Origin of the sequence: Streptomyces sp. NPDC085932 (assembly GCF_044540525.1) — a bacterium.
In the GTDB taxonomy this organism is placed as follows: Bacteria; Actinomycetota; Actinomycetes; order Streptomycetales; family Streptomycetaceae; genus Streptomyces; species Streptomyces levis.
The window spans coordinates 1,020,487-1,076,625 of record NZ_JBITSJ010000002.1 but is presented as its reverse complement, the minus strand read 5'-3'; the positions used below and the strand labels follow the sequence as shown (position 1 = coordinate 1,076,625).

At 72.3% G+C, this 56,139-nt stretch carries 51 protein-coding genes and 1 riboswitch (2 of these 52 cut by a window edge); of the genes, 20 read left to right on the top strand and 31 right to left on the bottom strand.

Translation table 11 applies throughout. From position 1 onward, the window contains the following. The 5 genes from ACIGAQ_RS14010 to ACIGAQ_RS13990 form a co-directional block, all read right to left on the bottom strand. A protein-coding gene (locus ACIGAQ_RS14010) for a hypothetical protein (RefSeq protein WP_362280363.1) crosses the window boundary here: on the bottom strand, positions 1-78 show its beginning. Its footprint begins 1,107 nt before the window's first position; the window shows 78 of its 1,185 coding nt (coding positions 1-78); the start codon lies at positions 76-78; its stop codon lies off the left edge, out of view. Positions 79-111: 33 nt separating this feature from the next. After that, positions 112-1,125, bottom strand: coding sequence for an NlpC/P60 family protein (locus ACIGAQ_RS14005; protein ID WP_311687551.1), 1,014 nt, complete (start codon positions 1,123-1,125; stop codon positions 112-114). Between the two features lie 211 nt (positions 1,126-1,336). Beyond that, positions 1,337-2,377, bottom strand: coding sequence for an NlpC/P60 family protein (locus ACIGAQ_RS14000; protein WP_311687549.1), 1,041 nt, complete (start codon positions 2,375-2,377; stop codon positions 1,337-1,339). 248 nt (positions 2,378-2,625) lie between these two features. Further along, the gene (locus ACIGAQ_RS13995; RefSeq protein ID WP_362280358.1) at positions 2,626-3,975 is read right to left on the bottom strand and encodes an NYN domain-containing protein; all 1,350 of its coding nucleotides are present in this window, start codon (positions 3,973-3,975) and stop codon (positions 2,626-2,628) included. Between the two features lie 37 nt (positions 3,976-4,012). Then, positions 4,013-4,252 carry a hypothetical protein gene (locus tag ACIGAQ_RS13990; RefSeq protein WP_010048941.1) on the bottom strand — a complete coding sequence of 80 codons (240 nt, stop codon included), beginning with the start codon at positions 4,250-4,252 and terminating at the stop codon, positions 4,013-4,015. A 159-nt stretch (positions 4,253-4,411) separates the two neighbouring features. Between ACIGAQ_RS13990 and ACIGAQ_RS13985 the strand changes: the two genes are divergently transcribed. The 7 genes from ACIGAQ_RS13985 (at position 4,412) to ACIGAQ_RS13955 (ending at position 10,674) form a co-directional block, all read left to right on the top strand. After that, positions 4,412-5,164 (top strand): rhomboid family intramembrane serine protease, encoded by a 753-nt coding sequence (locus ACIGAQ_RS13985; RefSeq protein ID WP_399782413.1) that lies wholly within the window; start codon positions 4,412-4,414, stop codon positions 5,162-5,164. Next, positions 5,161-5,442, top strand: a complete 282-nt coding sequence (locus ACIGAQ_RS13980) for an Lrp/AsnC family transcriptional regulator (protein ID WP_094052456.1) — start codon at positions 5,161-5,163, stop codon at positions 5,440-5,442. Before ACIGAQ_RS13985 ends, ACIGAQ_RS13980 begins: the two co-directional genes overlap by 4 nt. Positions 5,443-5,527: 85 nt before the next feature. Then, on the top strand, positions 5,528-5,857 hold the full coding sequence (locus ACIGAQ_RS13975; protein WP_399782410.1) for a small secreted hydrophilic protein: 330 nt from the start codon (positions 5,528-5,530) through the stop codon (positions 5,855-5,857). After that, entirely contained in the window at positions 5,784-7,298 is a 1,515-nt protein-coding gene (locus ACIGAQ_RS13970) for an ATP-binding protein (RefSeq protein WP_399783181.1), read from the top strand. The genes ACIGAQ_RS13975 and ACIGAQ_RS13970 overlap by 74 nt, the downstream gene beginning before the upstream one ends. Further along, complete coding sequence (locus ACIGAQ_RS13965) at positions 7,295-7,954, top strand: response regulator transcription factor (protein WP_311687539.1); 660 nt, start codon at positions 7,295-7,297, stop codon at positions 7,952-7,954. The genes ACIGAQ_RS13970 and ACIGAQ_RS13965 overlap by 4 nt, the downstream gene beginning before the upstream one ends. 81 nt (positions 7,955-8,035) lie before the next feature. Further along, on the top strand, positions 8,036-9,451 hold the full coding sequence (locus tag ACIGAQ_RS13960; protein ID WP_399783178.1) for an SLC13 family permease: 1,416 nt from the start codon (positions 8,036-8,038) through the stop codon (positions 9,449-9,451). 11 nt (positions 9,452-9,462) lie between these two features. Then, entirely contained in the window at positions 9,463-10,674 is a 1,212-nt protein-coding gene (locus tag ACIGAQ_RS13955; RefSeq protein WP_399782407.1) for a glycerate kinase, read from the top strand. On the opposite strand, the gene ACIGAQ_RS13950 is transcribed toward ACIGAQ_RS13955, so the two are convergent. The 6 genes from ACIGAQ_RS13950 to ACIGAQ_RS13925 form a co-directional block, all read right to left on the bottom strand. After that, positions 10,629-11,996 (bottom strand): aminotransferase class V-fold PLP-dependent enzyme, encoded by a 1,368-nt coding sequence (locus ACIGAQ_RS13950; protein WP_399782404.1) that lies wholly within the window; start codon positions 11,994-11,996, stop codon positions 10,629-10,631. The two genes, ACIGAQ_RS13955 and ACIGAQ_RS13950, sit on opposite strands and share 46 nt — an antisense overlap. Positions 11,997-12,155: 159 nt before the next feature. Then, a riboswitch (SAM riboswitch) is annotated at positions 12,156-12,272 on the bottom strand. A 77-nt stretch (positions 12,273-12,349) separates the two neighbouring features. Next, positions 12,350-13,414, bottom strand: coding sequence for an anthranilate phosphoribosyltransferase (trpD, locus tag ACIGAQ_RS13945; RefSeq protein ID WP_311687534.1), 1,065 nt, complete (start codon positions 13,412-13,414; stop codon positions 12,350-12,352). 137 nt (positions 13,415-13,551) lie between these two features. Continuing rightward, complete coding sequence (locus tag ACIGAQ_RS13940) at positions 13,552-15,174, bottom strand: cytochrome bc complex cytochrome b subunit (RefSeq protein ID WP_311687533.1); 1,623 nt, start codon at positions 15,172-15,174, stop codon at positions 13,552-13,554. Beyond that, positions 15,171-16,238 carry a Rieske 2Fe-2S domain-containing protein gene (locus tag ACIGAQ_RS13935; RefSeq protein ID WP_311687532.1) on the bottom strand — a complete coding sequence of 356 codons (1,068 nt, stop codon included), beginning with the start codon at positions 16,236-16,238 and terminating at the stop codon, positions 15,171-15,173. Before ACIGAQ_RS13935 ends, ACIGAQ_RS13940 begins: the two co-directional genes overlap by 4 nt. Further along, positions 16,235-17,047: a cytochrome c gene (locus ACIGAQ_RS13930; protein WP_362280342.1), complete on the bottom strand. Its 813-nt coding sequence runs from the start codon at positions 17,045-17,047 to the stop codon at positions 16,235-16,237. The genes ACIGAQ_RS13935 and ACIGAQ_RS13930 overlap by 4 nt, the downstream gene beginning before the upstream one ends. A gap of 80 nt (positions 17,048-17,127) precedes the next feature. Then, a complete protein-coding gene (locus ACIGAQ_RS13925; protein WP_309095172.1) occupies positions 17,128-17,748 on the bottom strand; it encodes a heme-copper oxidase subunit III in 621 nt (206 codons plus the stop codon). A gap of 145 nt (positions 17,749-17,893) precedes the next feature. Here ACIGAQ_RS13925 and ACIGAQ_RS13920 point away from each other — a divergent pair, with 145 nt between their 5' ends. Then, a complete protein-coding gene (locus ACIGAQ_RS13920; RefSeq protein WP_399782397.1) occupies positions 17,894-18,295 on the top strand; it encodes a hypothetical protein in 402 nt (133 codons plus the stop codon). Positions 18,296-18,301: 6 nt separating this feature from the next. Here ACIGAQ_RS13920 and ACIGAQ_RS13915 read toward each other — a convergent pair whose 3' ends face one another. The 4 genes from ACIGAQ_RS13915 to coxB all read right to left on the bottom strand — a co-directional run bounded on the left by ACIGAQ_RS13915 (position 18,302) and on the right by coxB (position 22,807). Further along, positions 18,302-19,549 carry an Ig-like domain-containing protein gene (locus ACIGAQ_RS13915; protein ID WP_399782394.1) on the bottom strand — a complete coding sequence of 416 codons (1,248 nt, stop codon included), beginning with the start codon at positions 19,547-19,549 and terminating at the stop codon, positions 18,302-18,304. A gap of 164 nt (positions 19,550-19,713) precedes the next feature. Beyond that, a complete protein-coding gene (locus ACIGAQ_RS13910) occupies positions 19,714-20,112 on the bottom strand; it encodes a cytochrome c oxidase subunit 4 (RefSeq protein ID WP_094052444.1) in 399 nt (132 codons plus the stop codon). Beyond that, the gene (ctaD, locus tag ACIGAQ_RS13905) at positions 20,109-21,845 is read right to left on the bottom strand and encodes a cytochrome c oxidase subunit I (RefSeq protein ID WP_311687524.1); all 1,737 of its coding nucleotides are present in this window, start codon (positions 21,843-21,845) and stop codon (positions 20,109-20,111) included. The genes ACIGAQ_RS13910 and ctaD overlap by 4 nt, the downstream gene beginning before the upstream one ends. Next, complete coding sequence (gene coxB, locus ACIGAQ_RS13900) at positions 21,842-22,807, bottom strand: cytochrome c oxidase subunit II (RefSeq protein WP_094056626.1); 966 nt, start codon at positions 22,805-22,807, stop codon at positions 21,842-21,844. The genes ctaD and coxB overlap by 4 nt, the downstream gene beginning before the upstream one ends. A 264-nt stretch (positions 22,808-23,071) precedes the next feature. Here coxB and ACIGAQ_RS13895 point away from each other — a divergent pair, with 264 nt between their 5' ends. Further along, positions 23,072-24,451 (top strand): aminotransferase class V-fold PLP-dependent enzyme, encoded by a 1,380-nt coding sequence (locus tag ACIGAQ_RS13895; protein ID WP_362273861.1) that lies wholly within the window; start codon positions 23,072-23,074, stop codon positions 24,449-24,451. 49 nt (positions 24,452-24,500) lie between these two features. On the opposite strand, the gene ACIGAQ_RS13890 is transcribed toward ACIGAQ_RS13895, so the two are convergent. Beyond that, on the bottom strand, positions 24,501-25,475 hold the full coding sequence (locus ACIGAQ_RS13890) for a carbohydrate kinase family protein (RefSeq protein ID WP_311687519.1): 975 nt from the start codon (positions 25,473-25,475) through the stop codon (positions 24,501-24,503). A gap of 132 nt (positions 25,476-25,607) precedes the next feature. On the opposite strand from ACIGAQ_RS13890, the gene ACIGAQ_RS13885 reads away from it, so the two are divergent. Further along, the gene (locus ACIGAQ_RS13885) at positions 25,608-25,817 is read left to right on the top strand and encodes a hypothetical protein (protein ID WP_362273864.1); all 210 of its coding nucleotides are present in this window, start codon (positions 25,608-25,610) and stop codon (positions 25,815-25,817) included. A 146-nt stretch (positions 25,818-25,963) separates the two neighbouring features. After that, positions 25,964-27,931, top strand: a complete 1,968-nt coding sequence (locus ACIGAQ_RS13880; protein WP_399782387.1) for a hypothetical protein — start codon at positions 25,964-25,966, stop codon at positions 27,929-27,931. A 150-nt stretch (positions 27,932-28,081) separates the two neighbouring features. Here ACIGAQ_RS13880 and ACIGAQ_RS13875 read toward each other — a convergent pair whose 3' ends face one another. Then, complete coding sequence (locus ACIGAQ_RS13875) at positions 28,082-28,438, bottom strand: iron-sulfur cluster assembly accessory protein (RefSeq protein ID WP_010037217.1); 357 nt, start codon at positions 28,436-28,438, stop codon at positions 28,082-28,084. A gap of 283 nt (positions 28,439-28,721) precedes the next feature. On the opposite strand from ACIGAQ_RS13875, the gene nadA reads away from it, so the two are divergent. Continuing rightward, positions 28,722-29,906: a quinolinate synthase NadA gene (gene nadA, locus ACIGAQ_RS13870; RefSeq protein WP_311687510.1), complete on the top strand. Its 1,185-nt coding sequence runs from the start codon at positions 28,722-28,724 to the stop codon at positions 29,904-29,906. A 30-nt stretch (positions 29,907-29,936) separates the two neighbouring features. Here nadA and ACIGAQ_RS13865 read toward each other — a convergent pair whose 3' ends face one another. The 6 genes from ACIGAQ_RS13865 to ACIGAQ_RS13840 form a co-directional block, all read right to left on the bottom strand. After that, positions 29,937-32,177: a protein kinase gene (locus tag ACIGAQ_RS13865; protein ID WP_399782384.1), complete on the bottom strand. Its 2,241-nt coding sequence runs from the start codon at positions 32,175-32,177 to the stop codon at positions 29,937-29,939. A gap of 143 nt (positions 32,178-32,320) precedes the next feature. Next, positions 32,321-35,452, bottom strand: a complete 3,132-nt coding sequence (locus ACIGAQ_RS13860; RefSeq protein WP_399782381.1) for an efflux RND transporter permease subunit — start codon at positions 35,450-35,452, stop codon at positions 32,321-32,323. A gap of 160 nt (positions 35,453-35,612) precedes the next feature. Further along, entirely contained in the window at positions 35,613-36,296 is a 684-nt protein-coding gene (locus tag ACIGAQ_RS13855; protein WP_094056619.1) for a response regulator transcription factor, read from the bottom strand. Then, on the bottom strand, positions 36,293-37,513 hold the full coding sequence (locus tag ACIGAQ_RS13850; RefSeq protein ID WP_399782377.1) for a sensor histidine kinase: 1,221 nt from the start codon (positions 37,511-37,513) through the stop codon (positions 36,293-36,295). The genes ACIGAQ_RS13855 and ACIGAQ_RS13850 overlap by 4 nt, the downstream gene beginning before the upstream one ends. Positions 37,514-37,631: 118 nt before the next feature. Beyond that, positions 37,632-37,913, bottom strand: a complete 282-nt coding sequence (locus ACIGAQ_RS13845; protein ID WP_311687501.1) for a hypothetical protein — start codon at positions 37,911-37,913, stop codon at positions 37,632-37,634. Between the two features lie 23 nt (positions 37,914-37,936). Beyond that, positions 37,937-38,722, bottom strand: a complete 786-nt coding sequence (locus tag ACIGAQ_RS13840; protein WP_399782374.1) for a PspA/IM30 family protein — start codon at positions 38,720-38,722, stop codon at positions 37,937-37,939. Between the two features lie 315 nt (positions 38,723-39,037). Between ACIGAQ_RS13840 and ACIGAQ_RS13835 the strand changes: the two genes are divergently transcribed. Beyond that, a complete protein-coding gene (locus ACIGAQ_RS13835) occupies positions 39,038-39,637 on the top strand; it encodes a DUF3043 domain-containing protein (protein ID WP_311687497.1) in 600 nt (199 codons plus the stop codon). An 83-nt stretch (positions 39,638-39,720) separates the two neighbouring features. Next, positions 39,721-40,422, top strand: coding sequence for a methyltransferase domain-containing protein (locus tag ACIGAQ_RS13830; protein ID WP_311687495.1), 702 nt, complete (start codon positions 39,721-39,723; stop codon positions 40,420-40,422). A gap of 64 nt (positions 40,423-40,486) precedes the next feature. Here ACIGAQ_RS13830 and ACIGAQ_RS13825 read toward each other — a convergent pair whose 3' ends face one another. Continuing rightward, the gene (locus ACIGAQ_RS13825; RefSeq protein ID WP_311687493.1) at positions 40,487-40,711 is read right to left on the bottom strand and encodes a hypothetical protein; all 225 of its coding nucleotides are present in this window, start codon (positions 40,709-40,711) and stop codon (positions 40,487-40,489) included. 219 nt (positions 40,712-40,930) lie between these two features. Here ACIGAQ_RS13825 and ACIGAQ_RS13820 point away from each other — a divergent pair, with 219 nt between their 5' ends. Then, complete coding sequence (locus ACIGAQ_RS13820) at positions 40,931-42,130, top strand: bifunctional adenosylcobinamide kinase/adenosylcobinamide-phosphate guanylyltransferase (protein WP_399782370.1); 1,200 nt, start codon at positions 40,931-40,933, stop codon at positions 42,128-42,130. An 18-nt stretch (positions 42,131-42,148) separates the two neighbouring features. On the opposite strand, the gene ACIGAQ_RS13815 is transcribed toward ACIGAQ_RS13820, so the two are convergent. Further along, a complete protein-coding gene (locus ACIGAQ_RS13815; protein ID WP_399782367.1) occupies positions 42,149-43,195 on the bottom strand; it encodes a class I SAM-dependent methyltransferase in 1,047 nt (348 codons plus the stop codon). Between the two features lie 187 nt (positions 43,196-43,382). Here ACIGAQ_RS13815 and cobT point away from each other — a divergent pair, with 187 nt between their 5' ends. Then, positions 43,383-44,534, top strand: coding sequence for a nicotinate-nucleotide--dimethylbenzimidazole phosphoribosyltransferase (gene cobT / locus ACIGAQ_RS13810; protein ID WP_399782364.1), 1,152 nt, complete (start codon positions 43,383-43,385; stop codon positions 44,532-44,534). A 414-nt stretch (positions 44,535-44,948) separates the two neighbouring features. Next, positions 44,949-45,656, top strand: a complete 708-nt coding sequence (locus ACIGAQ_RS13805; protein WP_399782361.1) for a hypothetical protein — start codon at positions 44,949-44,951, stop codon at positions 45,654-45,656. Here the strand turns inward: ACIGAQ_RS13805 and ACIGAQ_RS13800 are convergent. Continuing rightward, complete coding sequence (locus ACIGAQ_RS13800) at positions 45,596-46,360, bottom strand: hypothetical protein (protein ID WP_399782358.1); 765 nt, start codon at positions 46,358-46,360, stop codon at positions 45,596-45,598. The two genes, ACIGAQ_RS13805 and ACIGAQ_RS13800, sit on opposite strands and share 61 nt — an antisense overlap. A gap of 60 nt (positions 46,361-46,420) precedes the next feature. Here ACIGAQ_RS13800 and ACIGAQ_RS13795 point away from each other — a divergent pair, with 60 nt between their 5' ends. Further along, complete coding sequence (locus ACIGAQ_RS13795; protein ID WP_399782355.1) at positions 46,421-47,206, top strand: adenosylcobinamide-GDP ribazoletransferase; 786 nt, start codon at positions 46,421-46,423, stop codon at positions 47,204-47,206. 31 nt (positions 47,207-47,237) lie between these two features. Here ACIGAQ_RS13795 and ACIGAQ_RS13790 read toward each other — a convergent pair whose 3' ends face one another. The 5 genes from ACIGAQ_RS13790 to ACIGAQ_RS13770 form a co-directional block, all read right to left on the bottom strand. Further along, the gene (locus ACIGAQ_RS13790; RefSeq protein WP_399782352.1) at positions 47,238-48,017 is read right to left on the bottom strand and encodes an endo alpha-1,4 polygalactosaminidase; all 780 of its coding nucleotides are present in this window, start codon (positions 48,015-48,017) and stop codon (positions 47,238-47,240) included. After that, positions 48,014-48,667 (bottom strand): spherulation-specific family 4 protein, encoded by a 654-nt coding sequence (locus tag ACIGAQ_RS13785; RefSeq protein ID WP_399782350.1) that lies wholly within the window; start codon positions 48,665-48,667, stop codon positions 48,014-48,016. Before ACIGAQ_RS13785 ends, ACIGAQ_RS13790 begins: the two co-directional genes overlap by 4 nt. Then, positions 48,664-50,214 carry a hypothetical protein gene (locus ACIGAQ_RS13780; RefSeq protein ID WP_362273901.1) on the bottom strand — a complete coding sequence of 517 codons (1,551 nt, stop codon included), beginning with the start codon at positions 50,212-50,214 and terminating at the stop codon, positions 48,664-48,666. The genes ACIGAQ_RS13785 and ACIGAQ_RS13780 overlap by 4 nt, the downstream gene beginning before the upstream one ends. Beyond that, positions 50,211-51,734 carry a GT4 family glycosyltransferase PelF gene (gene pelF / locus ACIGAQ_RS13775; protein WP_399782346.1) on the bottom strand — a complete coding sequence of 508 codons (1,524 nt, stop codon included), beginning with the start codon at positions 51,732-51,734 and terminating at the stop codon, positions 50,211-50,213. Before pelF ends, ACIGAQ_RS13780 begins: the two co-directional genes overlap by 4 nt. A 102-nt stretch (positions 51,735-51,836) precedes the next feature. Continuing rightward, a complete protein-coding gene (locus ACIGAQ_RS13770; protein ID WP_399782344.1) occupies positions 51,837-53,870 on the bottom strand; it encodes a hypothetical protein in 2,034 nt (677 codons plus the stop codon). Positions 53,871-54,213: 343 nt separating this feature from the next. Between ACIGAQ_RS13770 and ACIGAQ_RS13765 the strand changes: the two genes are divergently transcribed. Then, positions 54,214-55,740: a leucyl aminopeptidase gene (locus ACIGAQ_RS13765; protein WP_311687270.1), complete on the top strand. Its 1,527-nt coding sequence runs from the start codon at positions 54,214-54,216 to the stop codon at positions 55,738-55,740. 335 nt (positions 55,741-56,075) lie between these two features. Next, a protein-coding gene (gene lpdA, locus ACIGAQ_RS13760; RefSeq protein ID WP_311687272.1) for a dihydrolipoyl dehydrogenase crosses the window boundary here: on the top strand, positions 56,076-56,139 show its beginning. 1,325 nt of this gene lie beyond the right edge of the window; 64 of the gene's 1,389 nt are visible here — the first part of the coding sequence; the start codon lies at positions 56,076-56,078; the stop codon falls past the right edge of the window.

The following is a 56,139-nucleotide window of genomic DNA, read 5'->3' as shown; positions in this document are numbered from 1 at the left end:
CGGCCCGCCGCACCCCATGAGGGCGGCGAGCAGCAGCATCAGCGCCACCACCCCGGAGCCCCACCGTCGACCAGCCACGTTCCCGAGAATACGGGCGCGGGGCCGCGTCGGTCAGACCCTGGTGACCGACGACACGGGCATCATCCCGACCGGGTCGTAGCGCACGGGCGCGCCGGGGTAGGGGGCATGGATGACCTGGCCGTTGCCCATGTACATCCCGACGTGGCTGGCGTCGGACCGGTAGACGACCAGGTCGCCGGGGCGTGCCTCGGACAGCGGGACCTGCCGGCCGGCGAACCGCTGGGCCTGCGAGGTGCGCGGCAGGGAGACCCCGGCCTGCGCGTACGACCACTGCATGAGGCCCGAACAGTCGAAGCCGGTGGGCCCGTTGGCGCCCCACACGTAGGGCTTGCCGAGGGCGCTGCGGGCGGCGGCGACGGCGGCGGCCCCGCGCCCCGAGGCGGCGCCGGCGCCACCGAGGTCGGGCAGGTCGGCGCGGCCGGCGCGGGAGGCCCGGCCGTAGGCGTCGCGCTCGGCGTCGGGCAGGGAGTTCAGCAGCCGCCGCGCCGAGGCGAGCTTGCGCTCGACGCTCTTCTTGTGGGCGGCGACGGCCTTGCGGCTCCGCTCCAGTTCGCGGAGCTTGTCCGCGGTCTCCTCGCGGTCCTGGGCGAGTTCGCGCATGGCGTGCTGGAGTTCCTTCAGTTCGCCGGCCTGGTGGGCGGTGACACGGTCGAGCCGGGACGCCTTGTCGAGGTAGTCGTCCGGGTCGTCGGAGAACAGCAGGGCCACGGCCGGGTCGATGCCGCCCGAGCGGTACTGGGCACCGGCGAGCGAACCGAGCGACTCCCGCAGGGAGTTGACGCGCTGCTGTTGCCGGGCGATCCGGTCCCGGGCGGTACCGACCTCCTCGCGCAGGGCGTCGGCCCGCTCGTCGGCCGCGTTGTAGGCCTCGGTCGCCCTCTCGGCCTGCTCGTAGAGCCGGTCCACCTCGGCCCGGGTGTCGTCGTACGGTGCGGCCGCGGCCGGTACCGCACCCAGGGCGGCGGCCGCGACGGACAGCAGGCCGACCGCGACGGTGGCGCCCCGGTCGGACCCGGACGGTGCAAGGCGGCGATGGGACCCCACGGGAAGCCGCTCTCCTTCCGCTGACGGACTTGGAACGCGGCAGACAGTAGCCCCGTGACCGGGGGCCGCCAACGACCATCCGTGGGAGTGCGGCAGGACGCCCCACCGCTGACGCAGGTCACCGGCGGGGCGCGGGCTCACTCGGGACTGTGGTGATTCGCCCGAACGGCGGACACGGCGTCCCGGTCGGGGAGACGCCGCAGGAGCGGGATCAGACCCGGACGCCGAACATGAAGGGTCCGCCGATGGTGTTCATGGACTCGTAGCGGACGACCGTGCCGGTGCGCGGGGCGTGGATGATCTGCCCGTTGCCCGCGTAGAGGCCGACGTGGTGCAGGTCGTTGAAGAAGAAGACCAGGTCGCCGACCTTGAGCTGGCTGACCGAGTAGATCTTGGTGCCGGCGCCGGTCTGGGCCTCGGAGGTGCGCGGGATCTGCACGCCGGCCGCGGCGTACGCCCGGGAGGTGAGGCCGGAGCAGTCGTAGGAGCTCATGCCGGTGGCGCCGTAGACGTAGGGCTTGCCGAGCTGGCTCTGGGCGAAGGCGAAGGCGGCGGCGGCACGGCCGGAGCCGGGCGGGACGTTGCTGGTGAGGGCGTCGCGCTCGGCGGTCCGGCTGGCGCGGTTCTGATCCTCGGCGAGCTTGGCCTTCTCGGCGGCGGAGAGGCTGTTGAGCAGCTTCTGCGCGGAGGCGAGCTTGCCCTGGACCTCCTTCTTCTTCTTGCCCAGTTCGGCGCGGGTGGAGGCGAGGTCCTTGAGCTTCTCGGAGGCCTCGGCGCGCTCCTGGGCGAGTTCGCGCTGCTTCTCCTGGACCTTCTTCAGCGCCTCGACCTGCTGGCCGCTCAACTGGTCGAGCGTGGAGGCCTTGTCGAGGTAGTCGTCCGGGTCCGAGGAGAGGAAGAGCTGGACCGAGGGGTCGATGCTGCCGGTGCGGTACTGCGAGGCGGCGGCGAGGCCGAGGCTGTCGCGCAGCTCGTTGAGCTCCTCCTGGCCGCGGGCGACGTTGTCCTGGATCGTGGAGATCTCCTTCTGGAGCTTCTCCTGCTTCTCCTTGGCGCCGTTGTACTTCTCGGTGGCCTGCTCGGCCTCCTGGTAGAGCTTGTCGACCTTGGTCTTGACCTCGTCCTTGCTCGGCTTCTCGCTGGGGGCGGCGTTGGCGGCCTGCGAGCTGAAGGCGACGGCAGCGGCGGCGGCGGTGGTCAGCACGGTCACACGTGCGCGGCTCGGCTGCTTGGGACGACGGTGGGACGCCACGGGTGAAAAGCTCCTTCTCGGCCCCTCCGCCGTCTCTCCCGATGAGTGATCACCCGAGCGGAGGTCTGGGGCCTGACCCTAGTGACCTTCCTGTGATCAGTTCAAATCCTCAGATGAAAAATCGCGTCACGGAAGGCCAACTTTTCCCCTGGACTCACAGGCGGTGAGACCCACTTGACTCACCGTGGCCCACAGGTCTCGCCAATTCGGGCATCACGCCCGGAGGTTACGCATGGGGCGTACGGCCCCTAGGCCCTCGAAAGGCGCTTGAGGAGCATGGCCGACGCGACGGGCCGGGCGCCGGCGCGGGCGACGCCGTCGGCGACCTCGCGGTCGGTGGAGGCCACGATGACCGGGCGGCCGGGCGGTTCCGCCCGCACCAGCTGGCGGATGAGCTCGTCGGCGGTGACGCCCGGCTTCGAGAAGAGCACGCGGACGCCGCGCGGCGGTGCGAGCAGCACCGGCGCGGCCAGTTCGGCGCCGTCGAAGACGCAGGTCACCTCGGCGCCGCTCTGCGCGGCCAGTTGGGAGAGCTGCCCGAGCAGCCTGAGGCGCTGCTTCTCCAGCGGCATCTGCGGATAGCCGGTCTTGGTGACGTTGTAGCCGTCGACGACCAGATGGGCCTGCGGCAGGGCGAGCAGCTGGTCGAGTACCTGCGGGTCGTTCTCCGACAGGGCGCGCGCGGCGATGTCCTTCGGGGTCATCCGGCCCGGCTCGACGGCGTCGACGGTCTCGGCGGGCCGCACCGACACCGGCGGCAGGGCGAGTTCGCGGCGCAGCCCCTGGGTGGCGTCGAGCAGGGTGTCCAGCAGCAGCCGGACGCGCATGTCCTCGACGCTGCGGCCCTCGCGGGCGGCGCGTCTGGCGGCCTCCAGGGCGGCCTCGGTCTCACCCAGCCGGGCCTTGAGCCGCCGGGTCTCGCTCTCGGCGGCGGAGACCTGGGCGTGCGCGTCGGCGCGCACGGCCTCGATCTCGCCGTGGACCTTGCGCAGGGCGGCCTCGCCACGCTTGACGTCGCTGAGGGCGGCGCGGAGCTTGCGGTGCAGCGACTCGGTTTCCTTCTTGGCCGAATCCAGTTCCGCGCGCAGCCGCTCGGTCTCGGCGCGGGTGTGGTCGCGGGCCCGGTCGAGTTCGGCGCGCAGGCGTTCCAGCTCCGCGCGGTTCTCCTCGTCGGCGCGCTCGGCGTCGGCCCGCTGGGCCTCCTCGCCGGCGGCGGTCACCAGCTTCACCCAGCCGGGCGGCCGGAGCACGTAGGCCGCGGCCGCCACGTCGAGCGGGTCCGCGGCCGGGGGCGGGGAACCTGAGTCGAGGGCGCCGGTCAGTTCCGGCTGGGTCTCTCTGAGCTTCTCCCCGATGCGCTGCCGGAACAGCGGGTCGGTCTCCAGCGCCGCGGCCATGGCGTTGCCGGCGAACTTGGCGCGGCGGTTCGGGGCGAAGCGGGCGTACTGGCGCAGCTGCGCGGGCAGCTCGCCGACCGTCAGGGAACCGAAGCCGTCCGAGACGATCTGCACGACCCTGCGGCGCACGCCGTCGGGCAGCGGACGGTCGAGCACCTCGGCGGCGCCGTCGCCCGGCCCCCCGCCCGTGGTCTCCACCATCCGTCACACCACCAATGCTGTGCGGGGCCCGCTCCTGTCAGGAGCCGGCGCCCGGCCTGTCCACGAGTTCCACCTGATCCACCGCGTTGCACCACCGGCAGCGCACCGACTCGATGGTCTCACTGAGCACCTCGCGCTCCTCGACCTTGGGCTCTCCGGCCAGGTCGAGGTGGACGTACTCGACGACCTTGGACGAGCGGGTCACGTCGAACCTCGTGAGGTTGCCGCAGAGGGTGCAGCGCCACCGCGTCGAGGCGGTCGGCAGGGGAACCGTCATCGTGACCTGTTCTCTTTCCTTCTAGTGTCCGTGACGCGACCGGCATCCCCGGTGCGTGTGGTCCGTAACCCTACGGCCTGGCGGGTGCCCGCCGCCCGCGTGTCCACGGCGGCGAGGCGGTCTGTGCTGTTGCGTCCGGTTACGTCATGATCTGTATTCATGATCAGCAAGTGGAGCAGGTCGATCGTCCGGGGCGGCAGAGCGATCAGGGGGTCGTCGGCGCCGGTGACGTACGCGCTGATCGCCCTGTGCTGCGCGGTCTTCCTGGCCGGACCCGGCTCGGGCCTGAATCCGGCGTACGGCTCGGGGGACGAGCTGCTCGCCGCGCAGCGGGCCTACTTCCGGCGCTGGGGTGTGATCCCCGCAGAACTGTTCGACGGGTCCGGGGGCTCGCCCCTCACCCCCGCGACGGCGCTGTTCGTCCACGGCAGCTGGGTGCACCTGCTGGGCAACATGCTCTTCCTCTACGTCTTCGGGGCGATGACCGAGGAGCGGATGGGCCGCGTGCAGTTCACCCTGTTCTACGTCGGCTGCGGCTACCTGGCCCTGCTGGGCTACGCCGTCGCCAACGCGGACAGCGAGCAGTCCCTGGTCGGTGCCTCGGGAGCGATCTCGGCGGTCCTCGGCGCGTTCCTGTACCTGTTCCCCCGGGCCCGGGTGACCAGTCTCCTGCCGTTCCTGTTCTTCCTGCCGGTGCGCTTCCCGGCGTGGATCGTGCTGCCGTTCTGGGCGGCCCTGCAGTGGCTGGCGGCGGGCCGGGCCACGGCCGGGCCGGGCGTGGCCTACCTGGCCCACCTCATCGGGTTCGGTCTGGGCTTCGGCTACGCCTCCGTCCGCTACGGCCGCCCGGCCTCCCCTACTAGAGTGAAGACCGCCCCTGCTCCGGCCCCCGAGGGAGAGAACCAGCCGTGATCACCGCGATCGTCCTCATCAAGACCAGCGTGGACCGGATCCCCGAGATCGCCGAGTCGATCGCGGCGCTGGACAGCGTCAGCGAGGTCTTCTCCGTGACCGGCACCTACGACCTGATCGCGATGGTCCGGGTCAAGGAGCACGAGGACCTGGCCGAGGTCATCCCCGGCCGGATCAGCAAGATCCCCGGAGTGGAGGGCACGGACACGCACGTGGCGTTCCGTACGTACTCGCAGCACGACCTGGAGGCCGCCTTCGCCCTCGGGCTGGACAGCTGAGACCCGTCCCCCGGACGAGGTCGATGAAGAGTTCTTCATCCGGGCTTCATCCCGCGCCCCGGCCCGCCCGCGCAGGATCGGGCGCATGGCTTTCTCCCGTCGGATGGCGGCCCTGTCCGCCGTCGTGCTGATCCCGCTGGGCATCGCCGCGACCAGCTACGCCCTCGCGGACCGCCCCGAAGCGCCCAGGGTGCCGTCCCAGCAGGTGGAGCTGGACCGCGGCACACCCACGCCCACCTCCACGCTCCGGCCCTCCGCCGAGCCCGGGCCGGGCGAGTCCGCTCCCGGCGACGAAGTGGTCTCGCGGCCTCCGGTGACCGACAGCTCAGCGAGTGACGATGATGACGACGACGGCGGCCAGGGCACCTCGGACGACGGAGCGGGCGACGACGACGGACCCGGCTCCGACGGCTGACGGCGGCCGCCGGCGGATCTCCGCCCGGGTCCGGATCCTGCTGTGGCTGCTGCTGGTGATGGCCGTCGCGCTCGCCTCGGTGGCCATGACCACCCGCTCCTACCTGCTGCGGGACGTCGACAACCGGGTCAACCGGCTGCTCACGCAGGAGACCGGCGAGTTCGCCAACTTCGAGGAGCGCGGCGGCGACCCGCAGACGGGCCGGCCGTTCACGGACGCGGACCGGCTGCTGACGGTCTTCCTGGAACGGCAGTACCCGGACGCCGACGAGGAGCTGATCGGACTGGTCGGCCGGGCCGGCGGCGGCCCCCGGCAGATCCGTCAGCCGCACGACCTGCCCGTGGCCCTGCCCCTGCACCGGGACCCCGAGGCCCGGCGCCGCATCTTCGACTCCCCCGAGTCCTCCGGTGTGCTGCGGCGGCCGGCGGGCGAGATCCGCTGGGCCAAGGTCACCGTGGCGCAGCCGGGCCGGGAGCCGGACGCGGCGTTCGTCGTCGCCTTCCACCCGGAGGGGGAACGGGCGCGGGTGAACACCGTCTTCCGCACGCTGCTGGTCATCTCCGGGGTGGCCCTGCTGCTGACCACGGGCATCGCCTGGGCGGTCGCGGGGCGGATCCTCCGGCCGGTGCGGGTGGTGCGCACGGCCGCCGCGCAGCTCACCGAGCAGGACCTCACGCGGCGCATCCCGGTGCACGGCCACGACGACATAGCGGCCCTGGCGGAGACCTTCAACGGCATGCTCGACCGGCTGGAGCGGGCCTTCGCCGCGCAGCGCGAGTTCGTCGACGACGCCGGGCACGAGCTGCGCACGCCCATCACCATCGTGCGCGGCCACCTGGAGGTCATGGGTGACGACCCGGCCGAGCGCGAGGAGACGGTCCGGCTGGTCACCGACGAGCTGGACCGGATGAGCCGCATCGTCGAGGACCTGCTGCTGCTCGCCAAGGCCGAGCGGCCCGACTTCGTCACGCCCGAACCGGTGCAGGTCGCCGAACTGACCGCCGACGTCTACGTCAAGGCCCGCACCCTGGGCGAGCGCGACTGGCGGCTCGACGAGGTCGCCGACCTGGAGGCCGACCTGGACCCGCAGCGGATCACCCAGGCCATGGTGCAGCTCGCGCAGAACGCCGTGCAGCACACCACCACCGGCCAGACCGTCCGCATCGGCTCGCGCACCGACGGCCCGCACCTGGAGCTGTACGTCGCCGACTCCGGGCCCGGTGTGCAGCCCCAGGACACCGAGGTGATCTTCGAACGGTTCCGCCGCGGCACGGCCCGCCGCGGTGCCCGGGGCTCCGGGGCGGGCCTCGGGCTGTCCATCGTCAAGGCGATCGCGGAGGGCCACCGGGGGCGGGTGCGGCTGGGCCGGACGCCCGGCGGCGGCGCCACCTTCGCCCTCGTCCTGCACGCACCCCGCACCGTGGAAGGGGACCCCACGTGAACCGCATCCTCATCGTCGAGGACGAGGAGCGCATCGCCTCCTTCGTGGAGAAGGGCCTGCGCTCCAACGGCTTCACCACGACCGTCGTCGCCGACGGCGACGCGGGCTACGAGTACGCCCTGACCGGCGGCTTCGATCTCGTCGTCCTGGACATCGGACTGCCGGGCCGGGACGGCTTCACGGTCCTGCGCGAGTTGCGCGAGGCCCGGGTGTCGGTGCCGGTGATCGTGCTGACCGCGCGGGACTCCGTGCGGGACACGGTGGCCGGTCTGGAGGGCGGCGCGGACGACTGGATGACCAAGCCGTTCCGGTTCGAGGAGCTGCTGGCGCGGGTGCGGCTCAGGCTCCGCACGGCGGCGCGGGCGCCGGAGGTGACGGTGCTCAGGTCGGGCTCGCTGAGCCTGGACCTGCGCACGCGGCGGGCACGCTCCGGGGAACGGACGGTCGATCTGACGGCACGTGAGTTCGTGCTGCTGGAACTGTTCCTGCGGCACCCCGGGCAGGTGCTGTCGCGGGAGCAGATCCTGTCGCACGTGTGGGGGTACGACTTCGATCCGGGGTCCAACATCGTGGACGTGTACGTGCGGACGCTGCGCAGGAAGCTGGGCGCGGAGCGGGTGGAGACGGTGCGCGGGATGGGGTACCGGCTGCCGTAGGGCCGGGTGAGGCGCGGCACCTGAAAGTTCCTTCATGTGGGGCTCATCGACGGCTCACCGCCCGGGAAGATCCTCGACGGTGTGACGCTGAACCTCCGCACCACCACCGCCCTGTGCGTCGCCCTGTCCCTGTGCGCGCTGCTGGCCGTGCCGGTGAACTTCCCGGGCCTCGGCGCCGACGCGCGGCTCACCCTCGTCGTGTTCGTCCTCGCGACCTGCGCCTGGATCGGGACGTCGATCGACGACACCTACATCGCCCTGGGCGCCGGACTCGCCCTCACCGTGACCGGGGTGATCAGCAGCGACACCCTGTTCGGGACGCTCGGTGACGCCACGGTCTGGCTGCTGATCTGCGCGTTCGTGCTGGCGGCCGCGGTGAGCCGCACCGGGCTCGCCGGACGGGCGGCGGTGTTCCTGGTCAGCGGGGCGCGCAGCGTGCGGCAGCTCGTGCATCTGACCACCGCCGCGCTGGTCGTCACGGCGTTCGCGGTCCCCGCCACCTCCGGCCGGGCCGCGCTCGCGCTGCCGGTGTTCCTCGCCCTGGCGAAGGTCCTCGCCGACCGGAAACGACTGGTCGTGATGCTGGCGCTGCTGTTCCCGACCGTGATCCTTCTGTCGGCGGTGGCGACCCTGATCGGCGCGGGAGCACATCTGATCACCGTGTCGGTGCTGTGGGAGACGACCGGGCAGCACATCGGCTTCACGGAGTGGCTGCTGCTCGGCCTGCCCCTGGCCGTGGTCTCCTCGCACCTGGCCGCCGAACTGGTCCTGCTGACGACGACCCGGCGCGCGGACCGCCGCGGCCCGGTCCGGATCACCCCCGAGCAGATCCAGGAGCACAGCGAGCAGCCGGTCACCGGCCCCTGGAGCCAGGCCGAGAAGCGCTGCGCCCTGCTCATGGCCACGGTGGTGCTGCTGTGGTGCAGTGAGCCGCTGCACCGGGTGCCGCCGGCCCTGGTCGCGCTGATCGGTGCCGTCATCGCCTCCTCGCCGGCCCTGGGCACCGTGCGCCTGAAGGACGCGCTGAAGACCGTCCCGTGGTCGCTGCTGCTGTTCATGGCGGCGACGATGGCGATGGGCGTCGCGCTCGCCGACTCGGGCGCCGCGGGTTGGCTGGTCTCGGGGCTGCCGACGGGCGCGACCCCGGTGGTGTTCCTGGCGGTCGTGATCGCCGTGAGCACGGCGGCCCACCTGGTCCTGCAGTCCCGCTCGGCCCGCTCCTCGGTCCTGGTGCCGCTGGTCGTGGCCGCCGCCGTCGGCGTCGGCGTCAACCCGGTCGCCGCCGCCCTCGCCTCCACCGCCGCCGCGGGCTTCTGCCACACGCTGCCCGCCTCGGCCAAGCCGGTCACGCTCTTCGCGCAGATCCCCGGCACCCCCACCTACACCCCGCGCGACCTGCTGCGCCTGTCCGCCGTCCTGGCCCCGCTGACCGCCCTGCTCGTCCTGTTGTTCGCCGTCGCGGTGTGGCCGCTGCTCGGCGTGTCCGTCACCCGTTGAGGAGTACTGCCGTGCTGAACCGTGTCGTCGTAGCCCCCAGTGGCTTCAAGGAGTCCCTGTCGGCCGAGGCCGCCGCCGACGCCATCGCGGCCGGTGTGCGCCGCGTGCTGCCCAGCGCCGAGCTCGACCTGGTGCCGCTCGTGGACGGCGGCGAGGGCACGGCCCTGGCCCTGGCCGCCGCGACCGGGGGCAGGATCGTCACCGTGCCGGCGACCGGCCCGGTCGGGGAGACCGTCGCCGCGCACTTCGCCCTGCTGGGCTCCGGGGACACGGCCGTGGTGGAGATGGCCGCGGTCGCGGGCCTCTCCCTGGTCCCCCGCGACCGGCGCGACCCGGGCGCCACGACCACGTACGGCGTCGGCGAACTGCTCCGCGCCGCCCTGGACTCGGGCGTCCGGCGGATCCTCGTCGGCTGCGGGGACTCGGGCACCTGTGACGGCGGCGCGGGCGCGCTGCAGGCGCTGGGCGCCCGGCTGCTGGACGAGCAGGGCCGCGAACTCCCCCGCGGCGGCCGGGAGCTGACCCGGCTGCACCGCGTCGACCCCACCGGCCTCGATCCCCGGCTCGTGGACGTGGAACTCCTCGTCGCCTGCAACCCGTACAACGTGCTGTGCGGCGAGCGGGGCGTGGCCCGGGTCTTCGGGCCGCAGAAGGGGGCGACGCCCGCGCAGGTGGAAGAGCTGTCGGCGGCCCTGGAGAACTGGGCGTTCGTCCTCACCCGGGACGCCGCCGTGCCGGGCACCGAGCTGCGCACCGGCCCGGGGACGGGAGCCTCCGGCGGGCTGGGGGCCGGGCTCGCCGCCCTGGGCGCCCGGCTCCTGCCCCGCTTCGACGTGCTGTTGGACCACCTCGACCTGGACGCCCGGCTGGCCCGCGCCGACCTGGTCGTCACCGCGGAGGGCGCCCTGGACCACCAGACGCCGCGCGGCAAGGTCCCGGCCGAGGTGGCACGCCGGGCGAAGCTGTACGGCCGCCCGGTCCTCGCCCTGGCCGGCACCCTCGGCGAGGGCGCGCACCAGGTGCCGGGCGTGGACGCCTGCCACGGCATCCTGCCCGGCCCCATGGAGCTGGCGGAGGCGCTGCTGCGGGCGAACGAGCTGCTCACCGACGCCACTGAACGGGCCCTGCGGATGATCGTCCTGGGCGCCCGGCTACCGGCGTCCGCCGGCCGGGCCCTTCACGCGGAGGTGTCCGGCACGCACCGCCCGTCCTCCGTGCGGTAGTTCCACTGCGCCCCGTCCGCTACGAGCTCGCGCACGGCCCGCACGAACCGCTCCACGTGCTCGTCGGGCGTGCCGGCGCCGAAGCTGACCCGGATGGCGTTGAGCGACTTCTCCCCCGGCGCGGCCTCGGGCGCCCCGCACTCGCCCTGCGTCTGCGGGTCGCTGCCCAGCAGCGTGCGCACCAGCGGATGGGCGCAGAACAGCCCGTCGCGTACGCCGATGCCGTACTCGGCGGAGAGGGCGGCGGCGAAGTGGGAGCTGTTCCAGCCCTCCACGACGAAGGAGATCACGCCGACGCGCGGGGCGTCGTCCCCGAAGAGGGACAGGATCCGCACCTCGGGCACCTCGGCGAGCCCCGCGCGCACCTGCTCGATCAGGTACCGCTCCCGGGCGACCAGCGCATCGAAGCCGGCCTCGGTGAGGGCCTTGCAGGCGGAGGCGATGGAGTAGGCGCCGATGACGTTCGGGGAGCCGGCCTCGTGGCGGGCGGCGCTCTCGTGCCACTCCACGTCCACGCCCCCGTCCGCGCGGCGCGTGACCTTCCGGGAGGCGCCGCCGCCCGCGAGGTACGGCTCGGCCTCGCGCAGCCAGTCGGCCCGCCCGGCCAGGACGCCGGAGCCGAAGGGCGCGTACAGCTTGTGCCCGGAGAAGGCGACCCAGTCGACGTCGAGGTCCGCGACGGACACCGGGTGGTGCGGGGCCAGCTGGGCGGCGTCCAGCACGATCCGGGCGCCGTGGGCGTGCGCCGCGGCCGCGAGTTCCCGTACCGGCCACAGCTCGCCGGTGACGTTCGAGGCGCCGGTGACGCAGACCAGGGCCGGCCCGTGAGGCTCCCGGCCGGCGAGGGCGCGCTCCAGGGTCTCGACGGCCTCGTGGTGACTGCGCGGGGCGTCGAGGTACGTGACGCGGGCGTCGCGCCAGGGCAGCAGGGAGGCGTGATGCTCGGTCTCGAACACGAACACCCGGCAGTCCTCCGGCAGGGCGGCGGCGAGGAGGTTGAGGGAGTCGGTGGTGGAGCGGGTGAAGACGACCTGGTCGTCGGCGCGGCAGCCGAGGAACTCCGCGGCGGTCCGGCGGGCGTTCTCGAACAGGTCGGTGGACAGCTGGGACAGGTACCCGGCGCCCCGGTGGACGCTGCCGTAGTAGGGCGCGTAGGCGGCGACGTCGTCCCAGACCCGCTGGAGCGCCGGGGCGCTGGCGGCGTAGTCGAGCGCGGCGTAGGTGACCTCGCCACCGGTCACCAGCGGCACGGTGACATCCCGCCCCAGAACGGGCAGCGGGGCACAAACGGACTGGTCTGCGGCAACGGTGGAGACGGACATGGGGAACTCCCGTGAGATCAGGTGAATCCACCCGCGCGCCCATGGGCCGGCAGCGGGGGGTGAAGGAAGAGGGGATGCGGAGGCGGGGCTCTGCGGCCCTATCGCATTCGCTGACTCACGGAGAACTCCTCGACGACCAGGACCCCTGGTATCGCGAGGGGTCCGCGCTTGCCGCAGACCTCGCTGCCTGCGGCCTGGTCTTCACCCGGGGCACCCCGCCACGGACGGAGGGTTGCCGGACAGTCGGCCGGGGCCTCATGACTGTCACTCATGACCTGCCCAGGAACGTACGCGAAAAGATCGGCGTCCCGCAACCCGGGTCCGGATCGCGGGACGCCGCACGTCGTGCCCGGCTACGCGTTGCTGGCGGCCACCCACCGCTCCAGGGTCCGCTTGGCGGCGCCCGAGTCGATCGCCTCCGCCGCCCTGGCCATGCCGGCGCCGATCTGCTCGGCCACGGTGCCCGTGCCCGGCTCCAGCGCCACCAGCGCCGCCGCCGAGTTCAGCAGCACCGCGTCCCGCACCGGGCCCTTCTCGCCGTCCAGCAGGCGGCGGGCGACCTCGGCGTTGTAGGACGCGTCCGCGCCGCGCAGGGCCTCCACCGGAACCAGTTCCAGACCGACGTCGCGCGGGTCGAAGGCCTCCTCGGTCACCTTGCCGTCGCGGACGATCCAGACCCGGGAGGTGGCCGTGGTGGTCAGCTCGTCGAGACCGTCGTCGCCGCGGAAGACCAGGGAGGAGTGGCCGCGCTCGGCGAAGACCCCGGCGACGATCGGCGCCATGCGCGGATCCGCCACGCCGACCGCCTGGGCCCGGACCTTCGCGGGATTGGTCAGCGGGCCGAGGACGTTGAAGATGGTGCGGATGCCCAACTGCCCGCGGGCCGCGCCCGCGTACCGCATCGACGGGTGGAACTTCGCCGCGAAGCAGAAGGTGATCCCGGCCTCCTCGGCCACCGCAGCCACCCGGTGCGTCGGCAGCTCCAGGTTGACGCCGAGCTTCTCCAGGACGTCCGAGGCCCCGGACGCGGAGGAGGCGGCGCGGTTGCCGTGCTTGACCACCTTGGCGCCCGTGCCGGCGACGACGATCGCCGACATGGTGGAGATGTTGACGGTCTTGGCGCCGTCGCCGCCCGTGCCGACGATGTCGACCGCGGGCCCGGGCACCTCGATGACGTTGGCGTGCGCGTACATCGCCCGGACGAAGCCGGCGATCTCCTCGACGGTCTCGCCCTTGGCGCGCAGTGCCACGACGAACCCGGCGATCTGCGCGTCCGTCGCCTCGCCGCGCATGATCAGGTCCATCGCCCACGCGGTGTCGTCGGCGGTCAGGTCCCGGCCTTCCAGCAGGCCGTTCAACAGCAGGGGCCAGGAGCGGCCCGCCGCGGTGTCGCCTCCAGCGGGGGTCACAGCGCTCATAAGCCGCTCCAGGGTCAGGCGTCCCGCACTACGGGACGAGAATCTCAACGAGGTCCACCCTATCCAGCCCCCGGGCACCGCGAAGGGCCCCGTCCGAACACCGGACGGGGCCCTCGTGTGGCGTGGCGAAGCAGTGATCAGTGGTGGCCGTGGCCGCTCGTGATCTCCCGGTACTCCTCGACGGTGGGCTTCGGGATCTGGGCGCCCTCGCCGTAGTAGGCGTCGCTGAGCTTGGCGCGCAGCTTCTCGGAGCCCTTCACCTTGCGCTCGACACCGTTCTCGTCGACCGTCGGGCCGAGCTCGACCGGCTGGTACTGCTCGTGCGCCGTGAGCGTGTACATCTGCTCCTGGCTGAGCGGCTCGTGCACCTCGATGAACTCACCGTGCGGCAGGCGCTTGATGATGCCCGACTCGCGGCCGTGCAGCACCTTGTCCTTGTCCCGGCGCTGCAGGCCGAGGCAGATGCGCTTGGTGATGACGAACGCGATGACCGGTCCGGCGAAGAACCCGATCCGGACGAACCAGGTGACCGCGTTGATCGACAGGTGGAAGTGCGTGGCGACGATGTCGTTGCCACCGCCGATCAGCATGATCATGTAGCCGGTGACCCAGGCGACACCGAAGGCGGTGCGCGTCGGGGCGTTGCGCGGGCGGTCCAGGATGTGGTGCTCGCGCTTGTCCCCGGTGACCCAGGACTCGATGAACGGGTACAGGGCGATGATCGCGAGGAACAGGCCGAACAGGACCAGCGGGATGAACACGCCCAGGACCAGCGTGTGACCCCAGAAGTTGATCTCCCAGCCCGGCATGGCGCGGACCAGGCCCTCGGCGAAGCCCATGTACCAGTCGGGCTGGGCACCGGTCGACACCTGGTCGGGACGGTAGGGGCCCAGGACCCAGATCGGGTTGACGGTCGCAATGCCGGCGATGGCCGCGATGACACCGAAGACCAGGAAGAAGAAGCCTCCGGCCTTGGCCATGTAGACCGGCAGCAGCGGCATGCCGACGACGTTCTTGTTGGTGCGTCCGGGACCCGCGAACTGCGTGTGCTTGTGGTAGAAGACCAGGATCAGGTGGCCGACCACGAGCCCGAGCATGATGCCCGGCAGCAGCAGGATGTGGATCGAGTAGAACCGGGCGACGAAGTCGGTGCCCGGGAACTCCCCGCCGAACAGGAACATCGAGATGTACGTGCCGACGATCGGCACGGACAGGATCGCGCCCTGCGTGAAGCGGACACCGGTGCCGGAGAGCAGGTCGTCCGGGAGCGAGTAGCCGGTGAAACCGGTGAACATGCCGAGGACGAACAGCAGGAAGCCGAACAGCCAGTTGATCTCGCGCGGCTTGCGGAACGCGCCGGTGAAGAAGACGCGCATCATGTGCACGAACATGCCGGCGAGGAAGATGATCGCCGCCCAGTGGTGGATCTGCCGGATGAGCAGACCGCCGCGGACGTCGAAGCTGATGTCCAGCGTGGAGGCGAACGCCTCCGACATCAGCTGCCCCTGGAGCGGGACGTAACTGCCGTGGTACTCCACCTCGTTCATCGACGGGTGGAAGAACAGCGTCAGGTACACACCCGTCAGGATGATGATGATGAAGCTGTAGAGGCAGATCTCACCCAGCATGAAGGACCAGTGGTCCGGGAAGATCTTGCGCATGTTGGCCTTGGCCAGGGAGTAGATCCCCAGGCGGCCGTCGGCCCAGTCGGCGACCCGCTCTCCGGCGGGCGCCTTGCGGCGGTCGTCCTTGTTGCTCATCCGCGCTCCCAGAAGGCAGGACCGACGGGCTCTTCGAAGTCGCCGAGCGCCTCGAGGTAGCCCTCGTCGTTCACGCCGATGCGCAGCTGCGGCAGGGCGTGACCGGCGGGACCGAAGATCACTCGGGCACCGTCGGACAGGTCGAAGGTGGACTGGTGGCAGGGGCAGAGCACGTGGTGCGTCTGCTGCTCGTACAGGGAGATCGGGCAACCGACGTGGGTGCAGATCTTCGAGTACGCGACGATGCCCTCGTGCGACCACTCGAGCTCGCGCTTGTCCTTGATGTTCTCCGGCTGGATCCGGACGATCATCAGGGCGGCCTTGGCGATCTCGTTCTGGAACTCGTGGCTGTGCTCCTCCAGGCCCTCGGGCTTGGCGAAGGTCAGCGAACCGACCGCGACGTCCGAGGGACGCAGCGGCTGGTTCGTGTTCATGTTCACGAGCAGCTTGCCCTTGGACCACAGCGTGTGGCGGAGCTTCTCGCCGGGCAGCGGGCCGAGGTCGCGCAGCAGCACGACACCGGAGAGCGGCACCAGCGTGAGCGCGCCGAGCATGGTGTTGCGGATCAGCTTGCGGCGGCCGAGAGCGGACTCCTTGGCGCCCTGCTTGAAGTCCGCGAAGACCTTCTCGCGCACCTCGGGTTCCGCCTCGATCGGGTGGCGCTCGTCGGCGATCTCCACGTCCGACATCAGGGTGCGCGCCCAGTGGACGGCGCCCGCGCCGATGCAGAACAGCGCGATGCCGAGCGTGATGCCCAGCGCGAAGTTCAGGGCGCTGATGTGGCCGAGCGGGAAGATGTAGACCGACTTGTCGACCGGGATCGCCACGAACGCGGCGATGAAGGCGATGGTGGCCAGCATCGACACCGTGAACATCAGGGCGACCGAGCGCTCGGACCGCTTGGCGGCCCGCTCGTCGACGTCCTGGATCCGGTGCTCGTGGGGCGGCAGGCCGGGGTCGGCGAACGGGTGCTTCTCGTCCGCGACGCTGACCACACCGTGCTCGTCATGTCCTGCGGACTGCGCGGCAGGCAGGTTCTCTTCTGGAATGTCTTGGCTACTCATGACTTCTTGGCCTTTGCGGTCCGGGCGGCGACCCACACGGCGACGGCGATCAGTCCGCCGAGACCGAAGATCCAGCCGAAGAGGCCCTCACTGACCGGTCCCAGACCGCCCAGTTCGAGGCCACCGGGGCTCTCGGTCCTCTCGCTGTTGACCGCGTCGAGGTACGCGATGATGTCCTTCTTGTTCTTCTCCGACAGCGTGGTGTCGGGGAAGGACGGCATGTTCTGCGGGCCGGTCTGCATGGCCTCGTAGATGTGCTTTTCGGAGACGCCCTCCAGGCTCGGCGCGTACTTGCCGTGCGTCAGGGCGCCACCCTTGCCCGTGAAGTTGTGGCACTGCGCGCAGTTCGTCCGGAAGAGCTCACCGCCCTTGGCGATGTCGGCGCCCTCGGGGCTGTACTGGTCCTCCGTCGGGATGGCCGGACCGGCGCCGAGGGAGGCGATGTACGCCGCGAGCTGGTCGATCTCGGCCTGGGTGTAGATGTTCTTCTTCTTCGGGACCTGCGGGCCCTGGGAGGTGGCGGCCGGCATGCGGCCCGTGCCCACCTGGAAGTCGACGGACGCGGCGCCCACACCCACCAGGCTCGGGCCGTCGGAGGTGCCCTGACCGCCGGTGCCGTGGCAACTGGCGCAGCCGACCGAGTAGAGCTTCTTGCCCTCCTCGATGGTGAGGGACTGGGCGGATTCGTCGGCCTGCGCCTTGCTCGCGGGTGCGAACGCGGCGTACAGCCCCCCGGTGCATGCCAGCGCGAGGAGTAGGACGACGAGCGCCGCCAGCGGGTGGCGTCGTCGTGCGGAGAGCTTTTTCACGGATTACCCCGGTGTCAGGATCTTCTGCGTCGATGCTTCTGGGATGCGCGCCTCGTCGGGCGCGGCGGATGCGGGCCCGGCTACTTGATCATGTAGATCGTGGCGAAGAGGCCGATCCAGACGACATCGACGAAGTGCCAGTAGTAGGACACGACGATCGCGGCGGTCGCCTGCTCGTGGGTGAACCTCCGCGCCGCGTAGGTCCGGCCCAGGACCAGCAGGAAGGCGATGAGACCGCCCGTCACGTGCAGGCCGTGGAAGCCGGTGGTCAGGTAGAAGACCGAGCCGTACGGGTCGGACGAGAGGGACAGGCCCTCGTGCTTGACCAGCTCGGTGTATTCGAAGACCTGACCGCCGATGAAGATCGCACCCATGATGAAGGTGACGATGAACCACATCCGGAGCTTCTTCACGTCACCGCGCTCGGCGGCGAAGACGCCGAGCTGGCAGGTGAGCGAGGAGAGCACCAGGATCGTGGTGTTCGTCGCCGAGAACGGGAAGTTCAGGGCATCGGCCTTCTCCTGCCAGAAGTCAGGACCGGTCACCGATCGCAGGGTGAAGTACATCGCGAAGAGGGCCGCGAAGAACATCAGCTCGGAACTCAACCAGATGATGGTTCCGACGCTGGTGAGGTTCGGCCGGTTGACCGACGGGTGCGCGTGCCCGGTTTCTACTGTCGTTGCTGTCGCCACGACCGACATTATGTCGGTCGCTTATCCCGCCCTCACTCCGGGGGGTGCCGTTCGGAGTGTCTAAGCCGGTCGTACCGGTGTTGACGTGGTGTTCAAGGGAGTAGCATCCGGCCCAACGGGCCTGTCCTTACGACGCTGACGCCACGGAGGAACAATGCAGCCGACCGCCACGGTGCTGGTCTACAGCGACGACTCCAACACCCGCGAACAGGTGCGGCTCGCGACCGGCCGACGGCCGGCTCCGGACGTCCCTGTGGTGGAGTTCGTGGAGTGCGCGACCCCGGCGGCGGTGATCAAGGAGCTGGACCGGGGCGGGATCGACGTCTGCGTGCTGGACGGGGAGGCCGTGCCCATGGGGGGCATGGGGGTCTGCCGGCAGATCAAGGACGAGGTCTTCGACTGCCCTCCGGTGCTGTTGCTGATCGGGCGGCCGCAGGACGCGTGGCTGGCCACGTGGAGCCGCGCGGAGGCGGCGGTGACGCTGCCGGTGGAGCCGGTGGAGTTCGCCTCCGCCCTGGCCTCCCTGCTGCGGGAGAAGGCGGCTCTGAACGCCTGAGGGCTGCTAGACGCTCTGCGGGCGCAGCCGGGCCCTGTCCACCGGGGCGGGGCCCTCGGGCGTGCCGCCGACCAGGGCGCTGCCGGTGCGCCACCTCGACCAGTCGAGGTTCCAGTCGCCGTAGCCGTTGCCGAAGGGGGCCATCGAGTCGCCGGCGGAGTTGACGACCTTGACGATGTCGCCCTCGCGGATGTTCTCGTAGAACCAGGCCGCGTTCTCGGTGCTCATGCCGGTGCAGCCGTGGCTGACGTTGGCGTAGCCCTGGGAGCCCACGGACCACGGGGCGGCATGGACGTACTCGCCGCTGTTGGTGACGCGGACCGAGTGGTGGACGATCAGGTCGTAGAAGTCCGAGGCGCCGATGCTGGCGCTGGTCATGCGGACGGTGCCCTCCTTGGCCAGGACGACCTTGACGCCGTTGCGGGTGTCGTAGCCGGGCATGCCCGTGGTGACCGGGATCTGGCGGACGACCTCGTCGTTCCTGTAGACGGTCATCTGGTGGGCCGCGGCGTCCGTGACGGCGACGACCTTGTCGGCCGTGGTGATGGTCAGCGGCTCGGCCTTGCCGCCCCACATGCGGTCGCCGATCTTGATGCCCTCCAGGTTGCTGCGGACCTGGACGGTGGCGTGGGCGGGCCAGTAGTCCTTCGGCCGGTAGTGGAGCTTCTTGTCGTCCACCCAGTGCCAGGCGCCGTCCGTGGCAGGGGTGGAGGAGACCTTGAGCGCGCGTTCGACGGTGGCCCGCTGGGCCTTGTCCTTGACGGGCTGGCTCAGGTCGGCGGTGAGGGGCTGGCCGACGCCGTAGGTGCCCTGCTTGGGGCCGAAGCTGACGTCCAAGTGCTTCTTGGCGGCCGGCTTGCCGGTGTCGAAGGTGAGGACCTTGCGCCCGGGCGCTCCGTCCTCGTCCTCGGTGCTCACCCGGACCGTGTAGCTGGCGTTGGCGGCGAGCGGGGAGGTGCTGTGCCAGCGACCCCCGTCGGCGGCGAGTTCGCCCGCCACGTGGCGTCCTGAGGCGTCGTAGGCGGTGACGTCGGTGATGCGTCCGTCGGAGTCCTCGGCGACGACTTCCAGAGGCTTGTCCGGGTCGGCCTTCTTGTGGCCGTCGGGGGTGTTGAAGGAGATCTGGTCCGCCGCGTCGTAGGGCCGGGCGGAGAGGGGGTTGCCGTCGGAGCCGCAGGCGGTGACGCCCGCGCAGAGGGATATGACCAGCAGTGCGCAGCTGACGGCGGGGCGGGAGATCGCTGTGTGGCTCATGGCCTCACGCTAGGAAGCCGCGTCAACTGCGGCACGCCGACTGACTCGTACGAGTGACATGTATTGCGTCGAAAGCAGGAGCCCGCGCGCCGGGCCCCTGACACGGACAGGGGCCCGGACGCTCCTCTCGGAGTGTCCGGGCCCCTGCGGCGCTCGGTGCGGTGCTACTGGGTGCGGTTCTCACCGCGGTAGTACTCGAAGACCCAGCCCCAGATGCCGATCAGGATGATCGGCAGCGAGAAGTACATCAGCCACCAGCCGATGGCGACGGCCAGGAAGGCCAGGGCGCCACCGATGGCCAGGGAGAGCGGCTGCCAGCTGTGCGGGCTGAAGAACCCGACCTCGCCGGCGTCGTCGGCGACGTCCGCCTCCTTGTTGTCCTGCGCGCCGACGTCCACCCGCTTGGCCGTGAAGCCCAGGTAGAAGCCGATCATGATGCACAGGCCGAAGGCCAGGAAGAGGGCCGTGGTACCGGCCGGCTCCTTCGACCACATGCCGTAGACGATGGCCATGACGAGCACGAACGCGCTCAGCCACATGAACATCTTGCCCTGGATCTTCACTTGCCGGCCTCCTTGCCGCCAGCCAGAGCCTTGTCGCCGTGACCCACGTTCTCGAGCTGGTCGAGGGCGGCGATCTCCGGGTGGTGCAGGTCGAACGCCGGGGATTCACTGCGGATCCGCGGCATGGTGATGAAGTTGTGCCGCGGCGGCGGGCAGGAGGTGGCCCACTCCAGGGAGCGGCCGTAGCCCCACGGGTCGTCGACGCCGACCGGCTTGCCGTACTTGGCCGTCTTCCACACGTTGTAGAAGAACGGCAGGATCGACATGCCGAGCAGGAAGGAGCTGATCGTCGAGATCGTGTTCAGCGCGGTGAAGCCGTCGGCCGCCAGGTAGTCGGCGTAACGGCGCGGCATGCCCTCGGCGCCCAGCCAGTGCTGGACCAGGAACGTGCCGTGGAAGCCGATGAACAGCGTCCAGAACGTGATCTTGCCCAGGCGCTCGTCCAGCATCTTGCCGGTCCACTTCGGCCACCAGAAGTGGAAGCCGGAGAACATCGCGAACACCACGGTACCGAAGACGACGTAGTGGAAGTGGGCCACCACGAAGTACGAGTCGGAGACGTGGAAGTCCATCGGCGGCGAGGCCAGGATGACACCGGTCAGACCACCGAAGGTGAAGGTGATCAGGAAGCCGGTGGCCCAGAGCATCGGGGTCTCGAAGGACAGCGAGCCCTTCCACATCGTGCCGATCCAGTTGAAGAACTTCACACCGGTCGGGACGGCGATGAGGAACGTCATGAAGGAGAAGAACGGCAGCAGCACACCGCCGGTGACGTACATGTGGTGGGCCCACACGGTCACGGACAGGCCCGCGATGGCGATGGTCGCGCCGATCAGACCCGTGTAGCCGAACATCGGCTTGCGGGAGAAGACCGGGATGACCTCACTGATGATGCCGAAGAACGGCAGGGCGATGATGTACACCTCTGGATGGCCGAAGAACCAGAACAGGTGCTGCCACAGCAGTGCGCCGCCGTTGGCGGAGTCGAAGACGTGGGCGCCGAACTTGCGGTCCGCCTCCAGCGCGAACAGGGCCGCGGCCAGGACCGGGAAGGCCAGCAGGACCAGCACACCGGTCAGCAGCACGTTCCAGGTGAAGATCGGCATGCGGAACATCGTCATGCCGGGTGCGCGCATGCAGATGATCGTGGTGATGAAGTTGACCGAGCCGAGGATGGTGCCGAAGCCGGAGAAGGCCAGACCCATGATCCACATGTCGGCGCCGATACCGGGCGAGCGGACCGCGTCCGACAGCGGGCTGTAGGCGAACCAGCCGAAGTCGGCCGCGCCCTGCGGGGTGAGGAAACCGCCCACCGCGATCAGCGAGCCGAACAGGTACAGCCAGTAGGCGAACATGTTCAGCCGCGGGAACGCCACGTCCGGCGCGCCGATCTGCAGCGGCATGATCCAGTTCGCGAAGCCCGCGAACAGCGGCGTCGCGAACATCAGCAGCATGATCGTGCCGTGCATCGTGAACGCCTGGTTGAACTGCTCGTTCGACATGATCTGCAGACCCGGCCGGGCCAGCTCGGCGCGCATGAACAGCGCCATCACGCCACCGATGACGAAGAACGCGAACGACGTCACCAGGTACAGCGTGCCGATCGTCTTGTGGTCCGTGGTCGTCAGCCACTTGACCACGACACTGCCGCGGTTCTGGCGCCGGACCGGCAACTCGTCCTCGTAGTGGGACCCTGCCGCCGCGGCACCCTGAGATTCGTTGAGGATGCTCACAGGATGTTCGACCTTCGGTTCTTCTCGGGGCCCGCCTGCTCGATGCCGGCAGGAACGTAACCGTTCTGCTGCTTGTCCACGAGGTCCTTGAGGTGCTGCTCGTAACGCTCGGGGGAGACCACCTTCACGTTGAACAGCATCCGGGAGTGGTCGACGCCGCAGAGCTCGGCGCACTTGCCCAGGAAGGTGCCCTCCTTGTTGGGGGTCACTTCGAAGGCGTTGGTGTGGCCCGGGATGACGTCCTGCTTCATGAGGAACGGCACCACCCAGAAGGAGTGGATGACGTCACGCGAGGTCAGCACGAAGCGGACGGTCTTGCCCTTGGGCAGCCACAGCGTCGGGCCCGGGTTGTTGGTCTGCGGGTTCCGGGTGCCGGGGGTGCCGCAGTCGTAGACGCCGCCGGCGTCGGCCGGGAAGTCTTCCTTGAACCGGTCCGGGATCGCGTCCAGCTCCGGGGACTTCTTGGCGTCGCCCGTGGAACCGGCGACCGGCTCGATGTAGTTGAAGCACCAGCTCCACTGGAAGCCGACCACGTTGACCGTGACGTCGGGCTTCTTCTTGAGGCTGAGCAGCTCGGACTCGTCGCGGGCGGTGAAGTAGAACAGCACCGAGACGATGATGAGCGGGACGACCGTGTACAGCGCCTCGATGGGCATGTTGTACCGGGTCTGCGGAGGAACCTCGACCTTGGTGCGGCTGCGCCGGTGGAAGAAAGCACTCCACAGGATCAGACCCCACACCAGCACGCCGACGGCGAGCGCAGCCGCCCAGGACCCCTGCCACAGGGAGAGGATCCGCGGAGCCTCTTCCGTGGTCGGGGTGGGCATACCAAGGCGGGGGAAGTCTTCCCAGTTGTACGAGCAACCGGTGGCTGTCGCCAAGACCAGGCCCGCGGTCAGTGCCTGCAGCAGCTTCCGCCGCATCGGGCGCCGCGGCGAGCGGTCGGAGCCGTTGGGACTCACGTAGCGCCTTCCCGAGAGTCTCGCCCGCGCGGTTCGGCTGCGGCCTGGCCTTCTCGCTGGTCGGTCGCCGCCCTGCGTCGGGCAGGGGTTTGGATGTTTATGCGGACCAAACCCTAGCCGACGCCCTCCGGGGGTTCTCGGGGAGGGGTGCCTAGTGGGGTGGGTGGTTCGCTGGTTTGGCGGCTGCGGGTTGTTTGTGGTGGTTCGCGCAGTTCCCCGCGCCCCTGGGGTTCGTTCCGCTTCCGGGCGTTCTAGCGTTGCGGTGTGGCCTACTTCGATGCTGCTTCCGCTGCTCCGCTCCATTCCGTCGCCCGCCAGGCGCTGCTGGCCTCTCTGGACGAGGGGTGGGCGGATCCCGCCCGGTTGTACCGAGAAGGACGGCGGGCGCGGATGCTGCTGGACGCGGCGCGGGAGGCGGCCGCGGAGGCGGTGGGGTGCCGCGCGGACGAGCTGGTGTTCACCTCGTCGGGGACCCGTGCCGTGCACGCGGGGATCGCGGGCGCGTTGGCCGGGCGGCGGCGGGTCGGACGCCACCTGATCGTGTCAGCGGTCGAACACTCTTCAGTACTCCATTCGGCCGACGTGCACGAGGCGGCGGGCGGTTCGGTCAGTCAGGTGGCGGTGGACCGCGCCGGCTCGGTGGACCCCGCGGCGTACGCCGACGCCCTGCGCGAGGACACCGCCCTGGCGTGTCTGCAGTCGGCCAACCACGAGGTGGGGACCGAACAGCCGGTCGCCGCGGTGGCGGAGCTGTGCCGTCGGGCCGGGGTGCCGTTGCTGGTGGACGCGGCGCAGTCGCTGGGCTGGGGGCCGGTGGACGGGGACTGGTCGCTGCTGACGGCCAGCGCGCACAAGTGGGGCGGCCCGTCCGGGGTGGGGCTGCTCGTGGTGCGCAAGGGTGTGCGGTTCTCCGCGCAAGGGCCGGTGGACGAGCGCGAGTCGGGGCGGGCCCCCGGTTTCGAGAACCTCCCGGCGATCGTGGCGGCGGCCGCGTCCCTGCGGGCGGTACGGGCGGAGGCGGCCGCCGAGGCCGCGCGGCTGCGGGAACTGACGGAGCGGATCCGGGCCCGGGTGCCGCGGCTCGTCCCGGACGTGGAGGTGGTGGGCCATCCGGTGCGCCGGCTCCCCGGGGTCGTCACCTTCTCCTGCCTCTACGTCGACGGCGAGGCGCTGCTGCACGAGCTGGACCGGGAGGGTTTCTCCGTGTCGTCCGGATCGTCCTGCACGAGCAGCACGCTGACGCCCAGCCATGTGCTGCGGGCGATGGGTGTGCTGAGTGAGGGGAACGTGCGGGTGTCGCTGCCGGCAGGGGCGGCCGAGGAGGACGTGGAGAGGTTCCTTGAGGTGCTGCCCGGGACGGTGGCGGCGGTCCGGGAGAAGCTCGGCGCCCCGGCCGCCGCGGCGGTCGCCCGCGAGGAGGACGTCCTCGTCGTGGACTCCCTCGGCAAGCGCTGCCCCATTCCGGTGATCGAGCTGGCCAAGGTGATCGGCGACGTGCCCGTGGGCGGCCTGGTCCGGGTGCTGTCGGACGACGAGGCCGCCCGGCTGGACATCCCGGCGTGGTGCGAGATGCGCAACCAGGAGTACGTGGGAGAGGAGCCGGCGGACCGAGGGACGGCCTACGTGGTCCGCCGGGTCGTCTGAGCACCCGGTGCGCGGGGGCCGGCCCCCGCGCACCCGCGTCCGGCGCCGTTCAGTTCAGGTGCGCCTGGACCTCCGCCGCCGCCTCGTCGCCGTACGCCTTGGTGAACCGCTCCATGAAGTGGCCCCGCCGCAGCTGGTACTCCTGCGTCCCCACGGTCTCGATGACCAGGGTCGCCAGCATGCAGCCGACCTGCGCGGCGCGCTCCAGGGAGACGCCCCAGGCCAGGCCCGACATGAAGCCCGCGCGGAAGGCGTCGCCGACGCCCGTGGGGTCGGCCTTGCGCTCCTCGTCCGGCGTGCCGACCTCGATCGGGTCCTCGCCGGTCCGCTCGATGCGCACGCCCCGGGCGCCGAGGGTGGTCACCCGGTGGCCGACCCGGGAGAGGATCTCCGCGTCGCTCCAGCCGGTCTTGGTCTCGATGAGGCCCTTCTCGTACTCGTTGGAGAAGAGGTACGTCGCCCCGTCCAGCAGGATGCGGATCTCCTCGCCGTCCATCCGGGCGATCTGCTGGGAGAAGTCGGCGGCGAACGGGATGGACCGGGCGCGGCACTCCTCGGTGTGCCGGAGCATGGCCTCCGGGTCGTCCGCGCCGATGGAGACCAGGTCGAGGCCGCCGACGCGATCGGCGACGGTCTTCAGCTCGATGAGACGGGCCTCGCTCATGGCGCCCGTGTAGAAGGAGCCGATCTGGTTGTGGTCGGCGTCGGTCGTGCACACGAAGCGCGCCGTGTGCAGCGTGTCGGAGATGCGGACGGAGTCGGTGTCGACGCCGTGCCGCTCCAGCCAGGCCCGGTACTCGTCGAAGTCCGCGCCGGCGGCGCCGACCAGGATCGGCCGGGTGCCGAGCTGGCCCATGCCGAAGGCGATGTTCGCGGCGACGCCGCCGCGGCGGACGTCGAGCTTGTCGACCAGGAACGACAGCGAGACCGTGTGCAGCTGGTCCGCTACGAGCTGGTCGGCGAAGCGGCCGGGGAAGGTCATGAGGTGGTCGGTGGCGATGGAGCCGGTGACTGCGATGCGCACGGCGAGGATTCTCCTGAGGGAGGCGGACCTTGACGCCTCACGCTATCGGGTGGGCGGGGCCGCCCTGAAGGCAGCGAAACTACCCGATAGTAGATCTTTCTCCGTGAGTCCCGGCGTGCATACGGTGCCGGTATGACGAACCTCAAGGTCCAAACCCCCGTTCCGGTCGATCTCGAAGGCGAGCTGGCGTCGCTGCCGGGGTACGGGGCGCGGATGGCTCCGCACTGGGCGGTGCCCGACCGGGCCGCCGCCCGGCCGGTCTCGCCGGCACTGATCCACGGCGTGACGGTGCCGCCGTCGTCGGCGCGGCTGCTCGACGCCTCGGCGGACTACGGGGACTGAGCGGCGCACGCCCGGGAACCGCGAGCTCCCCCGCTGCGTCCCATCGCTGTCCCCCGTAAAGGGGAGACGGGATACGACCCACCGACGGCCCTGTTCCGGGCGGGCCGGGTCCCATGGGACAGCTGTGCAGCCGAAGGAGCGATGCGGTGAACACCGAGCGACCCGACAACGACGACGACGCCAGGGCAGCGGGCGACGCCGGTACCGCGGACGCCCCGGAGCCGGGTGCGGCCGAGGCCGGGGCGCCGACGGGGTCCAACGGGTCCGACGGGGTCGCCGAGAAGGCCGGGAGCGGCGGGACCGGCGGGACGTCGGCGGCTTCCGGGACCGACGACCGGGCGGGGGCTTCCGAGACCGGTGGTGCGGCGGGGGCTCCCAGGACCGATGGTGCGCTGGAGACCCCCACGACCGACGGCGTCTCGAAGACAGGCGCGACGGACGGCGTCTCGGAGACCGGCGCGACCGACGGCGTCTCGGAGACCGGCGCGACCGACGGTTTCTCGGAGACCGGCGCGACCGACGGTTTCTCGGAGACAGGCGACACCGACAGGGCCCCCGAGGCTGCCGATGCCGCCCATGACGCCGAGGGCGCCTCGGCGCGGAGCGAGGACGACGTCGCGGGAAGCCACGACGCCCCGGCCCCCGTCCACGAGCTGCCCCGCGACGGCGAGGACCGGGCCCCGCAGGGCGGCGGGCGGCCGCGTACGCCCGCGGTCATCGCCTCCGTCGCCGCCGCCGTGCTCCTGATCGGCGGGGGCGGGGCCTGGCTCGCCGCCGACGCGTCCGGCGGGTCGGGCGGCGGGGCGACGTCCGGCGCGCCCGGCGGGGACGGCACTCCCCCGCCGCTCGCGCTCGACGGGTACTCGGACTCCACGAGCGGCGGCAACGGCATCGCGCCCGGCGAGCCCAACCCCTACGGCGCCACCTACCGGGTCGACGGCACCCTGCCCGAGGGGCCCGCGGAGGCCCCGGTGTACCTGGCGCGGGGTGAGGTCGCCGCGGCCGACGTGACCCGGCTCGCGAAGGCCCTCGGGGTGGCGGGGACACCCGTCGCCCAGGGCGAGGTCTGGAGGATCGGCGGCCAGGACGGCTCGGGGCCGAGTCTGCAGGTGAACCGGCAGGCACCGGGTACCTGGACCTTCACCCGGTACGCCCCGGGCACCGACGACTGCAAGGGCGTCGACACCTGCACCGCGCCGGAGCCCGGCGGCACCCCGGTGGGCGAGGACGTGGCGCAGAAGGCCGCGGCCCCGGTGCTGATGGCCTTGGGTCAGGACGACGCGAAGGTCGACGCAAGCCAGGTCATGGGCGCCCAGCGGGTGGTCAACGCCTCACCCGAGGTGGGCGGAGTGCCGACGCACGGCTGGACGACCGGGATCACGGTCGGCTCCGGTGGCGAGGTCGTCGCCGGCAGCGGCCCGCTGAAGGCGCCGGTGAAGGGCGAGACGTACCCCGTGGTCGGTGCCGAGAAGGCGCTGGAGCTGATGGAGGGGCGGCCGAAGGGCGACCACCGGATGGGCATCGGCGGCTGCGCCGGCCCTGTGCCGCTGAAGGACCGGCCGGAGGATCCCTGCGATCCGGCGGCCGGCGGTACGCCGCAGCCGGACACGGTGACGGTGCGGGACGCGGTGTTCGGACTGGCCGCGCACGTCGTGGACGGCCGCCAGGCGCTCGTGCCGTCCTGGCTGTTCGAGGTGACGGCGCCGGGCGCGAAGGACCCGTTCACGGTGACGTACCCGGCGGTCGACCCGAAGTACCTGGCCTCCCCGTCGCCGAGCCGGCCGGGCGACGGGCCGACGTCACAGCCCGGGCCGCGCGAGGTGGAGATCGACGGTTACCGGGCCGAGGGCGCGGAGCTGACCGTGACGTTCACCGGCGGGGTGTGCGCCGACTACGACGTGACGGCGGACGAGAAGGGCGGCGAGGTGACGGTCACGGTGACGTCCACGCCGTGGCGGGACAAGGTCTGCATCATGATCGCCAAGCAGTTCCAGAAGACGGTGCCGCTGGACGAGCCGCTCGGCAGCCGGAAGGTCGTGGACGCGGACGGCAAGGCGATTCCGCTGGCCAGGGAGGGCGCGCGGCTGCCGGCTCCCCCGACGCGCGAGCGGTAGGACCGGCACGGCGCACAAGGCGGCGGACCGGCACGGCGCACCGGCCGGCGCGGCGCGAACGCGGCGCACCGGCACAGCGAAGGCGGCGGCCCCGTCGGAGGGGGCCGCCGCCTTCGTCGTGTCCGCTGCCGCACGGGGCGGCCGGGCGGCTCAGCTGAAGGAGTCGCCGCAGGCGCAGGAACCCGTCGCGTTCGGGTTGTCGATCGTGAAGCCCTGCTTCTCGATGGTGTCCACGAAGTCGATCGTGGCACCGCCCAGGTAGGGGGCGCTCATGCGGTCGGTGACGACCTTCACACCGCCGAAGTCCTTCTCGACGTCGCCGTCGAGCGAACGCTCGTCGAAGAAGAGCTGGTAACGCAGGCCGGAGCAGCCGCCGGGCTGGACGGCGACGCGCAGCGCGAGGTCGTCGCGGCCTTCCTGGTCGAGCAGCGCCTTGACCTTGGACGCGGCGGCGTCGGTCAGGATGATGCCGTCGGTGACGGTGCTGGTCTCGTCCGATACGGACATCTACATCTCTCCCGGGTTGTACGGAGACTGCTTGCCGACGGTTCCAACCGGCGCGGCCGCGGATTCATTCCGGGCCCGGCGTTCGATCTCGGCTTCTTTTCATGCTCGCACACGCGCCGGGAACCGGAAAACGCCTCTTTCCCGGCCTTCCCGGGAATGAACGGCGGCCCGCCGGGATTCACGTCACACAGACGCTATGGGCATCGTCAAAGTGACGTGAAGCGGTTATGATAGATAGCGTCAAATCGACGAAAAGTCGCCGGAAACAGAAAGGGTGCGTGTCGTGACCACCGCCCAGACCCAGGAGCTCGACGTACAGCCGACGCCCCTCGCCCTGCTGCTCCTCGGCCGGGAGGCCGACCCGAAGAGCGAGCGCGGCGTGGAGTGTCCCGGCGACCTGCCCTCGCCGTCCGACCCGGACCTGGTGGAGCGCGCTCGCCGGGCGAAGGAGAAGCTCGGGAACAAGGTCTTCGTGCTCGGCCACCACTACCAGCGCGACGAGGTCATCCAGTTCGCCGACGTGACCGGTGACTCGTTCAAGCTGGCCCGGGACGCGGCGGCGCGTCCGGAGGCCGAGTACATCGTGTTCTGCGGTGTGCACTTCATGGCGGAGTCCGCGGACATCCTGACGTCCGACGACCAGAAAGTCGTCCTGCCCGACCTCGCCGCCGGCTGCTCGATGGCCGACATGGCGACGGCCGAGCAGGTCGCCGAGTGCTGGGACGTGCTGACCGAGGCCGGCATAGCCGAGCAGGTCGTGCCCGTCTCGTACATGAACTCGTCCGCCGACATCAAGGCCTTCACGGGCAAGCACGGCGGCACGATCTGCACGTCGTCCAACGCCAAGCGGGCCCTGGACTGGGCGTTCGAGCAGGGCGAGAAGGTGTTGTTCCTGCCCGACCAGCACCTCGGGCGCAACACCGCCGTCCGCGACATGGGCATGTCCCTGGAGGACTGCGTCGTCTACAACCCGCACAAGCCGAACGGCGGTCTGACCGCCGACGAGCTGCGCGCGGCGAAGATGATCCTGTGGCGGGGCCACTGCTCGGTGCACGGCCGCTTCAGCCTGGACTCGGTCAACGACGTGCGCGAGCGCATCCCGGGCGTGAACGTCCTGGTGCACCCCGAGTGCAGGCACGAGGTCGTGGCCGCGGCCGACTACGTCGGTTCGACGGAGTACATCATCAAGGCGCTGGAGGCCGCGCCGGCCGGCTCCAAGTGGGCCATCGGCACGGAGCTGAACCTGGTCCGCCGCCTGGCGAACCGTTTCGCGCCCGAGGGCAAGGAGATCGTCTTCCTCGACAAGACGGTCTGCTTCTGCTCGACCATGAACCGCATCGACCTTCCCCACCTGGTCTGGGCCCTGGAGTCGCTGGCCGAGGGCAACCTCGTCAACCGCATCGAGGTCGACAAGGAGACGGAGGCGTTCGCGAAGCTGGCGCTGGAGCGGATGCTGGCCCTGCCGTAGCCCTGCCCCGGCCCTCGCGGCCGGTGCGGCTCACCCCGGGACGGGCTTCCGGTCGGGGTGGGCCGGGTCGAGGGTGAAGACGTCGCCGTCCGTGGTGGCCACGACCAGGGCGCCCTCGTGGAGCAGCACAGCGGAGCCCGACCAGCCCGGGTTCGTCACCCGCCGGGCCCGCGGCAGGGTCTCCCACAGCAGCGTGCCCTTCCTCGTGTCGAGGGCGGCGACCCGGCCGCTGGCGCTGGACAGGTAGACCGCGCGGGCATGCGGGTCGTGGACGATGCCGCTGGGCTGCTCCAGGCTCGTCCGCGTCTGCCACAACCGCTCGCCCGTGCGGACCGACACGGCGACGACCTGCCCGGAGGACGTGGCGAACCACAGGGTGCCGTCCGAGTACGCCGCGTTGCCCTCCAGCGGCTCCGCGAACTTCACCGCGCGCGCCTTTCCGGTGTCCGGGTTTAGCAGCCGGATCCCGGCGAACGCCTCGTCCTGCTCGTCCTCGGTCGGTTCGAGGAGGACCAGACGGCCCTCGGACGTGCCGACGACCGTCTGGTCGACGGGCACCGTCAGACGCCGTGCCGAGCCGTCGGAGGGGTCAAGCCGCAGCAGGACCGTCTCCTTCGAGGGCATCTCGTCCGGGCCGCACCGCAGGTAGGGGTTCTCGCCGGTGTCCGCCGGACCGCAGTACTGCCCCGCGGGCAGCGGCGCCGTCCAGCGCTCCTCGCCGGTGCGCGGAGAGCGGGCGGTCACCGAGCGGCCGCCGTCGTCCGGGACGATCACCAGCCCGCCCGAGACGTACGGGCGCACCGCGTCGACGTTGACCGTGCGCTGCCACAGCCGCTCGCCGGTGCCGGTGTCGAGGGCGGCGACGGTGACCTTGACGTCGTCCCCCTGGTGGGGGTCGTACGTCTGCTCGACCAGCATCGCGTCGTCCGTGATGCCCAGCACGGAGAAGCTGTACGCCCCGTCGCCCGTGCCGGGCGGCAGCACGTCGGCGCGCCAGCGGGCCCGTCCGGTGAGGGCGTCCAGGCGCACGGGCAGCACTCCGTCGCCCGCGCAGTGGACGGCCCCTTCGTACACCTGGCACTCCGGGCCGTTCATCGACCCGCCCTCGTCGATGCCGCGTCCCTGCTTCACGCCCTGCGCGGCGGTGGCGTGCACCGTGGTCTGCCAGGGCTTCCAGCCGGCCGGGACGGTCGTCCAGCGGGAGGGCGCGGCGCCGGTGGTGTCCGTCCCCGAGCGGGAGTCGTCCTCGCCGAGTCCGGGACCGAGCAGCAGATAGCCCGTCAGGCCGAGCGCGAGGGCGGTCGCCGTGCCGGCCGTGGCCCACCACCGCCGGGCACGGCGTGGGCGCCGCCCGGAGGCCGGGGGGCCGGGGTCGGCGTCGGCGACCGCGGCGGGCCGGGTGCTGACCAGGGCCGCCTCGTCCCTGCGCAGTGCCACGGTGTCCTGCTCGTCCGGGCCCGTCTCCGGCAGTGCGGCCACGAACTCCGCGGCCAGGTCGTCCAGTCCGGGCCGGGTCGCGGGGTCCTTGGCGAGGCAGCGCTCCAGCAGCGGATGCAGGGGCTCCGGAACACCGTCCAGGACGGGCGCGTCGTGCACCACCCGATAGGCCGTCAGGTAGGGGCTGTCCGCGTCGAAGGGGCCCCGGCCGGTGCTCGCGTACACGAGCAGGGCGCCGACGGAGAACACGTCGGAGGCCGGGCCCACGGAGCGCGCGTCGGTGAGCTGCTCCGGCGACATGAACGGCGGGGTGCCGATCATCTGGCCGGTCTCGGTCAGGGTGTGGTGGTTCTCGGCCGCGCGGGAGATGCCGAAGTCGATGACGCGCGGGCCGTCCTCCGCCATCAGGACGTTGGCGGGCTTGAGGTCCCGGTGCACCACCCCCGCCCGGTGGATCTCCCGCAGCGCCTCCACCAGTCCGAGCGCCAGCCGGCGCAGTGCGGCACCGCGCAGCGGACCCTGTTCCCGGATCAGCGCGGCCAGGGAGGGCCCGGGCACGTACTGGGTGGCCATCCAGGGCCGGACCGCCTCCGGGTCGGCGTCCAGGACCGGCGCGGTGAAGGCGCCGCTCACCTTGCGGACGGCCTCGATCTCCTGGCGGAAACGGGCGCGGAAGACCGCGTCCTCCGCGTACTGGGCGTGCACCACCTTCACGGCGACCTCGCGCCCCGAACGGGCCCGGCCGCGGTAGACGATCCCCATGCCCCCGGACCCGAGCCGGCCGACCAGCTTGTACCCGCCGACCGACTTCGGGTCGTCCTTCTGCAGCGGCACGCCCGCTTCCTCTCCCCCGCCAAGCAGTCCGGGTCAGGATACGTAACGCCGGCACGGCACAGGCCGGGGCCCGAACCGTTGCTTCCGGTTCGGGCCCCGGCCTGGAGCCGGACCTGGCGTACGGGCCCGGCGAGGACTCTCGATCAGACGGACGCGGGCTCCGGCTCGTCCGAGGACGGCGTCGCGCCGGAGCGGTCCCCCGCCTTCTTGGCACGCTTGGCGGCGCGCTTCTTCGCCCGGCGCTCCTTGCGGAGTTCCAGCATCGCGTAGAGCGTCGGCACCAGCAGCAGGGTGAGCAGCGTCGAGGTGACCAGGCCGCCGATCACCACCACGGCCAGCGGCTGGGCGATGAAGCCACCCTCGCCGGTGATGCCGAGGGCCATCGGGAGCAGGGCGAAGATGGTCGCCAGGGCGGTCATGAGGATGGGCCGCAGCCGGTGCCGGCCGCCCTCGACCACGGCCTCGACGATGCCGTGGCCCTGCTTGCGGTACTGGTTGATCAGGTCGATCAGCACGATGGCGTTCGTGACGACGATGCCGATCAGCATCAGCATGCCGATCATCGCCGGGACGCCCATCGGGGTGCCGGTCGCCACCAGCAGGCCGATCGCGCCGGTGGCGGCGAACGGGATGGAGACCAGCAGGATCAGCGGCTGGACCAGGGACCGGAAGGTGCCGACCAGCAGCAGGAAGACGATCGCGATGGCCGCCAGCATCGCCAGGCCCAGGTTGGCGAACGCCTCGTCCTGGTCCTCGGAGACACCGCCGATCGACGCCGTGGCGCCGTCCGGGAGCTTCAGCGCGTTGATCTTCGACTGGAGTTCGGTGCTGACCGCGCCGGTGTTGTCACCGGTCGGCTTCGCGGTGATGGTGGCCGCGCGCTGGCCGTCGATGCGGGTCATGGAGACCGGCCCGTCGACCACCTTCACCGTCGCGATGTCGCCGAGCTTCACCGCGCCCAGGCGCAGGTCCTGGAGCTGCTTCAGGGTCCGCGCGGGCTTCGCCGAGCGGATGACGACGTCGCGCTCGGTGTCGTCCAGGACCGCCTTGGCCGCGGTGGTGCCGCGGACGGCCTGGGCGACGGCGGCGCCGAGGGTCTGGTCGTCGAAACCGGCCGCGGCCGCCTTGTCGTCGGCCTTCACCGAGATGCGCGGGACGCTGGTGGCCAGGTCGCTGGTGACGTCCGTGACGTCGTCGAGGGAGGCGACCGCCTTGCGGACCTCCTCGGACGCCGTGCGCAGCACCCCGGCGTCGGCGGCCTTCACCACGACGCTCAGGTCCTGCGCGCCGAAGCCGTCACCGGCGGCGATGGTGGTGGTGCCGATGCCCTTCAGACCGGCCAGGCCCTTCTCGATGCGGTCCTGGACGTCCTCGTAGGAGGCCGAGTCGTCCAGCATCACCTGGTACGAGGCCTGGTTGGTGTCCGTGCCGCCGCCGAAGGCCGCCATGAAGCCGGACGAGCCGACCGTGACCTGGTAGTCCTTCACGCCCTCGGTGCCGGCGAGCAGCTTCTCGACCTTCTTCGCCTGGGCGTCGGTCGCCGCCAGGCTGGTGCCGGGCTCGAGCTCCTGCTTGACCGTGAGGACCTCCTGTTCGCCCTGGTCGAAGAAGTTCGTCTTCAGCAGCGGCGCCATGCCGAAGGTGCCGATCAGGACGGCGACGGCGATGGCCACGCTGGTCAGGCGGCGGCGGGTCGCGAAGCGCAGGACCGGGACGTAGATCCGCTGCAGGCGGCTCCTGGCCTCCTTCTCCTCGGCGATCCGGCGTGCCTCGTCCGCGTCCTCCGGGGTGCCCTTGGGGGGCCGCAGGAACCAGTACGACAGCACCGGGACGACCGTCAGGGAGACCAGCAGGGACGCCAGCAGCGCGGCCGTGACGGTGAGGCTGAAGGAGCCGAACAGCTCGCCCACCATGCCGCCGACCAGGCCGATCGGCAGGAACACGGCGACCGTGGTGAGCGTGGACGACGTCACGGCGCCCGCGACCTCGCGCACCGCGGTGAGGATGGCCGAATGGCGCTCCTCGCCGTAGCCGAGGTGGCGTTTGATGTTCTCCAGGACCACGATCGAGTCGTCGACGACCCGGCCGATGGCGATGGTCAGGGCGCCCAGCGTGAGGACGTTCAGCGACAGGTCGCGCGTCCACAGCACGATCAGGGCGAGGACCACGGACAGCGGGATGGACACCGCCGTCACGAGGGTGGAGCGGATCGAGGCCAGGAAGACCAGGATCACCAGGACCGCGAAGAGCAGACCCAGGGCGCCCTCGGTGGTCAGGCCCTTGATGGACTTGGACACGGCCGGGCCCTGGTCGCTGACGACGGTGAGGGTCGCGCCGGAGCCGAGGTCCTTGCGCAGGTCGGGAAGCTTGTCCTGGACGGCGTCGGAGATGGCGACCGCGCTGCCGTCGCGGTCCATCGTCACGGCGACGGCGAGGCTGGGCCTGCCGTCGGTGCGGGTGATGGAGTCGGCCGGGGCCTCCTGCTGCTTCACCGTGGCGACGTCGCCGAGGCGCACCGGCTCGCCCTTGCCGGGCTCGCCCGTGACCCTCAGGTCCTGGATCTGCCGCAGCGAGGTGAAGCCGCCGCCGACCTGGACGGTGCGGTTGGCGCCGTCCTCGTCGAAGGAGCCGGCCGGGACGGTCGCGCCGCCCGCCTGGAGCGCCTGGGAGAGGGACTGCGCGGTCAGACCGGCCTTCGCCAGCTTCGCGTCGTCGGGCGTGACCGTGACCTGGACGTCGCGCACGCCGTCGACGGTGACCTGGCCGACGCCGTCGATGCTCTTCAGGTCCGGCACGACCGTCTTGTCGAGCTGGTCGGCCAGGGCCTGCTGGTCGCGGCTGGAGGTGACGGCGAGGACGACCGTCGGGATGTCGTCCGTGGAGCCGGCGACGACCTGCGGGTCGACGTCGTCCGGGAGCAGCACACGCGCCCGGTTCACGGCCTGCTGGACGTCGGCCACCAGCTGCTTGGTGTCGTTGCCGTAGTCGAAGGACGCCATGATCACGGCGTTGCCCTCGCTGGCGGTGGAGGTGACGCCGCTGATGCCGTCGACGGCTTCGAGACTGTCCTCGATGGGTTCGACGACCTGCTTCTCGACCACGTCCGGGGACGCGCCCTGGTACGGCGCCAGCACGGACACCATGGGCAGTTCGATGGTGGGCAGCAGCTGCTGCTTGAGCTGGGGTATCGCGATCGCCCCGAAGACGAGCGCGATGATCGACATCAGCCCTATCAGGGCCCGTTGGGCGAGGCTGAATCTCGACAGCCAGGACATGGGTCAGGGTCTCTCTTCTGTTTAACGGCAGAAGCGGCAGCGGGCGCGCAGATGAGCGCCCGCCCCTACACCCTGAGCCATGGCCGGTGCCTGTTTCGTAGGCCGCAGGTCCCGTTCCTTATGCGGCGCATACTCCGGCCGCAGTACGACCGGGCCGGGCTCACTCCACCCTTGGACGGACCAGGCCGGACTCGTACGCGATGACCACCAGCTGGGCCCGGTCGCGGGCGCCCAGCTTGGCCATGGCGCGGTTGACGTGCGTCTTCACCGTCAGCGGGCTGACCTCCAGCCGCTCGGCGATCTCGTCGTTGGAGTGGCCGCCGGCGACCTGGACGAGCACCTCGCGCTCCCGGACGGTGAGCGAGTCGAGCCGCTCGCCGCGGGCCGGGTCACGGTTCTCGTCGGCCGGGTCGCCCTGGGCGAGGAAGCGGGCGATCAGCCCCGTGGTGGCCGCCGGGGAGAGCAGGGCCTGGCCGCCGGCCGCGATCCGGATGGCGTTGAGCAGTTCCTCGGGCTCGGAGCCCTTGCCGAGGAAGCCGGAGGCGCCGGCGCGCAGCGACTGCACGACGTAGTCGTCCACCTCGAACGTCGTCAGGATGACCACGCGGACACCGGCCAGCGCGGGGTCGGCGCTGATCATGCGGGTCGCCGCGAGGCCGTCGGTGCCCGGCATGCGGATGTCCATCAGGACGACGTCCGCGCGCTGCTCCTTCGTCAGCCGGACCGCCTCCGCGCCGTCGGAGGCCTCGCCCACCACCTCCATGTCGGGCTCGGAGTCGACGAGCACCCGGAAGGCGCTGCGCAGCAGCGCCTGGTCGTCGGCGAGCAGGACACGGATGGTCATGCGGGGTCCTCCCCGGTGGATGTGCGGCTCTTGACGGGCAGGATCGCATGGACGCGGAAGCCGCCGCCGTAGCGGGGACCGGTGGTGAGGGTGCCGCGCAGGGCGGTGACCCGCTCGCGCATGCCGAGCAGCCCGTGCCCGCCGCCGCTGCCGGGGGCCTCGACCTCGCCGCTGCCGTCGTCGAGCACGGTGATCTCGATGTTCGGCCCGACCCGCACGACGCTGACCTCGGCCTTGGCCTGCGGTCCGGCGTGCTTCTGCACGTTGGTCAGGGCCTCCTGGATGATCCGGTAGGCGGCCAGGTCGACGGCCGCGGGCAGGGTGGTGCCCTGGTCGGCGCGGGCGACCTCGATGTGCAGGCCGGCGTTGCGGAAGGTGCCGGTGAGTTCGTCGAGACGGTCCAGCCCCGGAGCGGGTTCGGTGGGGGCCTCGGGGTCGCCGGACTGGCGGAGCAGGCCGACGGTGGCGCGGAGCTCGTTGAGCGCGGACCGGCTGGCCTCGCGCACGTGGGCGAGGGCCTCCTTGGCCTGGTCGGGGCGCTTGTCCATGACGTGGGCGGCGACCCCGGCCTGGACGTTGACCAGGGCGATGTGGTGGGCGACGACGTCGTGCAGGTCCCGGGCGATGCGCAGACGCTCCTCGGCGACCCGGCGGCGGGCCTCCTCCTCGCGGGTGCGCTCGGCGCGTTCGGCGCGTTCCCGGATGGCCTGGACGAAGGCGCGGCGGCTGCGCACGGCGTCGCCGGCGGTGGCGCCGATGCCGGTCCAGGCGAAGATCGCGAGGTTCTCCTGGGCGTACCAGGGCAGGCTGCCGGCGGCCATGGCGGTGCCGGTCAGCACGGTCATGGTGAGCAGGCCGACGCGCCAGGTGGTGGGACGGTCGGTGGTGGAGGCGACGGTGTACAGCGCGATGACCGCCGACATGGCGACGGGGGCGCGGGGGTCGCCGGTGACGGACTCGGCGACGGAGACGGCGCCGGTGAGGGCGAGGACGGTCATCGGGGCGCGGCGGCGGAAGACCAGGGCGGCGGCGCCGAGGGCCATCAGGACGAGGCTGAGGGGGTCGGGGGTGCGCAGGACCCAGCTGACGCTGTCGCGGTGGCGGGGTTCGACGAACGAGCCGGCGACCATGCAGGCCAGGACGGCTGCGGCGAGGACGGCGTCCATGGCCAAGGGGTGCGCCTTGGCCCGGCACCGGGCCCGCGCGAGGGTGCTCACGGGTGTTCACGGTAGCCGGGGCGGGTGTGCGGGGATACGGGGCCGGGTGTGAGGTGCCCGGCGTCGTGACCCGGGCCGGACGGGTCCGCGGCCCGGCGGGCGGGGTGCGGCCCGCCGTTCACGAACCCGGGATCAGGCCGTCGTCGCTGAGGAGCTCCCGGACCTCCTCCAGGGTCGCGTCCGGGGACGGCAGGATCAGTTCCGACGGTTCCAGGGAGTCGTCGGGGAGGGGGTCGCCCAGGTCGCGGACCCGGGTCAGGAGGGCGTGGAGGGTGCGGCGGAAGCCGGGGCCGTCGCCGTTCTCCATCTCCGCCAGGAGCTCGTCGTCCAGCTTGTTCAGCTCGGCGAGGTGGCCGTCGGCCAGCCTCACCTGCCCCTCCCCCATGATCCGTACGATCATGTCGCCCTCCTAGGCGTGGGCCCCTACTGCTTGTCGAAGCGCGGGGTGTCCTGCGGCTGCTGCTGGGACTGCTGCTGGCTCGTGCCACCTTCGATGGCCTGCTGCCCACCGCTCGATCCACCGGCGAGCTCGGCCTTCATGCGCTGCAGCTCCAGCTCTACATCCGTACCACCGGAGAGCCGGTCCAGCTCGGCCTGGATGTGGTCCTTGTGCATGCCGGAGGGGTCGTCGAGGGCTCCGGAGGCGAGCAGCTCGTCGATGGCGCCGGCGCGGGCCTGGAGCTGGGCCGTCTTGTCCTCGGCGCGCTGGATCGCCAGCCCGACGTCGCCCATCTCCTCGGAGATGCCGGAGAAGGCCTCGCCGATGCGGGTCTGTGCCTGGGCCGCCGTGTAGGTCGCCTTGATCGTCTCCTTCTTCGTGCGGAAGGCGTCGACCTTGGCCTGGAGCCGCTGGGCCGCGAGGGTGAGCTTCTCCTCCTCGCCCTGGAGCGTCGCGTGCTGGGTCTCCAGGTCGGTCACCTGCTGCTGGAGCGCGGCCCGGCGGGAGAGCGCCTCGCGGGCCAGGTCCTCCCGGCCCAGCGCGAGGGCCTTGCGGCCCTGGTCCTCCAGCTTGGTGGACTGCGACTGCAGCTGGTTCAGCTGGAGTTCCAGGCGCTTGCGGCTGGTCGCCACGTCGGCGACGCCGCGGCGCACCTTCTGGAGCAGCTCCAGCTGCTTCTGGTACGAGTAATCGAGGGTTTCGCGCGGGTCCTCGGCCCGGTCAAGGGCCTTGTTCGCCTTCGCGCGGAAGATCATCCCCATACGCTTCATGACACCGCTCATGGGCTTCGCGCGCCCCCTTCTGACCGACTCCGGCTCCAGCTCCTGCGACAGAACCCACAGTACGGGCCCTGCATCCATTACCGCACTGTTCGGGGACGGATGCGCTCATCCCCAAGGACGACTGCGTGCGCTCCCGCTCCGGCGTAGGGAGTAGGTGGTACCCGGGGTGTCCCGGGCGTACGTCCCGGGAACGGCCGGGTGCGTACACAACGTCCCGTCTGTCCCCTTACAGACGACTGGTGTTGCCGGATCGTTCCCCACGGGGCTGGGGTCCATGCCCGGAAGCCCTTACCCTTGGGTTTTGTGTTCCGAAGCCGTGCCAAGGACGAGAAGGCCCAGGACGCCGACAAGGCGCCGGTGAACTTCTCCAAGCAGCCCCGCGACCCCCAGGCCCCCAAGGGCCGCCCCACGCCGAAGCGCAGCCAGGCCCAGAGCCAACGCCGCAGTGTGGCCAACACGTCGATGACGCGCAAGGAGGCCGCCAAGCGCCAGCGCGAGGAGCGTCGTGCTGCGCTGGAGCGGCAGCGTCAGGCGCTGGCCAGCGGCGACGAGCGGTACCTGCCCGCGCGTGACAAGGGGCCGGTGCGCCGGTTCGCGCGTGACTTCGTCGACTCGCGGTTCAACATCGCGGAGTTCTTCCTGCCGATGGCCGTGGTCATCCTCGTGCTGAGCATGGTGCGCGTGGCGGCGCTGCAGAACATCGCGCTGCTGCTGTGGCTCGTGGTGATCGTGCTCATCGTGCTCGACTCGTTCGTCACGGCCTTCCGTCTGAAGAAGCAGCTGAACGAGCGCTTCGCCGGGGAGAACAAGCGCGGTGCGGTCGCCTACGCCCTGATGCGCTCCCTCCAGATGCGCCGGCTCCGGCTGCCGAAGCCACAGGTCAAGCGCGGAGAGCGGCCCTGACCACGACGCCGTTCTCCGGGGGTGCGGCTCAGGCCTGGCTGGACAAGCTGGGCGGGCTGCCCGATGTCGTCCGCCAGGAGCTGGTGGCCCGCCAGCTGGACGAGCAGATAGTCGGGCGTTTTCCGGTCGGGCGGCGGCTGCGGGTGCTCGACGTGGGCATGGGCCAGGGCACGCAGGCGCTGCGGCTGGCCCGGGCCGGGCACGAGGTGACCGGTCTGGAGCAGGACGCGACGATGATCGCCGCGGCCCGGGAGTCCCTCGCCGGGGAACCGGAGGGCATCCGGGAGCGGATGCGGATCATCGAGGGGGACGGCCGGGACACCGGCGTGCACTTCCTGCCCGGCAGCTTCGACGTGGTGCTCTGCCACGGCGTGCTGATGTACGTCGAGGAGCCGGACCCGCTGCTGGCGGGGCTGGCGCGGATGCTCGCGCCGGGCGGACTGCTGTCGCTCCTCGTGCGCAACGGGGACGCCCTCGCGCTGCGGCCGGGCCTGTCCGGCGACTGGGCCGGCGCGCTGGCCGCGTTCGACACGGTCGCCTACCGCAACCGGCTGGGACTCGACGTGCGCGCCGACCGGCTGAAGGACCTCACGGCGACCCTCGCGGGGATCGGGGCGCCGCTGCACGCCTGGTACGGGGTGCGGGTGTTCACCGACACGGCGGCGGACGGCGCCGAGGTCCCGGCCGACGTGGAGACGCTCCTCGCGGTGGAGGAACGGGCCGGGCGGACGGATCCGTACCGCGGGGTGGCGGCGCTGCTGCACCTGTGCGGCGTACGGGGCTGAGCGCTCCGGCCGGCGGGAGGAACGGGGTGTGGGCGAGGGCCGTGGGCCGGCCCCCGCCCGGTGTTCACGCCTCGGCCTCGGCCTCCGCCTCGTGCAGGCTCATCGGGCCGTAGATCTCCGTGGCGTCCTCGAACAGGCGCACCTGGTCGGTGCCGCCCTCCTTCAGCGCCTTCCAGTGCTCCCCGATCCAGGACTCGGCGTCCCCCTGCGTGGGGAACTCCTCCGGCGGCACCGCGGGCTCGACCTCGGTCCCGTCGGTCTTCTCGAACCGCCACGTCCATGCCGCCATGTACGCCTCCCATGTGTGAGCACACTGCACAGCGAAAAGCCGGATCTCGGTCCGGCTCCCGACCCGAGCCTATGCGCTGTGCCGGGTGGCGCGGGACATGCGGTCGGGTGCGGGCCGGTGGGCCGGTGCGGGTCGTGAGGGCTGGTCGCGCGGTTCCCCGCGTCCCTTCGGGGACGGTGCCGACACGCGTGTCACAGGGCCACGGGTGAGAATCGGGGCGTGGAACTGACTCTGCTCGGCACCGGTGCACCCGCGGGGCTCCCCCGCCCCGACTGTCCCTGCGCGGTCTGCGCATCCGCTCTGGGCCCGGACGCGCGGGCGGCCACCGCGCTGCTCCTGGACGGGGTGCTGCTGCTGGACCTGACGCCCGGGGCGGCGTTCGCCGCGGCGCGCGCGGGCCGTTCCCTGACCGGCGTACGGCAGGTGCTGCTGTCGCATCCGCACGACGGCCCGGCGGTGGAGGTGCCGGCGGGGCTGCCGCAGCCGGGGCGGGTGCCGGACGGGCGGGAGCTGACGCTGCTGACCGGGCACCGGGTGCGGGCCGTGGCGCTGGACGCGCCGGGCACCGGCTACGCGGTGACCGGGCCGGAGGGGCAGCGGCTGCTGTACCTGCCGCCGGGCGGGGCGCCGGCGGGCCTCGGGGAGCCGGCCGAGTCGTACGACATGGTGCTGCTGGACGTCGTGGGGCGGCCGGACGCGCTGGCGAAGCTGCGGGCCGTCGGGGCGGTGGGGCCGACGACGGACGTGATCGCCGTGCACCTGGACCACGACGTGCCGCCGGGCCCGGAGCTCGGGCGGCGGCTCGCGGCGGCCGGGGCGCGGGCCGTGCCGGACGGGGCGACGCTGGCGGTCGGGGCGTACGAGGACGTGCCGGACGTGCCGCGCCGGACGCTGGTGCTGGGCGGGGCGCGGTCGGGGAAGTCGGTGGAGGCCGAGCGGCGTCTCGCGGCCTTCCCGGACGTGCTGTACGTGGCGACGGGCGGTTCGCGCAACGGGGACACGGAGTGGTCGGCGCGGGTGTCCGCCCACCGGGAGCGGCGGCCCGGTTCGTGGCGGACGGTGGAGACCTGCGATCTGGTGCCGCTGCTGGAGGCGGAGGGTCCGCCGCTGCTCGTCGACTGTCTGTCGCTGTGGCTGACGGACGCGATGGACGCGGCCGGGGCGTGGGACGACGCGGTGTGGGCGGAGCGGGGCGAGAAGGTGCTGCGGGAGCGGGTGCGCGAGCTGACGGAGGCGGTGCGGGCCACGCGCCGGACGGTGGTCGCCGTGTCCAACGAGGTGGGGTCGGGGATCGTGCCGGCGACGCCGTCGGGCCGGCGGTACCGGGACGAACTCGGGCGGCTGAACGCGGGGTTCGCGGACGAGTGCGAGCACGTGCTGCTGGTGGTGGCGGGGCAGGCCGTGGTGCTGAAGGGCTGACGGGGCGGGACCCCGCGCTCAGGGGGCCGTGCGGGCGATCAGCCGGTAGGCGTTCGCGAAACGGGTGCGGCGGGCCACCGGGGCGATGAGGCGGTCGGCCGTCGCCGCCAGGGCGACCAGGGGGATGCCCGCGCGCAGCAGGGCCTCACGGGCGTGGCGGTGGAGCGGGGGCGGCGGGATGGCGCGCCAGGGCGTGTCGGGGGCCGGCAGGGCGTGGGAGAGGGACAGGGCCAGGGCGCCGGAGAGATCGTGCGGGACGTGGGTGGGGCGGTGGTCCACGGTGACGATCGTGCAGCCGGCCGCCTCCAGTTCGGCCCGCAGGTTCTTCGGGGGGATCAGGTGCAGGTGGCGCGGCTGGTCGTAGGCGAGCCACCAGCGGCCCAGGAGCGCGGCGAAGGCGCTGTGGGGGTTCAGGGTCTCGACCAGGAGGTGGCCGCCGGGGCGCAGGACGCTCAGAGCCGCGTGGAGTTCGGCTCGCGGGTCCGGCGTGCCCTCCAGGTGGTGAAGCATGCTGACCACGTCGTAGCGGCCGCGCAGCGGCGTGGCGATCCGGGGGTCCGTCAGGCGGCCGACGTGGGCCTCCTCGACGCGGTCGGCCGAGCGGGCACGGACCACGCGGGGGGTGGTGTCCAGGCCGTCGAACGCGGTGTAGGGGAAGAACACGCGGGCGGTCGCCGGGAAACGGGCGTGTCCGGTGCCGACGTCCAGCCAGCTCTCCGGCTCCCCGAAGCGCCGCATCGCGCGGGCGGCCGAGCGGTGCCGTGCGCGGCCGGCGCGCAGGGCGAGCAGGCCGTCGCTGGCCGGGTCCCGGGGTGCCCCGCGCACGGCCCGGTGGTGGAGGGCGAGGCCCTCGGCGGTCAGGCGGGGGTTCTGGAAGGTGTGGCCGCAGTCCCGGCACTCGTCGACGGTGAAGTTGCCGGGCTTGTACTGCCGCAGGTCACCGGTGCGCAGCCGGTTGCGCAGCCGGGCGCTACCGCACCAGGGGCAGTCGTCGCGGCGCGGTTCGTGGACCCGTGCGCTGGTGTGCGGGGCGTGGGCTGCGGAGGGGGCGGGGCGGGCGGGCATGGGCGGCTCCCGGGCGCGAGGGCGTACGCGGAGACGTGCGGCGGGGGTCTGAAGGCGACCGGTACGGCACGACAATCCGCTGCAAAACGGAACGTATGGGATGCCGATCCCAGGTGCAACGACGTCGTCCCGGCGGTGTGGTGACGTGGCGCCGTGCTGTTCGATCGGTGCCGGTACTGTTCGGCGAATGAGCTCGCTTAATCTCGACGACTTCACCGATCTGATCGAGCGTCCGGACGGCGGGATCCGCCGTGACGCCGAGGCGCGCCGGGAGCGACAGATCGTGCCGCCCGGGTCGCTGGGCCGCCTCGACGAACTGGGTGAGTGGCTGGCGGCGGCGCAGGCGGCCGTGCCCGTGCGGCCGGTCGAACAGCCGCGGGTGGTGCTCTTCGCCGGTGACCACGGCGTCGCCGAGCTGGGTGTGTCGGCCCGGCCGGCGGGCAGTGCGGCGGAGTCGGTGCGCGAGGTGCTGGAGGGCGGCCGGCCGGTGTCGGTGCTGGCGCGCCGGCTGGGCGTGCCGGTGCGGATCGTCGACATGGCCCTGGACTGCGACCCCGAGGCCCTGCCCGGGGACGTCGTGCGGCACCGGGTGCGGCGCGGCAGCGGGCGGATCGACATCGAGGACGCGCTGACGGCGGAGGAGGCCGAGGCGGCGTTCCGGGCCGGGGTCGCGGTGGCCGACGAGGAGGCCGACTCGGGGACGGACCTCGTCGTCCTCGGCGATGTGAGCGTCGGCGGGACGACGGCGGCGGGTGTGCTGGTCGGGGCGCTGTGCGGGGTCGACGCGTCGGTGGTGACCGGGCGGGGCGGGCTGGCCATCGACGACCTGGCGTGGATGCGCAAGTGCGCGGCGATCCGGGACGCGCTGCGCCGGGCCCGGCCGGTGCTCGGGGACCAGCTGCAGTTGCTGGCGACGGTGGGCGGCGCCGACCTCGCGGCGATGACGGGGTTCCTGCTGCAGTGCGCGGTGCGGAAGCTGCCCGTGGTGCTGGACGGGGTCGTGACGGCGGCGTGCGCGCTGGTCGGGCAGCGGATCGCGTTCCGCGCTCCGGACTGGTGGCTGGCCGCGCACGACAGCGGCGAACCGGGGCAGGCGAAGGCCCTGGACCGGATGGCCCTGGAGCCGCTCCTCACCCACGGCGTGACGGTCGGCGAGGCCACGGGCGGCCTCCTGGCCCTCCCCCTGATCCAGGCAGCCGCAGCCCTGGCAGCGGAACTCCCGGAAAACCCCAAGGCCTCGGAGACTTCGCAGCCGCCGACCGCAACCGAGGGACTGACCGCGACCGAGGAGCCGACGGCGACCGAGGGGCGGGCCGGGGCCGTGGGCGCGGAGAACTAGCCGCTACGCGACATACGGGGCCGGGCGGGCCACGGGCCGGCACGGGCCCACTGGCCGGCTCGGCCCGACAGGGCCGAACGGCTCGGCGCGGCCCGGCCCCGGGGTGGCGGCCCGGCTGCCGGTGGCACGGCTGCACCGACGGAGTCGAACGGCTCGGCGCGGCCCGGACACGGGGTGGTCGCTCGGCGGGCTGTGGCGCGGTCTCGGTCCCGTTCGACGGGGTTCGACGGACCGGATGCGGAGCCCCGGGGCCCTGCACGGCCCGGTCTCCGACGTGGTCGTCCGGCGGCGGCCGTCGTGAGAGCCGTCTCACCCACGCTCGGGTCAACGTCCCTGCCCTCCGGAGGGTCGTCGCACACGGTGTCGGCTTGACTGGCCGCAGGCATCCGCTGTCGCACGGACGGGACGGACCCGATGATCACGCTCGCCCGCTGGGCCCGGGCCGAATGGGGGCCGTTGTACGCGGCGGTGCGGGACCCGCTGCGCCGGCGGCGCTGGCGGGCCGTGCCGGTGGCCGTCGGGGCCGTGTGCCTCACGGCCGTGCTGCACGTCGTACACGGTCAGGCGTGGGGCCACCGGTTCGTGGAGAACGTGGGGGCCGTGCGCGCCGCGGACCCGCTGTGGCTCGCGCTGCTGCGCACACCGCTGTCGCTGTTCGTGCCCGCGCTGGACCTGCCGGTCTGGGGCGCGCTGACCCAGATCCTGCTGGTGTTCGGCCTCGCCGAGCTGAGCCTGGGGCGGTGGCGCACGCTCGCCCTGGCCTACGCCGCCACCCTCGCGGGGACGCTCTACGCCCGCCTGGGCATCCGGCTGGGCCCCGACTCGCCGCTGGGACTGCCCGCCTCCGACCAGTGGGTCGTCGACACGGGACCGTCCGCGGCGGTCGTCGGCCTCGCGGTGTTCCTGGGCTGGCGCCACCGCGCGTACGTCACCGCCTCGCTGGTCGTCCTCGCGATGGTGGCAGAGGTGGCCGTGAAGGAGGACCTCGCCGCCAAGGAGCACCTCGCGGCGATCACGGCCGTGCTGCCGCTGTGCGTGCTCGGCGAGCTGCGCCGGCGGCGTCAGCGGCGTTCCAGGGGCCGGGCCGGCTGCGGGTCGGGCGCGCCGCCGATCCAGTCCTGAAAGGCCCGCCGGGGACCCGCCCAGCGGCGGTCGTGGTGGTAGGCCCGCAGCCCGGCCCTGGCCCGTGCCTTGGGGCGGTTGCGGTAGAACCGCTTGGCCCACGGCGAGGTCGGTCGGGCCAGCCGCACGGCGGCGATCAGGGCGACCAGCGGGACGACCAGGCCCACCAGGGCGAGGCGGAGCTTGCCCTTGAACAGGGCGATCAGGGCGAAGGCGAAGTTCACCAGGACGTTGCCGAGGACGGCGGCGCGGTTCTGCTGCTGGTCCTCGGAGAGGTCGTCGACGCCCAGCGGTGAGAAGCCGATCAGCAGCAGCCCGACGAGGGAGGCGGTGAGCACGACCATCTCGACGCTCTTGCGGCCGTCCGGGGTCCAGTAGACGTCCGCCAGGTGCAGGACCAGGGCGAACTCGTCGAGGACGAGACCGGCGCCGATGCCGAAGATCACCGCGGCCAGGCAGGAGCCGAAGCCGTGCCGGCCGCCCGCGACCGCACCGAAGCCGCCGATGAGCGTGAGGATGACGCCGGGGACGACGTGGTGGACGTGGACGCCGCCGCTGCCGCTGATGTTGCGGAAGGGGCCCCTGCCCGCCCGGATGAGGCGGGTGATCACGCGGGTGATCACGAAGGTCACGACGAAGGCGACGAGGGCCAGGAGCAGCGGAAGCTTGCCGGGTTCGATGATGTTCCGCTCCAGCCATCCCATATGCGAACTTTATCCTCGCCCGCCGTCTCCGCTCTCCTGACCGGCCGGTAGCCTGCGCCGGTGCCCAGAACCTCGCCCCTCGACGGTGTCCGCTTCGCCTTCGGCACGCTCACGGTCTTCCCGGTCCGGGTGACGCGGTGGGACCGGGAGGCGGCGCGCGGCGGCATGCTGTGCGCGCCGCTGGCCGGTCTGGCGGTCGGCGCCGCGGCCGCCGCCGCCGGGCTGGCGCTGCTGTTCCTCGGCGCGGGCGCGCCGCTCGCCGCCGTGGCCGGTGTCGCCGTGCCGGCCGCGCTGACCCGGGGTCTCCATCTGGACGGGCTCGCGGACACCGCCGACGGGCTGGGCAGCGGCAAGCCCGCCGAGGACGCGCTGCGGATCATGAAGCAGTCGGACATCGGCCCGTTCGGCGTCATCACCCTCGTCCTGGTCCTGCTGGCCCAGGTCGCCGCGCTCGCCCAGGCCTACGAGGCCTCCTGGACCCGGGGCGCGTGCGCCGCCGTGGTCTGCGCGGCCGTGGCCCGGCTGGCCCTGACGCAGGCAGCCCGGGCCGGGGTGCCGGCGGCGCGGCCGGAGGGACTGGGGGCGGCCGTCGCGGGCGTGGTGCCGGCGCGGGCGGCGTTCGGTGCCGCGGCCGCCGTCACGGCGGTGGTGGCGGTCGCGGCCGGTGCCCTCCTCGGGCCGGCCGAGGCGGCTCGTACCGCGCTCGCCGTCCTCCTGTCCCTCGCCGCCGCCGAGGTGCTGCTGCGGCACTGCACGCGGCGGTTCGGCGGCGTGACCGGGGACGTGTTCGGCGGACTCGCGGAGACGGCCGCGACGACGTCCCTGCTCGTGCTGGCACTGGGCTGACCGGCACCCCGCGCCCGCCCGGGCACCGGGCTCAGCAGGCCTGCCGCCACACGCCCAGTTCGTACTTCTTCAGCAGCGAACTCAGCCTCAGCCGGCGGGACTCGGCGCAGAAGCGCGCGGTGGGCACCTCGTACTCGACGTGGAAGACCGCCTTGCCCGCGTCGGTGAACGGCTTCAGGGCCCCGCACTCGCCGTACTGGGCGCACTGTTCGTTGACCGCGAAGTCGAAGTCGCCGACGAGTTCCGGGATCTGGTCGAGGTCGTTCTTCAGTCCGACGGCCAGGCCCCGGTCATGGGCCAGGCGGGCGATGAGGCGGTTGTAGCGGAGCTGGTCGGCGGCCGTGAGCGGGAAGCCGGTGTCGTTGCGGTAGCCGTCCATGTTGTCGGGCTCGACGGCGTCGAAGCCCTTGTCGCGGCACATGTCGAGGCGGGCCGCCATGAGCGGTTCCAGGACCTCGGTGCGGCGGATGTCGAGCCAGCGTTCGCCCCGCCAGCCGTTGCCCCGGCCGAGGACGGCCTTCGGGAACTCGTCCGCGTCCGGGCGGAACTCCTCCCAGGCGCCCGTCGACAGGTAGCAGATGACCCTGCGGCCGTCGTCGTGCAGCGCGGCGACCGTCTCCGCGGAGTGGTCGAAGCCGTCGATGTCGTAGACCGGTACGTCGACGGAGGTGTCCAGGCGTCCGCTGAGCTGCCACTGCCAGGCGGTGCCGGGGCGGGGCTGCCAGCGGAGACCGGGCTTGTCGTCGGGGGCCCGGGTGCAGCCCGCGAGCAGCAGGAGCAACAGGACGAGGGGCAACAGCGGGCGTCTCACGAGGTGTTCTCCAGGGTGTACGGCAGGGTGCCCCAAGGATGATCCCCGGTTCCGGGCACCGCGCAGTACACCGCCGCACCCCGCGCCCGGGCCAGAGCGGCCGGGTCGGCGCCGGGCGGGACGTCGTACAGCAGGTGGCACAGTCGTACGCCGGGGCCGCCGGGCCACGTCGGCGGGGGCTGCGTCCGGTACGACTCCCACGTGCCCTCGAAGGTGACCAGGACGTCGGCGATGCGGGCGTAGCAGGGGTGCGGTGCCGTGCCGTGGTTGAGGACGAGGGTGCCGCAGCCGACGCCCCAGGCGGCGACCGCGAGCCGCTGGTAGTGCTCGAACTCCTCGGGCCCTGACGGCACCTGGTCGAGGAAGGCGCCGTCGGTGCCGTACCAGTCGCGGTGCCGGGTGAGGTCGCGGACGACGTCGGTGGCGGCGCGGCGGCCGTAGCCGGTGTCGACGTACCCGAGGACCCGCGCTCCCCCGGCGGCCCGCAGCCGGCCGGCGACCTCGGCGAACGCCGGGTCGGGGCGCTCGCCGGGGCCGCTCGCCGGGTTGAGGACCACCCCGAGGAGGCGGGGCGCGGCGGCGACGATCGCGTCCCACTCGGCGGGTCGGACGGACGGGTGCTCGTAGTACGGGACCAGGAGAGTGCTCATCGGTGGGCGGTTGCCCTCCCCAGCAGGGCGCACACCACGACGGTCTGGACGGCGGCCGCCGTGCCGTACACCACCGCGCCCGCGAGGTGCGGGTCGCCGGTGCGGGTGACCAGGAGCAGGGTCTGGGCGAGGGCCGCCGCGCAGCACACCGCCGTCGCGCCGGTCACCGCGCCGAACGACTGCAGCAGCAGCCCCGTCCACAGGACCACGCCCAGCAGGAGCAGTCCGGTCGTCCGCACCCCGCCCGGCGCGGGGGCGTGCGGCCACAGGGCGGCGGCCGCGAGGCCCAGCGCGAGGAGCGCGGCGAGGTAGCCGGCCAGGCATCGCGCGACCGTGCGGACCGCCCTGCGCCGGAACTCCCGGGCGGTGCCGCTGGAGCGCAGCGCGGCGAGGCTGTCGCTGCGGAAGCGGTACAGCAGCCACTCGGCGGGGCCCATGCTGAGGGTGAGCGCCACGGCCGCCGGGGCGGCGACGGCGCTGCCCGTCCCGCCGGCGAGGACGTCACCGAGCGCCGCGTGCAGCACGAGGACGCCGGTGCCGAGGCCGAACAGGGCGTAGGGCAGGGAGCCCGTGAGCCTCGGGCCGACCCGGTGGCGGGGCGCCGGGGCGGGGGTGGGCGCCGGGGCTGCGGCGCGCGCGGGGGCCGGGACTGTGCCGAACGCGCCGAGCGGCAGTACGGCGACGAAGCCCGCCGTCCAGCGGGCCGTGTCCTTCGGGACGGGCGCCACCTCGCGCAGGGCGAGCAACGCCACCGCGGCCAGGGAGCCCAGCAGCAGGGCGAGGCCCGCGGCTTCGGGCAGCGGGTCGACCAGGGACAGCACGGCGCCCATCGCCATCGGTGCGAGGGCGACGAGCAGGTGCCGCTCCCGGCCCAGCACCAGCAGGACGGTCGCCGCGGCCAGATAGCAGGACTGCCCGGCGGCGAAGGCGACCACGGCCGGGGCGGCGCCGCCCGCGCACCCCAGCGCGACCAGGGCGCCGAGCAGCGCGCCCGCCGGGGCGCCGAACAGCAGGGCGCGCCGGGCGGCCGTCCGGTCGCCCAGGCCCAGCCAGGCGTACGCGCGGTGCGCGAGGCCCTGGTTCCACGTCCAGCCGCACAGGGCGCCGGCCAGGAGCGGGACCGTGCCGGCGGGGAGGCCGAAGTCGCCCGGGCCGGTGAACAGGGGCGCCCCGAGGACGTAGGCGAGGCCGGGCAGGGCGAAGACCAGACCGCGCAGCAGGCAGCCGAGGAGTCCGATCCGCCACGGGTCGGGGGCGGGCCCCTCGGGCTCGGGGTGGCGGCGCTCGACGCGGGCGTAGAGGGTCTCGGCGAGCGCGAAGGAGTTCCGCACGCCGTAGCGCTCGCGTATCTGCTCGTCGGAGAGGCCGTCGGACTCCAGCAGGGCGGCTATCTCGTCCGGGTGGACGGCGGCGGCCGCGAAGTCCTCCAGGCGTTCGGCGAGTTCGTCGACGGGGTCGGGCCGGGCCCAGCTGGGGGTGCGCTGCCGCGGGACACCGGGCAGGGTCTCCGGGCCGGAGTCCCGGGGCAGCCGGACGCCGCCGCTCACCAGCCCGCCCCGTCCGTCGCGAGGGCCGCGTACCAGGGGTCGCGCAGCTCCAGGGTCCAGTCGTCGACGGTCTCCAGTGCCGGCTCGTACACCTCGTCCCCGCCCGCGAGTTCCTTGTAGATGGTGCGGAAGGCGTCCACCGAGCGGCGCAGCGTGAACCGGTCGATGACGCGCTGGCGCGACAACCGCCCGAGGCCGAGGCGCCGTTCGTCGTCCTTGAGCAGGGCCAGCGCGGCGGCGGCCATCTTCTCCGGCTCGCGCGGCGGCACCACCAGGCCGGTGTCGCCGACCGCCTCGCGCACCCCGCCGACGTCCGTCGACACGGTCGTACGGCCGCACGACATCGCCTCGATGAGGGAGAACGGGAAGCCCTCCGAGATGGACGACAGCATGACGAGGTGACCGGCCGCGTAGGCCCGCCAGACCTCGCTGACCCGGCCCTCGAAGGTGAGGCCGTCGGTGACGCCCAGTTCGGCGGCGAGTTTCTCCAGGCGGGTGCGGTAGGCCTCGCCGCCGGGCGGGACCGGGCCGAAGAGCCTCAGCCGGGTCGCCGGGATCTCGGCACGGACCAGGGCGTAGGCGCGGAGCAGGGTCTCCAGGTCCTTGATCGGGTCGATCCGGCCGCACCAGGACAGGGTCGGGACCTCGGGCTCCGGGCCGGCGTGCGGGAAGGCGGCCGGGTCGACGCCGTTGTAGACCGTGCGGATCTTGCCGGCGTCGGCGCCGCCGCGCTCCTCCCAGCGGCGGTTGTACTGGTTGCACGGGGTGATCAGGTCGGCGGCCCGGTAGCCGTGGGAGTTGAGTGCGCGGTGGAAGCCGAGCATGAACGCCTTCACGGGCCAGCGCTGGGCGTCGCGACGCCCGCAGAGGTACCGCTCGCGCAGGTAGATGCCGTGCTCGGTGAGCAGGAACGGCACGCCGTCCAGATGGCGGGCGGCGAGCGCCGGCAGGGTCGCCAGGCCACTGCTCACGGCGTGCGCCACGGAGTCCTCGGGTATGCGGACGCCGAGCGGACGGAGGGCGTGTTCCAGCAGGTCGGAAGCGGTCAGCGCGTCGTGCACGGTGGGGCGGGCGGCGGCCGTCGGCAGATGCGGCATGGTCCAGATCCACATCAGCGACCGCAGCGCCGACTCGGTGCGCAGGGCCGCCGGCAGGTACCCGTCCCGGGCCGGTTCGGCCAGTTCGTGCAGGGACTCCCCGAAGTCGGCGTGCGAGCCGGGGTCGAGGAAGGAGAGCAGGAAGCGCTCGTAGGTCTCGATGAAGCGGCGGCGGGCCCTGCCGTACGGGGGCCTGCCGCGGCCGGGGCGCGGGCCCCAGGTGGGGACCGGGGTGTGCGCGCGGACGTTGGGCGGCAGCTCCCAGGTGACGGGTTCGCGGCCGCTGCCGGTGAGCGGGACGAGGTGGAAGTCGACCTCCGGCATGCCCTTGACGAGCTGGTCGCACCAGGTGCTGACGCCGCCGTGGACGTGCGGGTAGGTGCCTTCGGTGAGCATGGTGACATGACGGCCTGTGCGCCTCATGCGGTGTTTCCCCCTGTGGTGCGGATTCCGTGCGGGGAACTGCTGCCCGGGATCCCGGATGCGGGTCCGTCGTGGCCGGTCGCGCAGTTCCCCGCGCCCCCTCTAGGGCAGCTTCAAGGTGAGAGCCGACTGGAGTGCTGCCGGGGTCGCCCAGGCCGAGCGGGCCCCCGCGTACGGGGTGCCGAACGTGCTGGTGCCGAGCAGGAGTTGCTGCCTGGTGCCGTTCGGGACGGTCACCGGGATCTGCGTTCCCGACGGGGCGGTGACCGTGACCGTGGTACCGATGCGGTACGCCGTCACGCGGTTGTCCGCCAGGGCGGTCTGCCAGGCGGCGCGGCGCTGCACCTCGGCGCCGACGGCGCTGTGCCGGGGGTTCTCCAGCGGGGTGTTGTCGGCGAACAGCGCCCGGTAGCCGTCGAGCACCTGCTCCATGACGGGGTACAGCAGCCGGTCCTCGGCCAGGTTGGACTGGTGCGCGTAGTGCGGCCGGGGGTCGCCCGCGAGGACGTGTCCGAGGGCGGTGCGCGCCTCCTGCGGGACGATGTGCTCGGCGTAGCCGGTGGCGGGGTCGAGCGGCTCGTCGAGACAGGTCGACGTGGGGTTGTCCTCGCAGACGCCGCTGCCGCCGTCGGCCCGTGAGGTGTAGACCCAGTTGTACTCGTCGGCCATCTCGGCCGCCGTGCCCACGTTGTAGTACACGTTCATCGGGTGGCGCGGCACGGTCAGCGCCCTGCCGACGGACCGCTGCCCGGGCTCGCGGGAGTTGTCCGAGGCGATCCACTGGACACCGGTGTCGGCGAGGGCGCCGGCCAGGTGGGGGTTGTCGTCCGGCTGCTGGGGCAGCGTCCGCAGGCCCGAGTGCTCACCGGTGACCAGTTCCGTGCGGTCGACGGGGAGCCCCTTGTTCACGGCCCAGGCGTGGTTGTCGCGGATCTGGGCGGCGATCTCGGCGCGGCTCATGTACTTCGTCGAGCCGTCGGCGTTCTTCGCGCAGCTCCACGGCACGGTGGAGGTGTCCTGGACGCAGCCCAGGAAGGGGTGCGTCCAGGTGTGGTTGACCCAGCGGTACTGCGCCTTGTCGGCGAGCAGCCGGTCGGTGAGGGCGTCGGTGCCGCCGTGCCGGGTCCGCCACTCCTCGCCGGAGCCCGCGTTGAAGACCATGTCCATGGTGAAGCCGTGGGCGCGCTGCCACTGGGCGGCGTAGGCGGCGTCGTCCGCGGTCATGCGGATCGGCGTGGTGCCCGCGCCGTCGCCGTCCGCGCAGTCGAAGTCGCCCGGGGTGCAGTTGCGGGCGGTGTCCCAGCGGCTGTCCGGGGCGAAGACGTCGTCGACGTGGACGGCGAAGGAGTTGCGCGCCCGGCCCAGGTGCACGCCCTGGGTGAGCCATTCGACGATGCCGCGGGCCAGCAGGCGGAACTGCTGCTGGTTGCCGTTGTAGGCGAACGTGACGACGAGTTCGCGGCGGCCGTCGTGCGCGTACTCGCCGACGAGGCTGCCGCGGCCGATGCCACCGGGCACGGCGATGTCGACGTAGCTGGTGTAGCCGGTGCGCGGCCGGGCGACGTAGCCGTAGCTCTCCTGCACGCCGGCCGCGTTGTCCTCGAAGCGGAACGCGCCGTCCAGATAGCCGAACCAGCCCGCCTTCCCGGCCGCGGTGACGGATGCCTCGCGCCCGTCGAGGCTGCCGGCCCAGCCGCCCTCGCTCGTGTAGTCCAGCCCGACCCCCGGATGGGCCCAGGTGTAGGCGTCGACCTGCGGGATGCCGTACGTCCGCTCGTAGGTCTCCAGGGCGGTCTGCTCGGCGGAGCCGGCGCCGAAGGGGGCCTCGTTCGGCAGGACGACGCCCTGGAACCTGGCGCGGGGCCGGCCGCCCACGGTGTCGCTCAGGAACGACGCGGTGACGGTCGGACGGCCCGGGTCGTTCAGGTCGATCGTCGTGTACGGCACGCCCGTGCTCCTGAGCTGGGCGGTGACGGCCCGGACGGAGCTGTCGCCGTTGTCGACCACCAGCACCCGCAGATCGATGCGCGGCTCCTCGGCGGCCGCCGCCCCCGGGGCCACCGCCCCTGCCGCGATCATGCCTGCCGCCGTCACCGCGGCGGCCGTGTTTCTCCATTTGCGCGCACGCAGCGCCATGGTCCCTCCCCCAGAAGACCCCCGGGTCCTCGATCGCCGTGCAGGCGGGGACCGCGGGGATCGCGCAGCGCGGTGAGCAGGGCGCTCACCGGATCCCGACGAGTGTGACCCAGTTCACCGGTGTGAGGGATCAAGAAATGGCCACTACGCCACCGACAGGTGAACGACCGCAGGAATGAGCGAACGGGGCCACGCGCGTAGTCTCGTCGTCGAGTGTTCGCCGCACCGGGAAAGGCCCCGTGAGACCCGCTCCGCGAGGTCCGCATAGGGTCGGCTGTCGGGCCCGGTCGACCCACACCGTTCGACCAACGCAACTTCACATCGGAAGCGAGATTTCACCACCGTGACTGCTCTCACTCTCAGCACCGCCGCGGCGCCCGGTCTGCGGGCCGACGCGATCGTGATCGGTGTCGCCAAGGGAGCCAAGGGGCCGGTCGTCGCACCGGGCGCCGAGGCCGTGGACAAGGCGTACGACGGCAGGCTCGCCGGCGTCCTGGAGACGCTCGGCGCCTCCGGTGCCGAGGGCGAGGTGACGAAGCTGCCGGCGCCGTCCGGCTTCAAGGCACCGCTCGTGCTGGCGGTGGGCCTGGGCGCGGTGCCCGAGAAGGACGCCGGCTACGACGCCGAGGCGCTGCGCAAGGCCGCGGGCATCGCGGCCCGCACCCTGTCCGGCGCCAGGAAGGCCGCCTTCGCCCTGCCGGTGACCGACGCCGCCGACGCCGGTGCGATCGGGGAGGGCGCGCTGCTCGGCGCGTACTCCTTCGACGCGTACAAGGAGAACGGCAAGGACCCCAAGGCGAGGAACGGCAAGGCGCCGCTCGCCGAGGTCGCCCTGCTCGGCGGCAAGCCCCGCGACAAGGCCTACAAGGCCGCGGTCGAGCGCGCCGTCGCCGTCGCCGAGGAGCTCAACCGCGCCCGCGACCTGGTCAACACCCCGCCGAACGACCTGACCCCCGAGTCGTTCGCCGCGATCGCCCAGGCCGCGGCCAAGGAGCACGGCATCAAGGTGCAGGTGCTCGACGAGAAGGCCCTGGTCAAGGGCGGCTACGGCGGCATCCTCGGGGTCGGGGCCGGCTCGGCCGCCGGGCCGCGCCTGGTGAAGCTGTCGTACACCTCGTCCAAGGCGAAGAAGCACCTCGCCTTCGTCGGCAAGGGCATCACGTACGACTCGGGCGGCATCTCGCTGAAGCCGGCCGGCCACAACGAGACGATGAAGTGCGACATGAGCGGTGCGGCCTCGGTCTTCGCCGCCGTCGTCGCCGCCGCGCGGCTCGGCCTGGAGGTCAACGTCACCGGCTGGCTGGCCCTGGCCGAGAACATGCCGTCGGGCTCGGCGACCCGTCCGGGTGACGTGCTGCGGATGTACAGCGGCAAGACGGTGGAGGTGCTCAACACCGACGCCGAGGGCCGGCTGGTGCTGGCGGACGCGCTGTGGGCGGCCTCGCAGGAGAAGCCGGACGCGATCGTGGACGTGGCGACGCTGACCGGGGCGATGGTGCTGGCGCTCGGCAACCGGACCTTCGGGATCATGGGCAACGACGACGCCTTCCGCACGGCGCTGTACGAGGTGGCCGAGGAGGTCGGCGAGCCGGCGTGGCCGATGCCGCTGCCGGAGCACCTGCGCAAGGGCATGGACTCCCCGACGGCCGACATCGCGAACATGGGCGAGCGGATGGGCGGCGGACTGGTCGCCGGTCTGTTCCTGCGCGAGTTCGTGGGCGAGGGCATCACCTGGGCGCACCTGGACATCGCGGGCCCGGCGTACAACGAGGGCGGGCCGTTCGGGTACACGCCCAAGGGCGGCACGGGCAGTGGCGTGCGGACGCTGGTGCGGCTGGCGGAGCTGACGGCTGCCGGGGATCTGGGCTGACCTTCGCCTGAGAGCCCGGACCCGTCCGTTGTCCGGCGAGTGCGGGGGCGTGGGGGCTGTGCACGCAGTTCCCCACGCCCCTTTCGGGGCGCCGGCCGCGCCCGCGCGGCGGAGCCGCAGATCAGACACGGCCCCGCGCCCCCGCCGGACGCGGCTCATCTGAACGTGGGGCGTCTCACACAGCAGCCCGGCGTCTCCTTGTGTGCCGACAAGTGCGAAGATGGGGCTCGGCAGGACAGGGCCCCACCGAAGGGCCGAAGAACGAGCGGCCGGACACCAGCCGCCTGCCGGTCAGTGAAGACCGGCTCACGGCGCACATGCATGGAGGACGTGACGTGGCGAACGACGCCAGCACCGTTTTCGACCTAGTGATCCTCGGCGGTGGCAGCGGTGGTTACG

What these genes read in the sequence shown, in the direction of transcription:
- ACIGAQ_RS13860 (WP_399782381.1), bottom strand. Translation starts at nt 35,452, where the DNA reads ATGTCCTGGCTGTCGAGATTCAGCCTCGCCCAACGGGCCCTGATAGGG.
- ACIGAQ_RS13950 (WP_399782404.1), bottom strand. Translation starts at nt 11,996, where the DNA reads ATGTCCGTCTCCACCGTTGCCGCAGACCAGTCCGTTTGTGCCCCGCTG.
- ACIGAQ_RS13990 (WP_010048941.1), bottom strand. Translation starts at nt 4,252, where the DNA reads ATGACGGTTCCCCTGCCGACCGCCTCGACGCGGTGGCGCTGCACCCTC.
- ACIGAQ_RS13985 (WP_399782413.1), top strand. Translation starts at nt 4,412, where the DNA reads ATGATCAGCAAGTGGAGCAGGTCGATCGTCCGGGGCGGCAGAGCGATC.
- ACIGAQ_RS13970 (WP_399783181.1), top strand. Translation starts at nt 5,784, where the DNA reads ATGACGACGACGGCGGCCAGGGCACCTCGGACGACGGAGCGGGCGACG.
- ACIGAQ_RS13875 (WP_010037217.1), bottom strand. Translation starts at nt 28,438, where the DNA reads ATGTCCGTATCGGACGAGACCAGCACCGTCACCGACGGCATCATCCTG.
- ACIGAQ_RS13975 (WP_399782410.1), top strand. Translation starts at nt 5,528, where the DNA reads ATGGCTTTCTCCCGTCGGATGGCGGCCCTGTCCGCCGTCGTGCTGATC.
- ACIGAQ_RS13770 (WP_399782344.1), bottom strand. Translation starts at nt 53,870, where the DNA reads ATGGCGCTGCGTGCGCGCAAATGGAGAAACACGGCCGCCGCGGTGACG.
- ACIGAQ_RS13845 (WP_311687501.1), bottom strand. Translation starts at nt 37,913, where the DNA reads ATGATCGTACGGATCATGGGGGAGGGGCAGGTGAGGCTGGCCGACGGC.
- pelF (WP_399782346.1), bottom strand. Translation starts at nt 51,734, where the DNA reads ATGAGGCGCACAGGCCGTCATGTCACCATGCTCACCGAAGGCACCTAC.
- ACIGAQ_RS13885 (WP_362273864.1), top strand. Translation starts at nt 25,608, where the DNA reads ATGACGAACCTCAAGGTCCAAACCCCCGTTCCGGTCGATCTCGAAGGC.
- ACIGAQ_RS13920 (WP_399782397.1), top strand. Translation starts at nt 17,894, where the DNA reads ATGCAGCCGACCGCCACGGTGCTGGTCTACAGCGACGACTCCAACACC.
- ACIGAQ_RS13800 (WP_399782358.1), bottom strand. Translation starts at nt 46,360, where the DNA reads ATGGGATGGCTGGAGCGGAACATCATCGAACCCGGCAAGCTTCCGCTG.
- ACIGAQ_RS13925 (WP_309095172.1), bottom strand. Translation starts at nt 17,748, where the DNA reads ATGTCGGTCGTGGCGACAGCAACGACAGTAGAAACCGGGCACGCGCAC.
- ACIGAQ_RS13855 (WP_094056619.1), bottom strand. Translation starts at nt 36,296, where the DNA reads ATGACCATCCGTGTCCTGCTCGCCGACGACCAGGCGCTGCTGCGCAGC.
- ACIGAQ_RS13815 (WP_399782367.1), bottom strand. Translation starts at nt 43,195, where the DNA reads ATGCCCGCCCGCCCCGCCCCCTCCGCAGCCCACGCCCCGCACACCAGC.
- ACIGAQ_RS13805 (WP_399782361.1), top strand. Translation starts at nt 44,949, where the DNA reads ATGATCACGCTCGCCCGCTGGGCCCGGGCCGAATGGGGGCCGTTGTAC.
- ACIGAQ_RS13915 (WP_399782394.1), bottom strand. Translation starts at nt 19,549, where the DNA reads ATGAGCCACACAGCGATCTCCCGCCCCGCCGTCAGCTGCGCACTGCTG.
- ACIGAQ_RS13940 (WP_311687533.1), bottom strand. Translation starts at nt 15,174, where the DNA reads ATGAGCAACAAGGACGACCGCCGCAAGGCGCCCGCCGGAGAGCGGGTC.
- ACIGAQ_RS13840 (WP_399782374.1), bottom strand. Translation starts at nt 38,722, where the DNA reads ATGAAGCGTATGGGGATGATCTTCCGCGCGAAGGCGAACAAGGCCCTT.
- trpD (WP_311687534.1), bottom strand. Translation starts at nt 13,414, where the DNA reads ATGAGCGCTGTGACCCCCGCTGGAGGCGACACCGCGGCGGGCCGCTCC.
- ACIGAQ_RS13935 (WP_311687532.1), bottom strand. Translation starts at nt 16,238, where the DNA reads ATGAGTAGCCAAGACATTCCAGAAGAGAACCTGCCTGCCGCGCAGTCC.
- ACIGAQ_RS13825 (WP_311687493.1), bottom strand. Translation starts at nt 40,711, where the DNA reads ATGGCGGCATGGACGTGGCGGTTCGAGAAGACCGACGGGACCGAGGTC.
- ACIGAQ_RS13995 (WP_362280358.1), bottom strand. Translation starts at nt 3,975, where the DNA reads ATGGTGGAGACCACGGGCGGGGGGCCGGGCGACGGCGCCGCCGAGGTG.
- ACIGAQ_RS13785 (WP_399782350.1), bottom strand. Translation starts at nt 48,667, where the DNA reads ATGAGCACTCTCCTGGTCCCGTACTACGAGCACCCGTCCGTCCGACCC.
- cobT (WP_399782364.1), top strand. Translation starts at nt 43,383, where the DNA reads ATGAGCTCGCTTAATCTCGACGACTTCACCGATCTGATCGAGCGTCCG.